Below are 57,671 nucleotides of genomic sequence, written 5' to 3'. Positions count from 1 at the left end.
CTCGTTTCACCCGCAATTTTAGCTTTGCCTCAGTCAATAGAAAATCCGTACCCCATTTACGATGAGCTACGATCAGAGAGTCCCATAATGAAAGGAATGGCACTTAAACAACCAGGGTGGTATGTGACTGGGTATGAAGAAGCCATGACGATATTGAAAGACAGTCGCTTTGAAAATCGAATTCCGTTGCCTCAAACAACGAAAAAATTTGAACAGTTAAAAAACGTTCAAAGCGATATGATGCTTTTTAAAAATAATCAAGATCATCGGCGGTTACGCTTGTTGATCAGCCAGTTTTTCACGCCGACTGCACTGAATGATTTATGTCCTTACATAGAAAAAACAGCTCATGACTTACTAGATGAGGTGCAGGATCAAAAGCGAATGGATATTATTGCGGATTTTGCGTTTCCGTTAGCTAGTTTGATTATCGCCAAAATCATCGGAATACCTAGAGGGGAGCGCCATCAATTTAGAGGTTGGGCGATTCATTTAATTGAATCGATTGACTTTACTCGCTCAAGAAAGACGCTAGTTCATGGGAATGAGACGATGAAGAGCTTGATCGATTACTTTAATAATCTTATTCAAGCAAGAAGAGAGATGCCTGAGAAGGATTTAATTAGTCAGTTGCTAAAGGCAGAACAGGATCATAAATTGTCAGATGAAGAGATACTTTCTGCTTGTATTTTACTCGTCATTGCCGGGCATGAGACAACCGTCAATCTCATTAGTAATTCCGTTCTAGCTTTACTACAAAATCGTGAGCAGCTCCTGCGATTAAAGGAGAATCCATCGCTTATTGCATCCGCTGTTGAAGAATTTCTGCGTTATGAAAGTCCGACGCAAATGGTCGCTCGGGTGGCTGCACAAGATATCGACATCTATAATGTATGCATTAAAAAAGGTGAGCAAGTGTACGTTTTAATTGGAGCGGCTAATCGTGATCCGAGAATATTCACGAATCCTAATGCATTAGATATTACTCGCAATCCTAATTCTCACCTTGCATTCGGAAATGGCTCGCACTTCTGTATTGGTGCGATGTTAGCGAAATTAGAAGCACAAATGGCAATCCAGCCGCTCATCCAACGATTTGAAAACCTTCAATTAGAGACAGAACAACTGCAGTGGAGAAGGCTAATTGGTTTTAGGGCATTAAATCAATTGATCGTTACATGGTAGCTGATGTGCAAAAAGCCCCCTTAACAAAAGTAACTATGAGCGTTATACTATTGATAATTGAATATTATAAATAAAAGCTAGGGGTGCCGTCATGGCTGAGAGGATTTAATCCAACTCTTGAACCTGATTTGGTTAATACCAACGGAGGGAAGCTTACTTTTTTATGCTTATTTTTTGTGTGCGTAGAAACTGAGCCTGCCGTTGTGGCAGGCTCTTTTTTTGCGGAAAAAGCTGAGCTTTACCTCGCGCCTTTCGCTTTTATTGATGTCTAGCTACAGGCGTTATCGGCTCGAGGTCAAAAGCCAATCTGTCCAAAAGGTTAAAGAGCAACCTTTCAGTCAGCTCGTCTTTTGCTTGTCGCCGATGGGCAAACGCCTTTCGCTTTTAATTTTAAAAAGGGAGAGAAGAACATGGATGAATTGTTTATTGGCGGAAAGAAGTTAACGAATCGATTGTTTACAGGCACAGGTAAATTTGCCGATCACGCGGTGATGAGACAAGCCTTTGAGCAGTCAGGTACAGAAGTTGTTACAGTTGCTTTAAGAAGAGTGGATTTGGGCGCAGGGCAAGAAAATATTTTGCATGATATTCCAGCGGGGGTCACATTACTTCCGAATACTTCTGGTGCGAGAACGGCAGAGGAAGCGGTCAGAATTGCTCGTTTAGCGCAAGCAGCCGGGATGGGTAATTGGATTAAAATCGAAGTGATTTCCGATCAAAAATATTTGCTGCCAGATAACGAGGAAACGATCAAAGCGACAGAGATATTGGCGAAGGAAGGGTTCGTTGTTCTTCCTTATGTCAATCCAGATTTGATGACAGCGAAAAAGCTAGCAGGTGCAGGCGCAGCCGCTGTGATGCCTCTTGGTTCACCAATTGGCTCAAATAGAGGAATTAAGATGAAGGAAATGATTCGAATTTTGATTGAGGAGAAAACATTGCCAATCATTGTCGATGCTGGAATTGGTCGACCGTCTGAAGCGGCTGAGGCGATGGAGATGGGAGCTGATGCTGTACTAGTCAATACAGCGATTGCGACGGCGAACGATCCAATCAATATGGCAGTCGCCTTTCACTTAGCTGTTCAAGCGGGAAGAAAAGCGTATTTGGCGGGATTAGGACCTGTTTCTCAACAAGCACATGCTTCTTCACCGTTAACTGGATTTTTAAATTAAAAAGGGGTGGCATCATGAGTTTTTACGATCTATATAACGATATTAAACATGAGCCGTACGACCAACTATTTGAACGTATGACACTAGTAGATGTCGACCGAGCCTTATCAAAATCAACACTGGATGAGTATGATTTATTGGCTTTATTATCACCGGCTGCCGGGCAGCGATTAGAGGAAATGGCTCAGAAAGCTCATCAACTAACTACTCAACATTTCGGAAAAGTAATCGTGCTATTTGCACCGCTTTATTTAACCGATTACTGCGTCAATAAATGCACGTATTGTAGCTTTAGCTTTGATAATGACTTTCCAAGAAGAAAATTAACGGCTTTAGAGATCAATCAAGAGGCAAAAGCGTTAAAAGAGACGGGCATTCAGCATGTGATTTTGCTAACAGGAGAATCACGCATTCATTCGTCCAGTGATTACTTAATCGAAGGCGCGCAAATATTGAAGGAGCATGCCGCTTCGATTTCGATTGAAGTACAGCCATTGGATACGAAAGAATATGAGCGATTATTTCAAGCAGGAATCGACGGGTTGACGGTTTTTCAAGAAGTATATAATGAGGAGATTTATCAACAGCTTCATGTGAAAGGGCCGAAAAGAAATTACAAATATCGCCTCGATGCCCCGGAGAGAGGATGCCAGGCAGGAATGCGTTCCGTCAATATTGGGGCATTACTAGGGCTGGATGATTGGAGAAAAGAGTCTTATTTTACCGCTCTTCATGCGCAATATTTACAGAAAAAATATCTTGAAACAGATATTGCGGTTTCTTTTCCACGTATTCGCCCGAATCTAGGTGGGTTCGCTCCAAAAGTAGAGGTCAGTGATCGAGACTTAGTGCAGGCGATGCTCGCGTTCCGTTTATTTATGCCGCGTGCTGGAATTACATTATCAACGCGAGAAGAAGCGGGATTTCGCGATCATTTAATCAAATTAGGTGTGACGAAAATGTCCGCTGCTTCCTCGACCGTGGTCGGTGGTTATGCAACGACTGTTGAAGAAGAAAATAGTCAGTTTGAAATCTCAGATTCTCGCACAGTGGAAGAGGTAAAAGCAAGGTTGAAGCAACTAGGCTATCAGCCAGTAAGTAAAGATTGGGATATTTTAACGGTGTAGGAGGATGGCGATGTCTTTTCAACTTCATGTCATAACAACAGGAACACTAGAGCAACAGCAAGCAGCGAATATCGCCGCAAAAATTCATCCGTTTGTCGATTATATTCATATTCGTGAAAAGCATCGCTCAGCGAAAGAGCTATTGGGATGGGTGGACAGTTTTATCGTGGCGGGGGTGCCTACTCACAAAATTATCATTAATGATCGGCTAGATGTGGCGCTAGCCTCGGGAGTAGCCGGTGTACAATTGACGGAAAATAGCTTGCCTGTCGTTGCAGCGAAACAAATAGCTCCTTCTCTTATGATGGGATGCTCTGTTCATGATCCAGAAGCGGCAGCGACACAAGCAGAACGTGGGGCTGAATTTATCCTGCTTGGACATATTTACGAAACGGCGTGCAAGCCGTCACTTTCTCCTGTTGGTTTATGGGCAGTAAAAGAAGCTTCGGTTTTATCGAAAGCACCCATCATCACCATTGGAGGAGTTATGCCTTACCATGTGAAGGAATTGAAGCAGGCTGGAGCAGCGGGTATCGCTGTTATGTCAGGTATCTTTGGTCATGTTCATCCGCTAGAGCAAGCGATTGCCTATCGTGAAGCGATACAGAAAGAGGAGGAGACTTTCAAATGAATGTCATCATTAATGGAAAACAAGAAACGATTCATCTTGATTCACCGACTGTTGCGATGTTGCTGAAAACATATACCCTCGATGGCAAAGCGGTCATTGTTGAACGAAACGGGGAGATTGTGTCAAAGGTGGATTTAGACACGACTCCAATTGCTAACGGGGATCGGATTGAAATCGTTCATTTTGTCGGTGGGGGATGAGGTCGTGAATGATCGTTATTCTAGACAGGAGCTTTTTTTACGAGAAAAAGGTTCCTTTACGAATAAACATGTTCTATTAGTTGGGGTAGGCGCGTTAGGCTCAGCGTTGGCAGAAATGCTTGCTCGTGCTGGTGTTGGTCATATTACACTGATTGACCGCGATTATGTTGATTGGACCAACCTACAGCGACAACAGTTATTTACCGAACAGCATGCCAAGGATCGACTTCCGAAAGCCGTTGCGGCGAAGCAAAGATTAGAAGAGATCAATTCTGATATTCAAATTACAGCGATTACAGTAGATGCAGGGCCCGAGGAGCTAGAGGAGGTGATCAACAAGCAGTCGCCCAACCTACTTTTAGATGGGACGGACAATTTTGAAACTCGTTTTATCATCAATGATTTATCGCAAAAATATCATATTCCTTGGATTTACGGAGCTTGTGTCGGTAGCCAAGGAATCAGCTTTCCTATCATACCTGGAGTCGGTCCATGTCTTCATTGTTTACTTGATGTGTTGCCGACAGAAGGCATGACATGTGATACAACGGGCGTGATTGCACCAGCTGTCCAAGTGACTGCCGCTTATCAAGGGGCAGAGGCATTGAAAATTCTTTCAGGAAAGCTGTCTGATGTTCGCCGAGAGCTCGTTGCTTTTGATTTGTGGAAAAATACATTTTCATCGATTCGGGTTGCTTCTTTACGAAAGAAAGACTGCCCTTCATGTGGGAGTCAACCACACTATCCCTTTTTGCAAAAGGAAAACCAAACGAGAGTGGCTGTACTATGTGGAAGAGAAACGGTGCAAATTCGCCCGCCACAAGGAAGAAGCTATCAACTAGATGAGCTGGCCTCCTTGCTTCAAAAACAAAACATTGATGTGAAATCAAATGGATTTTTGTTATCAGCGAAATTATTTGATTACCGAATTGTGTTGTTTCAAGATGGGCGGATGTTGATTCACGGAACGAAAGATATAGCCGTCGCGAAAAAGCTATACCATCAGTTGTTTAGCTAACATGATAAATCCTAATAAGAGAAAACTCTCTTATTAGGATTTTTTATTTCGGATTACGAATCATTTTAAGTGCTGAAAAAAGTAAAATGTGTTACACTCTTTTTCATTGAATGCAACGAAACATAATTAGGGAAACCTATGTAATAAAGTAATATGAGGGGGCGAGATGCTGTTGGCAATAAAACGAAAAAATGAATTTGCGTTATGGATTTTGATGGCGAATATGTTTATTGTAATGACGGGTATCGGCCTAATTATTCCGATTATGCCAACGATTATTCATGAGTTTGGTGCTGGTGGAAAAACGCTTGGCTTATTAATTGCTACGTTCTCGCTTGCCCAGTTTCTTTTCTCGCCGCTTGCTGGTGATCTATCGGATCGATTCGGTCGAAAAAAGATCATTATCATTGGTCTTGTATTATTTGCTTTTTCGCAGTTGCTATTTGCTATTTCTGAACATTTATCGGTGTTATTTATATCTAGAATGCTCGGTGGTATCGGAGGAGCGTTCATCGTTCCTTCCATGATGGCTTACGTTGCTGATATTACAACGATAGACAATCGAGCGAAAGGTATGGGGAGGTTGGGAGCCTCTATGTCTTTAGGCTTTGTCATCGGGCCGGGCATGGGGGGCATCTTAGCAGAGTTTGGGTTGCGAGCTCCATTCTTTACCGCAGCAGTAGTGGCGGCTATGGCGGCGGTTCTATCGATCTTCTTTTTACCAGAAACTCATCAAGTTCTAAAGGAAGAATCAAAAACTTCTACTGTACGAAAAAGAGAGAGCTTATTGAAACAGCTTGCTTACTCAGTAAAAACACCTTATTTTCCTTTGTTGATCCTGATGTTTACTTTGTCTTTCGGCTTAGCTAACTTTCAATCGACGATTAGTTTATTTTCTGATATTAAATTTAGCTTCACACCAATGGATATTTCCATCTTAATCGTTGTTGCCGGTTTAATGGGTGTCATCGTGCAAGCGTTTGTTCTAGAGCGGCTGATTAGACGGTTTGGAGAAAGTTGGATTATTAATGTTAGTCTAGTCGTTGCCGCTACATCGATGCTCTCATTATTATTAGCTCAAGGATTTTGGTCGGTGTTAGTGATTTCTGCTATATTTTTCAGCGCTGCTTCTCTATTACGTCCAGCCATTAATACGATGGTATCGAAAATGGCTGGCTCTGAACAAGGGTTTGCGGCTGGAATGAATAACGCTTATATGAGCATCGGAAACGTTGTTGGCCCAGCTATTGCAGGTGCGTTATTGGATATTAATTTAAGCTTGCCTTATATCTTCGGATCAATTATTATCATGGTTTGTTTGTTCATTAGTTCGAAGTGGGTGAAATCAAGCATTGATAAGGAAAAATTAGAAGAGAATATGGGCTAGAACCATCGTTCCAATTAATGAAGAGGGAGACTTATGTTTTTTCTAAGTCTCTCTTTTATTTTCTATAGATTGTTCATTTGGTTGTTGTATCCAAAAAAGTTAATACTTTATGGTAAAATAATGATATTTAATGAAGTAATTGCTAATCTTATCGGTTTTATTTTTTGAAAATATAGTCTTTTGAAAAAAAGGAGGGATCTGTTTGGCTAAATATATGATAACGATTTTTGTATTTTTTTTGATGTCACATCTTATTTTGTTGATTGGAGGACAACCTTTTTTACCTACTATTGTGGAAACGTTTCATCAACTTCAGTCACCATTATCAATGACTTATATGAGTCGCTCTGGTTTTACAGAGCATTCTTTATTTCCTTATTTACTTTTTTTATTTTCGTATTCTTTTTCTATATTTTTTCTTTCTTTTGGAATGTCTCTTTTAGGAACTTTTATTTTATTAAATTGCTATTATTATGTTTCTGAACGTTGGAGACGTGCTTTGAGAAGAGGATTAACAGTAATAGAGTCGATTCCTGATCTCTTGATTATTTTAACTATTCAGTTAGTAGTTATTTATATTTATCAATCAACAGGGATTAAATGGTTGAGTATTGCAGATTCAGGGGATGGTCGTCCAATTGTGTTACCGGTGTTTTGTTTGACGGTCATTCCAACGATTCAACTCACTAAAATGGCGATCCATTATCTACATGATGAATCAGGGAAAACCTATATTGAATTTGCTTATGCAAAGGGGATCGATCATCATTTGATTTTTTATAAGCATTTATTCCGTAATATTATACCGCCACTTTTTTATCACTCTAAGTCGGTATTTTTATTTATGTTATCTTCGATGCTGATTATTGAATATGCGTTCAATATAAACGGTTATATGTCATTTTTGCTACGTAGTATTATGACGCCAGCTACGTTGTTTGTTTGGCTTTCTTTGCTGTTCACTACTTTTTTTCTTTACTTCCAGGTGGGTTCTATTTGGTTAAAGAAGAGGGGGGTTAGGATATGAAGAATGCGTTTCAATCTAAAGGATTCTTAGTGGGGTTCATTGGTATTATTTTGTTATTAGCAGTTAGTGTATGTATCCCATTTGTAGAAGACGGAACAAATCCCTCTGTTCAACAGAAGGAAGATGGAACTTGGCTATCAGCTCCTTACCACCCAAAAGATCTTCCGCCATTTGGCAGTGATAAATATGGTAATAGCATGTTTTACAAAGTCATAGATGGAGCAAAATATACACTCAGTTTAATGTTAGTGGTCAGCTTTCTTCAAGTGATGTTAGGGGTGATTCTCGCAGGGATTCTCGTTTTATGGGGAGGGCGGTTCAAAAAGCACATATATACTATATTGGAATCCTTTCAATATATTCCTACCATTTTTCTAGCTATTATTTTTATGATGCCAATGATGATGATAGAGTTGGAAGATGTGAGCTTTCCAATGTTATTGTTGCAATGTATGATTATCGTTCTTGTCATGTTGCCTTCAGTAACCGTATTAATTGCACATAAGATTGAGTTGATTATGAAGGAGTTATACATAACAGCTTCTCTTCTGCTCGGAGCAGGTAAATATCATTTGTGGAGAGTGCATATTTGGCCGTTCTTAAAAGGCCCAGTGATTATTTTATTTCTCCAACAGTGTGTACAAGTTTGCTTATTATTCATTTATTTAGGCTTTTTTAATATTTATCTAGGTGGGCAAGTGGAGAGATCCGGGATTGAGAAAGCAGAACATCGCTCCTTGAGTAATGAATGGAGTGGCCTAATCTCTATGGATCGTTTAGAAATATTTGTAGCACCTTGGATTGTTCTGTTGCCAGTAGCTATGTTTTCTTTAACTATCTTCCTGTTAAATGTGATGAAGGAAGGATTAACGAAAAATTAAAATGCTAGAAGATAAAGCGGGTGTCCAAAAAGTCGAAGAAATCGCTCATAAGGTGAAAGAAACGGCTAGAAAGTCGAAGAATCTGTTCGTAAGGTGAAAGAAATGGCTAGAAAGTCGAAGAAATCGCTCATAAGGTGAAAGAAGCGGCTAGAAAGTCGAAGAACCTGTTCGCAAGGTGAAAGAAACGGCTAGAAAGTCGAAGAACCTGTTCGTAAGGCGAAAGAAAGGGCCAGAAAGTCGAAGAAATCGCTCATAAGGTGAAAGAAGCATCCAGAAAATCAATGAAAACTGACTTTCTGGACAGCTCCTTTCACTTTATTCCACAGTTACTTTACAGCCAGTTTCATTATATTTGCCATAAGCTGCATGGTTCGTTGGTCCGACGCCTCGTTTAAAGCTAAAGGAATAACGGATAGCGGCGGTAATGAATTGTTTCGCTTTCTCCACCGCTTCTGGCACGGTACTTCCCTTAGCTAGTTCAGCTGTAATGGCTGCCGAGTAGGTGCAGCCTGCTCCGTTTGTATGAATCGTATCAATGCGTGGGGCTTCTAATAAATAAAATTGTTCCCCATCAAATAGGACATCAATGGCTGGCCCTTCTAGGCGACCGCCTTTGACGAGGACATATTTTGGTCCGAGGCGATGGAGCGCTTGTGCAGCTTCTTTCAACTCTTCGACAGATGTTAGTGGATCGACTTCTAATAGTTTTGCTGCTTCTGGCATATTCGGTGTAATGATTGTTGCTAATGGCAAGAGTTTAGTTTTCATCGCATCAATCGCATCATCCTTGAGTAAGGCAGAGCCCATTTTGCCGATCATCACTGGATCGACGATAATATTAGCTACATCAGCTTCCTCAATCCACTGTGCTACTTTTGTAATAATTTCCTCAGTAAAAAGCATCCCCGTCTTCAACGCGTCAGCGCCAATGTCGTGTAAGGCGGTATATACTTGTGCCTCAATTGCTTCAATGGATTGAGGAAAGACCCCTTGCTCGGTGCGTGGATGGCTAGCGACAATCGCCGTAATCGCACTCATGCCAAATACATCTAGCTCTTGAAATGTTTTGATATCTGCTTGAATCCCAGCTCCGCCTCTAGCAGCTGACCCAGCAATTGATAATGCTCGAGTAATCGTCATGAAAATCTTGTCCTTTCCAAATAGGTGGTAGTTTCATTATATCGGGGAGGGACGGAAGGAAGCAATGATCGCCACCTAACCGGAGAAAGAGCTAGAAGTTGAGTTTCTTCATTTTCCCCCTTCATAATGAGGGTAGGAGGAATGGATATGTCAAAACGTGTCATGGTTGTAGGAGCAGGTATAGCGGGGTTAACAGCTGCTTCATTGCTTGCGAAAGTCGGATATCAAGTGACAGTGTTAGAAGCATCGTCTGAACTTGGAGGTTGTGCTGGGAAATTTCAAAGGCGTCAGCTTTTATACCCAGCAGGAGCAACGTTAGGAATGGGACTTGAGCCAAATGGTATCCACGAACGGGTATTTCGTTTTTTGCAGAAGCCGTTTCCGATCGAACCGTTAGAAGTGGTGATGGAGATGATTCACCCTACTCATACTTTTACATTTTATCGCGATCGAATCCGGCATGTAGAGCAAATGAAAGTTCAATTCCCGCAAGAGGCGAAAAGGATTGAGGCATTTTATCAGGAAATCTTTGAAACAGCACGGATCGTGCGGACATTGATGCAGAGATTACCGATTTTACCGCCAACGACCGTTCAGGAGTGGGGCTACTTAATGGCATCGATTCGCCCTATTCATGTGAAACTGTTACCTGATTTTCACCGAACATTACATGATGTGTTAAAAAAACACTCTCTACATACATTGCGGCCTTTCGTTCATATGCTTGATGGGTTGCTCATTGATAGTATGCAGACGGGGAGCCAGGCCGTGTCTTATTTGATAGCAGCAGTCGCTCTCGATATTTATCACGAAGGAGCTTTTTATGTTCCAGGCGGTTTGTATCGCCTAGCTGACATGATGGGTGAAAGCATAGTAGAGAACCAAGGCATCATTAATAAAAGAAGAACGGTGACGAAGATTGTTCCATTTGGTAATGGCTGGATCATACACGATCATCGCGATCAATCGTATGAAGCTGATTTTCTGATTTTAAATAGCGCCATTCAGCAACTGCCGCAATTACTGGAACCAAAGCTAGTTCAGCAGCTGAAAAAACCGCTGAAGCGGCATATCGATGAACCGACGTGGGTGACGCTCACATTGTATATCACTGTTAATGTGCAAAAGCTAGGTGAGCCGTTTCCGTTATTTAGGCAAATTTCAACGAGCCATGATGGGAATATGGCAGAAGGAGAGCATTTTTTTATGTCTGCCTCCGAATTAGGAGATCGCAGGCGAGCGCCAGACGACTATCAAACAATTACGATCTCTACGCATTCGGATCCAGCTCACTGGGCAACAAAAGAGCAATACGACCACTATCGGGCTGTCTTGGCAGAAAAAATGTTAACAGCGGTCGAAACGGTCGTGCCCTCTTTCCGAGAAGCGATTGAATCCATCGAATACGGAGCACCAAAGGCGTGGGAAAACTACACGAAAAGACCAAATGGCTACGTCGGCGGCTTTCCGCAAACAGTCGCTCATGCTTTATTCCGCTCCATTTCACACCGCTCAGGTCTCAACAATCTTTATCTTTGCGGCGATCATATTTTTCCTGGTGGAGGAACGATTGGAGCAGCGACGAGCGGAATTCATGTGGCTCGATCGATTGCGAAGAGTCGGTTGGTTTAAAACAATTTAGCGATAAACTGTCATATTGTGTGACAGTTTTTTGTTGTTTAATGTTCTAACAGTCCGTTTTAGTTACTATTTTACAATAAGAACAGGCCCATTCACTCGTTTGACGACTTTGTGGCTAACGCTGCCTAACACCATTTCTTGCAAGGAGTTAAGACCGCGGCTTCCGATGATCGTCATATCGAAGTTTTCTTTATTGGCGTAATCGACAATAGTAGGGGCGGGTTCACCATGTAATATATTCAGTTGATAATTGATATTGTTTGCTTTTAGTTGTTCTTCAATCGGTAACAGTCGTTGTCTTCGAGCAAGCGTTAACTCTTCTTGGCTTTGTGCATGAAGCACTTCATTTTTCGCTTTCGCATAATCAGCGACGAATACGAGGTCAATGGCACAGTCATTGGTGAACGAAGCGATTTTGATTGCTTCTTCCGTAGCGCGCAAAGAATGCTTAGATCCATCGACAGCTAATAAAATACGTTTATACATACTATCACTCTCCATTTAGTGGGTCGATACTTTTGCTTGTAAGTCATCATAGATCGCTAGTTGATCTACAAGCTTTTTACTGGCGGAGTTGAGGTTCTTGATCGTTACGTGATTGTTGTTCTCACGGTATTTCATCACGACTTTATCGATCGCACCGACAGCGGAATCATCCCAAATATGAGCGTTAGAAAAATCAATAATAACTTTGCAATTTTCCGTGTTAAAATCAAAGGAGTCGACAAATCCTTCCACGGAGGCAAAAAATAATTGACCTTCCACCGCGTAGATAAGCTGGTGTTTTTCTTTTAAGCCGTTAACTTTAATTTTTGAGATTTTTGCAACAAAGAAAATGGCACTTAATAGTACACCCGAAATAACCCCTTTAGATAAGTCGTGAGTAGCGACGACGATGCTGACGGTTGCTAACATAACAACGGCGTCACTTCTCGGTGCTTTCTTTAAGTAAGAGAAGGATGACCAGTCAAATGTGCCAACTGACACCATAATCATAATCCCAACAAGAACAGGCATCGGGATTTGTACGACTAAATCACCTAAAACAATGATTAAAAACATTAAAAATAGACCAGCAGTGAGTGTAGATAGTCGCCCGCGTCCGCCTGATTTAACATTAATGACGGACTGCCCAATCATCGCACACCCAGCCATTCCACCGAAGAAACCAGTGGCAATATTGGCGATACCTTGTCCACGTGTCTCTCTATTCTTATGACTGTCTGTCCCTGTCATATCATCGACAATCGAAGCCGTTAATAATGTTTCTAACAAACCGACAATGGCTAGAGCGATTGAATAAGGGAAAATAATTTGCAACGTTTCTAATGTAAAAGGAACATCTGGGATGAAAAACGATGGCAATGTTTGCGTAATATTCCCTAAATCACCGACTGTTCGCAACTCTACTCCGCTAAAAAGCGCGACAGCCGTTAAAGCAACGATAGCAATTAATGGTGCTGGAATCGTTTTAATGAATCTTGGTAACGTATAAACAATGACTAACGTGATCGCAACAAATACATACGTCATATTGGAAATGCCAATAAAGTGAGGAACTTGTGCCATGAAAATTAAAATAGCTAGTGCATTCACGAAGCCGATCATGACAGCTCGTGGAATAAATTTCATCACTTTAGCGACTTTAAATACCCCAAATAAAATTTGAATGACTCCTGTTAAAATCGTAGCGGCTAATAAATAATTTAATCCATGCTCTCTCACTAACGGAGCCATGAGCAATGCCATTGCTCCCGTCGCAGCGGAGATCATCGCTGGTCGACCGCCGACGAAGGCGATAATGACAGCGATACAAAAAGAAGCATATAGCCCAACCATCGGATCGACTTCTGCGATGATAGAAAAGGCGATAGCTTCTGGAATTAAAGCTAGTGCGACGACAATTCCAGCGAGGATATCGGCTCTCACATTGGAGAACCATTCTGTTTTTATTTTTTCAATCACTATGTTAACACCTCATTTATCAATATCAAGCTTGCTCATTCATAGAGAGAAGTGTAACATCTTTAGTTTCAAAATAGAACCCTTTTGGGAATAAAAATTCGTAAATATTATGTTAAGATGAAAGAAAACTTCACCAAAAATGAAGGAGAAAAAAGATGCTTATAGGATATATGCGACCATCTCAAGACGACCCAATTTGTTCGACTCAAGAGAACTTATTAAATAACTATTCGTGTCAAAAAATATTTATCGAGGAACATTCATCAGCGAAACGAAGAACTCAACTAGATCATATGATGGCTCATCTTGAACCGAGAGATAAAATTATTGTAGAAAAATTATTTATCTTAGCCGATTCGACCCGTCATTTAGTTGAGCTGTTAGAACAAATCGATGAAAAAGGAGCGTTTCTTTGTTCTTTGAAAGAAGGAATTGATACGAGTGATGAGCGGGGCTATTCATTTAAAGCGATCGTACAGCATTTAGTTGCCTTCCAAAGCGATGTCATCAGTGAAAAAACGAAGCAAGGATTATACGAGGCAAAGCAAAAAGGTGTCACCACTGGACGACCGCGAAAGCCGGATGAAAATGTAAAAAGAGCCATTGTGATGTATGAAAGTAAAAAATACAGTTTAGCAGAAATTAAAGCAGAAACAGGGATTAGTAAATCAACGCTGTATCGTTATTTAGAGAACTAATGTCTAGTTTGAGATGAAAGAATGAGGGGGAAAATATGAAGGCAGGATTTTTATTAATCAGTACGTGCTTATCTTTATTGCTGCTTCAAGGGTGTAGTCAAGAAGAGGAGCAAGCATCGATTCCAGTAGAGAAAAAGGAAGTGGTAGAAATTTCGGAAAAGGTGCCGGAAGAAGCGGTGAAGCCGATTGACTTAAGTGCTTTTGAGCGCAAGCCAATGCAATGGGGCGAACAAGTGGATGGAGTAAGGACGAGAATGAAAACGAATGAGAAAAAGATCGCACTCACGTTTGATGCTTGTGGAGGAGCTCATGGTAGTGGCTATGATGAAGAGTTAATTTCCTTTTTACGAGCGGAACAGATTCCGGCTACGCTGTTTTTAAATGAACGATGGATTCATGCGAACGAGGCGCTTTTTTTAAAACTGGCGGCTGATCCTTTGTTTCAAATTGAAAACCATGGAACGGAGCATGCTCCGTTATCTGTGGTAGGCGGGGAAGCGTGGGGAATTGAGGCAACCTCCTCGCCCCAAGAGGCCTACGATGAAATCATGAACAATCATGAAACAGTTAAAGCATTGACAGGAAAAGAGATGACGATGTTTCGATCAGGTACAGCTTATTACGATGAGGTGGCTGTTCAGTTAGCTGAGGAGCTCGGATATCAAGTAGTTAATTATGATGTGCTCGGTGATGCGGGAGCGACATTTTCTAGCGAGCAAGTGAAACAAGCGTTAACGGGTGCGAAGGCAGGTTCGATTGCTCTTTTACATATGAATCAGCCACAAAGTGGAACGGCTGAAGGAGTCAAGCAAGCGGTGCCAGTTTTACGAGAGCAAGGATTTACGTTTGTGTTGCTTGAAAATGAAATACTACAATGAAAGTAACTGTAGTTTTCCAGAAAAAAAGTTGAAGAAGTCACCTACTTTTATAATATAATTATGGGTGCAGACTTAATTCAGAAAGAGAGTGGTCATAATGGGCCGTAAATGGAACAATATTAAGGAAAAAAAAGCGTCAAAAGATGCCAACACTAGTCGGATCTATGCGAAGTTTGGACGGGAAATTTATGTGGCAGCAAAGCAAGGCGAGCCAGATCCGGAATCTAATCAGGCATTAAAAGTGGTGCTTGAGCGTGCAAAAACGTACAGTGTGCCGAAAGCAATCATTGATCGGGCGATTGAAAAGGCGAAAGGCGGGTCAGAAGAAAACTTCGACGAACTTCGTTATGAAGGCTTCGGACCAAACGGCTCAATGGTGATTGTCGATGCATTAACGAATAACGTTAACCGTACAGCATCAGAAGTTCGCGCAGCCTTTGGTAAGAACGGCGGAAACATGGGCGTGAGCGGATCAGTTGCTTATATGTTTGATGCAACAGCTGTTATCGGTGTAGAAGGAAAAACGGCTGATGACGTGCTTGAGTTATTAATGGAAGCAGATGTTGATGCACGCGATATTTTAGAAGAAGACGAAGTGGTGATTGTTTACGCTGAGCCAGATCAATTCCATGCGGTGCAAGAAGCGTTCAAGCAAGCAGGAGTGACAGAATTTACAGTAGCTGAATTAACGATGCTTCCACAAAGTGAAGTTCAACTGTCAGAAGAAGCTCAAGCGCAGTTTGAAAAAATGATCGATGTATTAGAAGATTTAGAAGATGTTCAACAAGTGTACCACAACGTTGATTTAGGGGAATAATATAGGGAAGCAGACCAATGTTCTTTGAACAGTGGTCTGCTTTTTTGTGAAGCCTAGAATGTTAAGCTTTACATTACTCCCCTTGTATATATTTAGAAAATGCTTATCCAACCGATATAAAGAACATACACCAAGAAATGACAACGGATAGCAAGATAGATAGGAGGGCGATGTTGTCGATGTAAGGTGATTTTTGACAACAATGATGATTGATATGAGAATTAATCATAATGTAATGGCGATGTATTCTTATCGGATGTTTAATAAGGCATTAGCCGCACAGGGTCGGGCGATGGAGCGATTGTCTTCAGGTTTGCGGATTAACCGAGCGGCTGATGATCCGGCGGGACTAGCGATCTCTGAAAAAATGCGTGCACAAATTCGTGGGCTGAATCAAGCTTCGCGCAATGCGCAAGATGCCATTTCTTTAATTCAGACGGCAGAAGGCGGGCTAAATGAAACGCATGCGATTCTTCAGCGGATGCGCGAGCTTTCTATACAGGCAGCCAATGATACCCTGAGTGAGGGAGATCGACTAGCGATACAGGAAGAGATTGATCAGTTAACGGAAGAAATCACGAGAATCGGCGGCGATACAGAGTTTAACACGCTGAAATTGCTCGATGGTTCGAAAAATGAATTTAAGATTCAGGTCGGGGCTAATGCTGGGCAAACAATTACTCTTGAAATGTCTGACATGCGAGCGGCAGCAATCGGGTTAACTGGCTCTGGGACAGGGTACACAACAAACGGCACACTTGATATGTCCTCCGCTGATTCTGCTTCATCAGCCAGTTCGATTATTGATAAAGCCATTGAAAGGGTATCATCTCAACGCTCTAGACTAGGTGCTTACACAAGAAGGCTTGAACACACGATCAACAACTTAGAAAACACAGCGGAAAATTTAACAGCAGCAGAATCACGTATTCGGGATGCCGATATGGCAAAAGAAATGATGGAATACGCCAAACAATCCGTCTTGGCGCAAGTCGCAATGGCGATGATGGCTCAAGCTAACCAGCAGCCGAGTTTGATCTTGCAACTGTTGAAAGGGAACTAAAGGTGGTCATTCGACAAAACTCGGGGAGTGACAGGCACCTTATTATTTGTTTTAATAGAAGTAACTAAACATGGAAGGTGGAAGAGCACATGATTTTATAATCCTATTACAAGAAAAAACATTCGTTATTATTTTTGGAATGGTTTTCTGAATAGGATTTGTAATGTGCTGATGTAAATGACAAGAAATCTATTTAGGTTTCTTGTGTTTATTTTCCCCATTATGCCTCCTATTCGAAGATGGATAGGGGGTTTTGTTTGTGCATATAAATAGATGCACCATCTCATGACTAATTAAAAATTTCTTATACGGAGGATTATATGCAACCTAATATAAATAAAAAAGTGATCTTAGTTACTTTTATGATTGGTGCGTTTTTTGCGATATTAAATGAGACCTTGCTTAATATTGCATTAACACAGTTGATGGACGTATTTCATGTTGATGCACCAACGGTACAATGGTTAGCTACTGGGTTTATGCTTGTAATGGGTGTGCTAATGCCTGTTTCTGCTTTACTCATTCAATGGTTTACGACGAGGCAAATGTTTATCGGTGTGATGACTGTTTTTTTAGCGGGAACGGTTATTGCGGCTTGTGCAGTGAATTTTCCTATGCTGTTAACAGGACGTATGGTTCAAGCAGTCGGAACAGGACTATTAATTCCAGTGATTATGAATGCTTTACTTTTCCTTTATCCTCCTGAAGTTCGCGGGAAAATTATGGGAACGTTTGGTTTAGTCATAATGTTCGCTCCTGCACTCGGTCCAACTTTATCAGGAGTGATTGTTGATTTATTAGGATGGTGTTGGTTATTTATTTCCGTTATTCCATTTACCGTGTTTTCAATCTTATTTGCGTTGAAATATTTACAAAATGTCGGAGAGGTGACTCGCCCTAAAGTAGATGTTCTCTCGATCATCCTTTCAACGATTGGAATTGGCGGAATTGTTTATGGCTTTAGTAGTGTGGGGGAGCATTCAAACGGTTTTTTATCGATAACGATTCTTTCGACCCTATCGATTAGTGTGATCAGCTTGATTTTATTTGTACTCCGTCAGTTAAAATTAGAGGAACCGTTGTTAGATGTTCGTGTATTTAAATATAAAAACTATACGCGCGGAGTTAGCCTTTTTGTCATTGTCATTATGGCGATGTTTGCTTCTGAAATCGTCATGCCGATGTACTTACAAGGTCCTCTAGGCTATTCAGCGAAGATGGCAGGATTATTATTATTACCAGGTGCCCTATTAAACGGTCTCATGTCACCAGTAATGGGGACTTTGTTTGATAAATACGGTCCAAGGAAATTAATTATCCCTGGTACAATTGCGTTAGTGATGGTGATGATTTTCTATAGCAATATTAGTCCATCGATTTCGACTTGGTCGTTTGTGTTAGTTTATATTGTTTTAATGCTATCGGTATCAGCGATTATGATGCCTGCTCATACGAATGCGTTAAATGAATTACCGAAGCATTTATATCCCCATGGAACAGCAATTTCCAACACATTGCAGCCTGTCTCTGGCGCACTGGGAGTATCAATCTTTGTCAGTATTATGACGCAAGGAAGTACAAGTCATCTTGAAGAACAATCAGCTCCTATTACCAAACAGTTAATGAATGAAGCGATGACGATAGGTGTTCATCATGCCTATTGGTTTGCTCTAGGATTATGTGTTTTAGCGTTCTTGATTGCTTTATTCGTTAAAAAGGCGGTAGCACCTGATTTTGAGGTAGAGAAGTAAGATAAAAAAAGGATTACTGAATTCCGTGAGAACTTTGTTGATCCCTCGCATTAACAGAGTTCTCTATCCTCTTAGTAATAAAATAATTCCACAAATTTAACTGTTAAATTCGTTTCTTCCGGGTTCTTTATCCTCTTGGTAATAAAATAATGGTACGCCGTTCTGATCGTACTGTTTGACGATTTCAGGTGCAATCATCGGGTCTGTGATGATGCCGTTAATCGATGATACGTCCCCGATTCTCAACATAGAAGTAGCATTGAATTTTGTATGATCAGCTACAACGAACGTGTTCGTAGCATTTTGGTGCATAGCTATCTTCACTTCACATTCTCCATGTCCGTTATCCATCAAACCTTCTTTCAATGAAATGCCACTAATACTCATGAAAAAAGTATCAATATGAAACTTATTCATTTGTTTAATAGCGGATGCACCGACAATACATAACTCTGAATTACGTAGGCGCCCACCAGGTAAGAGCACGTCGAAATTAGGGTTTTGGCTTAAAATAGTCGCGATAGTAAGTGAATTCGTTACAATTGATAATTTGGTGAATTTTTTTTGTAATTGTTTAGCTATTTCTGTATTTGTTGTACTGACATCTAAGGCGAGGAAGTCGCCCTCTTGCACATAATGGCACGCTTCCATAGCAATGTATTGTTTTTCTTCTATATTTATCGCTTCTCTAACTAAAAAGTTGGTTTCTGGTATGTTCGTTTGGTTAATCATAGCGCCGCCGTGTACCCGTTTGATATGCCCTTCTTCCTCTAAGTATTCTAAATCTCGACGAATTGTTTCAGGTGTTACTTTTAATTGCGTACTTAAAAAGCCGACTTTGGCTGTTTGGTTTTGTTGCAGAAATTTCATTATGAATTTAATGCGATCATCTTTTAACAATGGTATACCTCCATATTTCTATCTATGTAAAATCAAATTATAACAATATTATACTAACAAATGCTGATGAAATACTTTAAATTTACCCTTTTCATTTCCTAACATGGAATTTACAAAAATCTTTAATTTTCTTTACAATCCGTCTATATAATCATAATTACAAAGAAAAACAAAAAATAAATAAAGAAAAGTAAAGATGGAAGGTTGATAAAAATTGTCTAAAATACAAATCCTCAATTTGGCGAAGCAGTATGATAACCAAGGTAGAAAGACGATTGATCATTTTAATCTTAATATAGAGGAGAAAGAGTTTATCGTCATTGTAGGTCCTTCTGGGTGTGGGAAGTCAACGATGTTACGTATGTTGGCAGGATTAGAGCCCATAACAGCTGGGGAGCTTTGGATGGATAACAAGCTTGTAAATGATGTTCCACCAAAGGATCGAGATATTGCGTTAGTCTTTCAAAACTACGCCCTTTATCCTCATTTAACAGTCTTTGATAATATTGCTTTCGGTTTGAAAATACGCAAAACACCAAAAGATGAGATCAAAAAGAAGGTAGACAAGGCGGCAGGAATTTTAGGGTTAACGGATTATTTAAAACGAAAGCCTAAAGCATTATCAGGTGGACAGAAGCAGCGAGTAGCGCTAGGTAGAGCGATTGTTCGTAATGCAAATATTTTCTTGATGGATGAGCCTCTATCGAACTTAGATGCGAAGTTACGAGGGCATATGCGAGAAGAGATTATGAATTTACATCGCCGTTTAGAAGCAACAACGATCTATGTGACACATGATCAAACAGAAGCGATGACAATGGCGTCACGTATTGTTGTGTTGAAAGATGGATACATTCAGCAAGTTGGTACGCCAAAAGATGTGTATAAATACCCGGAAAATATGTTTGTAGCAGGGTTCATCGGTTCATCCTCGATTAATTTTTTGAAGGGGAATCTAGTCAACCGTCATATTTCGCTTCTTGATGGGGAGAGCGTTGGAGAGGTGTTACATCCGATTGATCATGAGGGAGAAGTTATGGTTGGGATTCGCCCAGAACATATTCAGTTAGCTAATGAACAAGACGGCATAAAAATGGTTGTGGATTTCATTGAAATGATGGGAGCCGATCTTTTTGTACATGGGGAATTGCAAGGGACGAAAATCAAGATACGTGTCAATCCCGATAAAGAGATTCAGTCAGGCGATACGATCTATTTAAAACTAGAAGCGAAGAAAATTCATTTATTCGATCCTTCTACTGAACGAACGTTATATCGCCAGGAGGAGTTGGTATAGTGGCACGTTTTAAATCGATAGGTAAGCTGTTGTTCTTTGTTGGAATTCCGATGATTCCGCTAGTTGTATTTTTGTTTTTTCCAATGGCTGTGTCTGTATGGTTGAGTTTCACAAATTGGGATTACATTAGTCCAACTTTTGATTACGTTGGTGTGAACAATTATACAGATACGTTAACGAGTGCGGATTTTTATCAAGCGTTTGCAAATACAATATTGTTTGCCGTTATGACGGTTATTCCAACGATTATTATCGGCTTGTTGTTAGCTTTATTATTGCGTAAAGGAATGAGAGGAGAGACGTGGTTTCAAGCGTTTTTATTCTCGTCATGGATTACTCCGATGGTTGCTATGTCCATTGTTTGGACGTGGATTTATGAACCGGACGTTGGATTATTGAATCAAATGCTCGGTTGGTTTCACTTACCGCAACCGGCATGGTTAACGGATTCGGATACAGCTATTTGGGCTATTATCATCGTCACTGTTTGGAAAAATGCTGGCTGGGCAATGTTATTTTACTCCGATGCTTTGTCGAAGATTCCGAATGACCTCTATGAAGTAAGTGATTTAGAAGGAGCCTCTTCCTGGCAGCGATTAAAAGGTGTAATTATTCCACTAGTCTCACCGACGACTTTGTTTTTAGCTATTATTTCTGCGATTAACGCGATTCAAGCGTATGATCAAATTCAAGTGATGACACAAGGTGGACCAGCTGGTAGTACAAGAACGTTACTTTATTTATATTATCAAATGGCGTTTGAGCAGTTCCAAATGGGACAAGCGACAGCACTCGCAACGATTATTGTACTGTTTACGATGCTGCTATCATTTATTATGTTCTACGCTTCGAAGCGTTGGGTTCATTATTAAGGAGGTGTAAAGGTGGGTCATACGGTAAAACCATCCAAATTAAGATACGTACTTTTAATTGTATTAAGTTTCGTCATGGTGCTTCCATTAATTTGGATGTTTCTCAGCTCATTAAAAACGGGGGAAGAAATTTTTGCAGTGCCATTAAAATGGTTTCCCGAAACGCCGCAATGGAGTAATTTCCCTGGGGCATTAGAGCTTGCTCCGTTCGGATTATACATATTTAATAGTACGATTACGGCGCTCGTTATTGTGGTGTTTCAAGTCGTGCTTGCATGCATGATGGCGTATGCTTTAACGCAACTTCAATTTAAAGGAAAAAACTTGTTGTTTAATTCTATTATGATGACGTATATGTTACCGATGGCTGCGACTTATGTACCGAGCTATGTCATCATTGCTAAATTAGGTTTATTAGATACGTTAACCGGTATCATTATTTCCAATATTGCGAGTGTGTTTTGTATTTTCATGATACGTCAAGCTTTTATGCAAGTTCCGAAAGAAATGATCGAAGCGGCTCGTGCGGACGGGGCGAACGATATCACAATTTTATGGAAGATTATGATCCCGATGAGTAAGTCGTCTATTTTCACAGTAGCGCTCATTAGCTTTGTACAAATGTATAACAATTACTTGTGGCCATCCTTAATTGTAAAAAGTCAAGAAAAATATTTAATTACAGTTGGATTGAATCAATTCTTCATGTCTCAAGGGACGTTTGCTAGTCAATGGCCAATGATTATGGCAGCAAATGTGTTAGCTGTACTCCCACTGTTGCTACTGTTTCTTGTTTTACAAAAGTGGTTTATTAAAGGGATAAGTGATAACGGATTGAAAGGATAGAGCTCTACCGTTGTAGCGCTTTGTTATATATACCATGAGAAAAGGAGAATGAAAATGAAGAAAAAGCTTTTATTGACGATGATGATGTCGCTGCTTTTGTTGGTTGTTGCGGCTTGTTCCTCAAGTTCAGGGGAAGGGAAGAAAGAGGAAACAGGTGGAGAAGGAAAACCGGTAGAAATCGAATTTTGGTATGGATTAGGTAGTGAAGCAGATAAGAAGATGAAAGAAATCATTCAAGGATTTAATGATTCACAGGATGACTACGTAGTGAAAGCTGTACCGCAAGCTAGTTACGATGAAACATATCAAAAGTTACAAGCAGCCATCGCTTCTAAGACAGCACCTGGTGTGTTTATTACCGGTGGTGCACAAATGCACGATTTAGCAAGTAAACAAGCAATTACTCCCCTCAATGAATATTTAGCGGAAGATGTTAAAGAGGAAGATTTTCTTGATGTATTTATTGCCCCAACGAAAATGGACGGTCAGTATTACGGGCTTCCGGCATATGGAACGACGCAAGTTATGTACTACCGTAAAGATTTATACGAACAAGCAGGTATTGATCCGAAAGAGGCATTCTCTTCATGGGAAAATTTAGCGAAGGCGTCAAAGGAAATGCAACAAAAGGGACTGGTTGATTATGGTCACTTGCCAATGTGGAACCAAAACAATTTAATTGACCTTGCGTTAAGCAATGGAGGAAGCATTTTAAATGAAGATGGTACAAAAGTGATGATTGATAGTGAGGCATGGGTTCAATCTTGGGAGTTTATACGGAAGCAAATTCATGAAGAGAAAACAATGAAAGTAAACGCAGGCGGACAAGGTTGGGAATATTGGTACAAAACAATTGATGAAGTGATGACCGGAAGTGCAGCAGGGTATACAGGTTCTTCGGGCGATAAGGGAAATCTTGATTTCGAAAAAATTGATTCGACTATGCAACCTGGGTTAAACGGTAACGAAGGAAAACCAGTTGTTGACGGCTTATTCATGGCTGTTCCTGAAAGTGTTTCTGATGAAGAGAAAGAGGCGGCTGTCGCTTGGATGAACTACTTTACTAGCCCTGAAGTAAATGCAGATTGGGCAAAAGCGATAGGATATATTCCTGTTAAGCACTCGGCGATGGAAGTACCGGAGTATGCGGCGTTTATTGAAGAGAACCCATATGCTGGTGTTCCGTTTGAACAAGCGCAGGTTGGTACACCAGGCTTTATTGATCCAACAGGTGGAAAAATATTTGATGCCCTATCGATTGCGGCGGACAAGGTTGAATTAGAAAATGTTCCTGCTGAAAAGGCGTTAAAAGAAGCGGATAAAGTAGCACAGAAAGCATTAGATGAAGTAAATAAATAAGGAGTTGTCTCACATGATATCGCTTAGTTTCCGACAAGAAATGCAAAGTAGGATGCTCAATCAACAAGTAACATTTACAGTTCCGGCAGGTGTATCCTCTATCTCGTTTACGATAGAGGAACAGCCGAACATGTGGTTAACGTGTATGGTATACGATGAAAAAAAACAACTACGTGCGCAATATATGAATGTTACCCCCCAACCGCTAGTTATTCATGTTGAAGCGGATCATTCTAGTCCGAACACTATTTACGGTCCCATTCATGAAGGAGAGTGGTCGGTAGATATCGCCATCATCGCGAAAGAAGAACAAGAGCCAATGACTGAATGGTGTACGTGCGCGATTACATTTAACGAGGCGCAAGAAGTGTTGCAAAGCGATGCGGACCATTGGCAACGTAGGGAGCGAGTGGAATTCGATTTACAAGCCTTTGATTCAACTAAAGTCGTAAACGAACAAAATCGTTGGTATAAGGGAGATTTTCATACCCACACGATTTATTCAGATGGCAAAATGACTCGTAAAGAAAATATGGTAAGTGCTAAACAGCAAAAGTTAGATTTCTTCGTTGCAACGGATCACAACATCGTGCCGACCTCTTGGTTAGCGGATGAGGATATTCTAGTTATTCCTGGAGTGGAAGTGACGTCCCCGCTAGGGCATTATAATATTATCGATGCCAAAAAATCTCCTTTTTCTACTAATAGAATGATTGATTTAATGTCAGAAGAGGGCATGAACAATATGATTCATGCAAACTATGGGGAGGCGCTTATATCGGTGAATCATCCGTTTTTAACGGAATGGAAATGGCTTTTACAAAAAACACCATTATCATCCGTTGATTCAATTGAAATTTGCAATGACCCAACATACCCTGATAACGAGTATGCAACAGAGCTCGCTTTAAAAGCATGGAATGTGTTGTTAAATGACGGCTATCGTATGACGGGGATTGGTGGTTCTGATTCTCATATGAAGCCAACAGAAAAATATGAAGGAAGTACAAAACCATCTTTAATAGGTGATCCAGGAACGTTCGTGTATTGTGAACAACTTTCAGCAGTGGAAATTGTGCGCCAAGTCCGTCAAGGGCATGTCGTCGTTTCTAGAGGCGAGTTTATTGATTTCCATCTAGGAGACCTCATAGCTGGCGATCATTGTAACGAGACAATGGGCACGGTGAATGCCCAAGTACAAACGGATGAAGCGATTTATTTTGAATGGGTCGTTGATGGAGAAGTTGTTTATACCGAACAAGGGAGTACCTCCTCTTATTCGTTTCAATTTGATAACGCAGAAAACTATCATTGGCTACGTGTAGATGTACGATATGCAGATGGAACATTTTATGGATTTACAAACCCTATTTATTTCGGGCGGAAAACACCGACGCTAACGACATGGGGCGAATTACTACAATGTATGAAAGAGAGTCAGCAATGATTAAAGCTATTTTATTTGATAAAGACGGTACGTTAATAGAATTTAATACATTATGGTTACAATCTACGTACCAATTAATAGAAAATATAGTGGATGAATATGTCGAAGATAGTAAACAACAAAAAGTAGAGAAAATTGCTGATTTACTAGGTATGAATGGAGAAGTGGTGGAAGAACATAGTATATTAGCTAGTAAAACAGCTGCCGATATTGCTCATGTTATTGCCACAGAACTTAGTGTAGAACAACGAATTATCCATGAAAAAGTGAATATGTTCTACTATGAGCACGCACAAAAGAGCAGTAATGAAATTAAAGCAATCGGCGATGTTCAAGCTCTTTTTCAGCAATTAAAAAACAATCGACTAGTTATCGGTATTGTGACGGCGGACAATTTTGATGTAACGGAATTCACGTTATCGAAATTAGGTGTTAGTGAACATGTCAACTTTATCGCAACAGCGGATCGATATAAGAAGAAGCCAAATGAAGAGGCGATGGATGCCTTTTGCCGTCAATTTAACTTAAAACGTGAAGAGGTCATTCACGTCGGTGATACACCGACAGATATGGAATTTTCCCGCCACGGCCGCTTCGGTGTCGGTGTGCTATCAGGCGTCGGTACGGAAGCAACGTTGAAGCAATACACCTCACACGTGCTTGAATCTATTCAACACTTAATAGATAATGAAGGGAAGTTTATTTACCATTGATTCCTCGAATGAACTATAAATGCTTTCCTTTCATCAGATATGAAGTCGCTTCATCCGATAGAGATGAAGCGACTTTTTCCTTAGTTATGTGTCTTTTTATGAATAGGTGTAGGGAGTTCGTAGTTTTTTTCATCAGCCGAATATACGGGTTGCGAAAATATAAGAAGAAAGTATCTGAGGATATGGGGAAAGCTAGAAAAGAAATAAACACGTGAACAGCGCTCTTTGTCACGAAAATATCAACATTAAAAAAAGAGAGGTGAAAAAGCTGTTGCTAAAAGAGCAAACATAAATAAAAACATTTTTAGAATCCAAAAGCTTTATGCTCGTTTAGTGAAATGGGGTATGAGGAAGCAGGAACATTTTAAGGATAGACTTTTGTTTATGTTTTTAGTAGTAGTTATTATGCATTGGATGTATTTGTCTTTAGCAATTGTATTCGAAGTGATCGGAACAATTTCTATGAAACAATCACATGGGTTAACAAAGATGCTTCCTAGCCTGTTAATGATCGTGTTTTACTTAGGAAGCTTTAGTTGTTTAGCTCTTGCTTTGAAAACAATTGAAGTATCTGTCGCTTATGCGATTTGGTCGGGTGTTGGGATTTCAATTATTAGCATTATCGGTATTCTTTATTTTGGAGAAACAATGAATATGCTGAAAGTGGCAGCGATCTTGTTGATCATTGTTGGAGTGGTGACATTGAACTTCGCCTCTACTCCTGCTGAAAAGGAACAGGCTGTTATAGAAGAGGGGCAGTAATTGAAAGAAAGGCTATTGTTGAAGTTATTTGACAATAGCCTTTTTTGATTTTTACTTCAAAACATACTGGGAAAACAGCTTCCAAACTAACTCTCTTCGACTCGCCACACCTGTTTTATAGAAGATCGATTTCAAGTGATCTTGAACGGTATAAGCAGAAATGTGAAAAGCAGCAGCGATTTCTTTTGTAGAAAAGCCTCGGATCACTTGGCTGGTGATCTCTTTTTCACGCTGAGATAAATGATAGACCTCTTCAATGAATGGCAGGATATCAGAGGGAGAGGCAGGCTCAAAGGAAACAGCAATTTGTTTTGATTGATCAAAGTGATGAAGACAACTTGCTCGGATCAATAAGTAAGGATGACCAGGGATCGACAAAAAGACTTGAGCAGTTTCTGTCTCTACCTCCTCCAAAGCGCGGGAGCAGATAGCTCGTATCGGCCTTGGCAGTGTTTTATCATCTATTTTCTCTAAGTGACGCAGGACCGCTAGCCAATCTTCTGCAATGACATCACATGATAAAGGGTGAAGGTCATCGGATAATATTAGAATCCCATTTCTCTGAACTTGATGGTTGGCTTCTTTGTGTGAAAGCTCTAGCCGGTATTGGCGTAAGGCGCGACCTATTAAAGGAGTGATCGTCGATAGTAAGCTGCGATCCTCTTTAGCAAAAAGAGGCTGCTGTTCTCCTCGAAATAGTGTTAAGTATCCCCAGCATTTCCCTTCGCTCATTAGTGCAGCACGCAGTTCATCGCGAAATCCAGCAGGCTGCAAAATCATCCGATAACGATGACTTCGTTCAAGCTGTCCTTCCGTTGCTTCGCTTAAGATGGCAACGGTTGTTTGTGATTGCACTAACTCGTCGTAATGATTGAAGTCATTTTGTGAGAATTCATATTTAAATATGAGTGGATGGATCTTCTCAACGTTGTCCTCTGTGATGGCTCCTATAGATAGCCGTGTATTTGGATCGACCATTGTACAACAAGAGGCGGAGAAAGGAATCACTTTTCGTAGTTCTGTGACCACTGCTTCTCGATAGCATTGAGAGGTTAGGGATGTGTGCTCTAGTTTGATGAACCGCTGAACGATGTTATTCATAACGATCCTCCTTGTCGTTTCTTTTAAAGTAGTAAAACCCCATATTTATGGGATAGGATTTTTCAACTATCTCATTATAATTGAGAATAATTATTAATTAATTTTACAAAAAAGATGGGGAGTTGAAAAGAGATGTCAGAATTCAATAACTTAAACTGGAATCACTCAGATGTCTATACGTATCAAGAAAAGATCACGCTGAAAATTCCTAGCTATGAGTTGCTATATGATATGATGGAGCGTTTGCTTGCTGTTCAGTTTACGAATCAACAAGCGAGCGTTCTCGTTGTTGGTGCTGGAGGGGGACAAGAGCTTGTGACGCTTGGTGAACGCCATCCCGATTGGGCATTTACGGGTGTGGACCCATCAGCGAAAATGCTAGATGTGGCACAAAAAAGAGTGAATTTATCTGGAATGGAGCTACAAGTGGAATTAGTGGAAGGAGAAGTGGATCAGCTAGATCAATGTTATACGGCTGCTACATGTATGCTCGTTTTACATTTTCTCGATATGGAAAAAAAGCGTCTTCTTTTAAAAGATATTGCTGACCGATTGGAAGTAGGCGCACCGTTTTTTATCGCATCGATTAACGGAGATTCGAGATCGCAAGCTTTTGAGTGGCAAATGCAAGCTTGGAAACGTCATATGTTGGCGAATGGTATACCTGAGCAGGAATGGGAGCGGTTTGCCGCTTCGATGGGTGAAACGACTCATCCGATTCCATCGTCTGAAATGGAGGATTTAATTGATGGAGCTGGTTTTATGAATGTCACCCGATTTTTTAGTGCGTATTTAATTGACGGTTGGTTTGCTATTAAAGGTGGTGACAACGACAAACGATGAAAAAAGATATTGTAGTTGTTGGTGGATACGGTCATGTGGGAGGACAAATATGTAAGATGTTAGGGGAGGTTTATCCAGGTCGTGTCTATGCAGCAGGGAGACGACTAGAGCAGGCGGAGCGCTTTTGCCAAACGATGAATGGAAAGGTGAAGCCTCAACAGCTAACGACAGATGAGTCAGTTGATTGGCAGTGGCTTGAGCGGACAAAATTAGTCATTATGTGCATTGATCAGGAAAGTCCGACGTTCGCTAGAAAATGTTTGATGAACGGCACTCATTATGTGGATATTTCTGCAAAGGGTTCGTTTTTATCTCAGTTGGAAAAGCTGAATGCGGAGTCTTGTGAGGCAACGGGGGTACTAAGTGTTGGGCTAGCCCCTGGTTTGACAAATTTACTAGCGCAACAGGCGAAGTTGGTGTTCGATCAGACGGATCGTATCGATATTGCTATTATGCTAGGCTTAGGAGATAGCCACGGGAAAGCGGCTATAGAGTGGACGATAGATCAAGTGAACAGTGGTTTTGAAGTGATGCAAAATAATCAATTAGTCGCTGTTGATAGTTTTACAGATAGGCAACTAACTGATTTTGGTTCAAGTTTGGGCAAGCATGTAGCATACCGCTTTCCTTTCTCTGATCAGCAAACTCTTCCCCGTACTTTGCATGTCCCGACGGTAGCTACACGTTTATGCTTTGATTCTCATTGGATGACTGCTTCGATGGCTTTATTACGCAGAATGGGAGTGAGTCGTTTTCTTGAGAAAAAAGCTGTGCGTTCCTCGATGGTTAAGTTGCTAAGTTCATTAAGAATAGGAACGGCACAATACGCAGTAAAAGTGGATGCATATGGCTTTAAAGAGGGAGAAAAGAAACGAGTTGGTTTATCTTTACACGGAGAAAACGAGTCATTGATCACAGCTCAAGTGGCTGCTGCTGTAGGATCTTCTTTATATAGTAGTCATCTTCCGACCGGAGTTTACCATTTAGATCAGTTATATGAATTAACCAATCAAGCGAATACTCTCTATTTACAGCGAAAAGGAACGAATGACCAGTTTTTTATTAGTCGCTCATGTGCTGTTAATTACGGGACATACAATGATGTTTGATAATAAAAGAAGAAAAGAACTAGGGTTTCCCTAATCGAAAAGATAAATTGTAACATCGCATTCATCTTCTGTTCATTTTCATTCCCTACAATATTAGTAGAAAATAATTGTAGGAGAGGATACTTATGAACGGAAGGAACTTATTACTCATCCGGTTTTCAGCTATCTTTGCGGTGATCGGAGCAATGTTAGGAGCGCATATGGCTGGTTCGGGATCGTATGCTTTTCGGCCGATTCATGCTCATATACTTGTTGTCGGTTGGTTAACTTTGTTTGCTTGGGGTGTTTATTATCAAGTATTTACAATTAAAGCGAAAACATTAGCAGTATGGCATACATGGACGGCTATTATTGGCTCCACTGGTTTAACGATAGGGATGTGGATGACATTTCTTCAGCCGTTTAATATATCTAAAGGCATTTCTTTAGTATTTTATATCGGTGGCGGGGTTACTTTATTAATAAGCTTCATTTTGTTTGTCATTACGACATTTTTTATTGAGAAAAAATAAAGTGAAACGCAAATGAGATAAGCCATTTCACCCTGTTTGAGTCATTTCAAACAGGGTTTTTTTAGGTTAAATTGATAGTTGTGCTCATACCATCATCTTCCTTATTCATAGAAGGTTAGTTCTTATTTGAACATTTATATTTTCTTCCCTATTATAGTAATTACCAATGTTTTTATAAAAAGATAATGATTAGAAATATTATAGAAAATAGTAAACTATGTTTAAGTTGGGATAATGAAGGGGTGAATGATATGGAACCTATTATAGGTCGTAAAGGGGCTACTAAAGCTGCGAATATTCCAGAGCAGGTGCTGAATTTACTTAACTTAGGTGAGATTGAAAGTGTCAATTTGACCGAATGGTTAGCGGTAGATCAAAGGGTATTATTGAAAAAAGTGTTGCCTGCAGTTGGATTGTCAGAGCATTTGGATGATCTTTTATTCAAATTAGAAGTGGCGAATATGACGAATGGTATGAAAGCGATTCGGATGATCGGAGAAAACTTGCACGAAATACTCCAAAAAGTAGATGGGGAAACAGCTGATCAAACGTTCTCCTTACTCGCCGATCATCCATCAGACAGTGTTCGGTGTTGGGCGGCCTTTATAGTTGGTTCGACTATGGATGTTGGAGTTAAAGAGCTACTATTTAAGATTAGAAAGTTTGCTGCTGATCATCATTTTGGTGTGAGAGAGATTGCGTGGATGGCTGTTAGGGAGTCGCTTGTGAAGGAACTTGAGACCAGCGTCAAACTATTGAAAGAATGGGCGAACGACTCCGATGAAAATATTCGCCGATTTGCTGTTGAATCGATCCGGCCTCGTGGTGTTTGGTGCAAACATATTGGAGAATTAAAAAACGAACCGCAAATCGCTCTTCCCATTTTAGAACAAGTGAAATCTGATGAATCGAAATATGTGCAAGATTCGGTTGGCAATTGGCTAAACGATGCGAGCAAGACACAACCGGAATGGGTGCTTTCCGTTTGCGATGAATGGGAGAAGGTATCAGATGCGAAAGAAACAAAACGCATTGTAAAAAAGGCGAAGAGAACGATTATGAAAAATAGGTAAAGGAGTGTTAAATTCATAGACAAAAGAAGAATGATTTGTTTTTTATCCCGTTTCAAATTTTAGGATTGTAAAATAAGAAAGAAGGGTATTGCTCGCTTGAGTGATGTCCTTCTTTCTTTTTCGATCATACGCCGGATTTTGATCTTCATTCCGAATGAAAAATGACGTTTTTTCACATACTACAAGCAATAATTTCTGGCATTGGAGTGAAACATTTGCCTCAAAAAAGTAGAGTTCATCTATATTTGCTTTTGGTCGTGATCGCTGTTTTCATCTGGTCTGTCATCAAGCCAACGAGTTATTCATCGTGGGCATTAGAAGTGGTTCCTGCATTAATTGGATTGATCGTTGTCGTTGCGATCTATCATCGTTTTCGTTTTACTACGCTTTCTTATACGATCATGGCGATATTAGCGATGCTAATGTTTGTTGGAGGGCATTATACATATTCTGACGTTCCTCTTTTTGATTGGCTTCAAGATCAGTTCGATTTAAAAAGAAACGACTATGACCGGTTGGGTCATTTTTTGAAGGGATTATTTGCTATTGTCATTAGGGAAATCCTATTGCGAAAAACGTCATTAACTGTAGGTGGCTGGCTATTTTCCATCGTGACAGGGCTTGTGCTCGCTATTTCCGCTTTGTATGAAATCATTGAATGGCTGGCTTTTAAAATAGCGAAAGGAGGAAAGGTGACACAAGGATTTCTAGGCATGCAAGGGGATCAATGGGATGCCCAATGGGACATGTCTTTAACATTGGTAGGTTCGATCCTTGCGTTACTTTTCCTTTCAAAACTACATGACCGCTTGTTGAAGGAAATTAAGAGATAAGCTTTAATCCAATCGCTGCTCCAAGCACCATGCTAATAAAAAGCAATCGCGGCCAATTTTTCGGTTCGTTGTATAGAAGCATTCCTAAAATCGCACCACCAGAAGCGCCGATTCCTGTCCAAATCGCATAGGCTGTTCCCATCGGCAGTGATTTCATTGCTATAGCAAGGAACAGAAAGCTCGCGCTAAAACTAACGATCATATATATAAATGATGACAAGTTTTTATCTTGATGAAATTTATTAATCATCACAACTCCAAGCATTTCAAACATACCTGCTAAAATGAGAGGTATCCAAGCCATTATGACTCCGCTCCTTCCGAATGGTCACTTTTTGTGACCAGCTTTAATCCAATCACGCCGATTAATAATACGAGAATAAGCAACAGTTTCGCTATTTTAACGGGTTCTCCGAAAAATAAAATTTCCGACAAAACGGTTCCGGCCGTTCCTAACCCTACAAAAACGGCATAGACGGTTCCAACAGGTAATTTCTTTCCGGCCATAATCATCATATAAAAGCTAATGAAGATAGAGATCAAGGTGCCAGTCCAAGTCCAAAAAGAATCCGCATGTTTTAACCCAATCACCCAGAACACTTCAAAAAAAGCTGCTATAAATACTTTCAACCAATCCTTATCCATTTCATCGTCCTCCTTAATATGTAAGCAAAAAAGCCTGAGAGATTATCAAAAATAATCTCCCAGGCTTTTATCCTTCCGTGACACAGCAAAGCGCTGTGAGCTTTCTCTCGGACCAGACCAGTTGTATTATCTGCGGAACCCTAGAAAGCATATTTCACAAACAAAATTCACTGTTTGCGCTTTATTCAATTTTGATATGGAAGCTACTAACTACATAGTGATTTCTAAGCTTTAGTTTGTCAAGGGTGGGGAGTGATAAGTACCTTTTTTTACCCTTTCTTTCTATATTCCTTCCTTAATAAAAATATAAAATAAGGAGCACCGATGATGGCGGTCATTACACCGACTGGAACCTCTCTAGGAATAATGAGCATTCTGCCTATGCTATCACCTAATAACATTAAGTTAGCGCCAATTAATGCTGCTAACGGAATTAATAGCTGATGTCGCCCACCGACAAGCTGACGAGCGATATGCGGGGCAATTAATCCAATAAAACCGATAGAACCTACTGCCGCTACTGAAACACCTGCTAATGTAACAGAGAGCAGCAATAACCAAAAACGTTGCCGAATTAGATCAAGCCCTAAAGATTGGCTATATTCATCACCTAACTGAAAAATATTTAACTTAGGGTATTGCCCCCATGCAACGGGAAGAAGAATGATGATCCATGGAAAAAGGGATAGCACCTCGCTCCAACCTCTGCCCCACAAACTCCCTGACATCCATAATAACGCCATATTAATATCAGTAGGGTACTTAACAAGTAAGTATTGAATGCCTGATTGAAAAATTGCGCCTAATGCTATACCAACTAATGCAAAGGATGCTGGACTTAACGTCAAACGCTTACTTAAAAGCAAAAGCAGAAGAAACACTAAAAATGCACCCATTAAGGCGGAAATTGGCAAAACATATTTAGGAGCACTAGGGAACAGAAAGATGACCAACGCGGCAAAAAAACCCGCTCCTTTCGTTAGACCGATGACATCAGGGCTTGCTAATGGGTTGCGAACAAGGCTTTGTAATATGACGCCTGCTACTGCTAATCCAAAGCCTGCAAGAATACTAATGACAGCACGAGGCAATCGATATTCCCAGATAATAAAAGTGAAAGGGGTATCCGTTTGAAACAGACTAAGCCATAAATCTTGAATGGGAATAGAAACGGCGCCAACACTTAAGGACAAAAGAAAAAAAGCTATTAGCAATGCAGAAGAACAAATAAATATGAGCGTTCTTTTCATGAGATGGCTCCTCCTTTCTTACGAGCTAAATAAATAAAGAAAGGTCCACCAATAATTGCTGTTAAAATCCCGACTGGCGATTCATAAGGATAGGCAATAAAACGACTAAAGAAATCGGCATAAATAAGTAGCAAACCACCTAATAGTCCAGTAAATGGGAAAAGCAGCCCTAGCTTGTTGCCGACTAATAAACGTGCAATATGAGGAACTAACAGTCCCACAAAAGCGATTGGTCCACAAATAGCGACGGCTGATCCTGCTAACAAGGTAACGATGAGTAGCGCCATCCATTTGACTAGCAAAACCCTTTGCCCAAGACCAATAGCTACCTCATCATCAATAAGTAAAAGCTTAAACGAAGGCAACATTAATAATAAAGCAATACTCCCAATGATAGACCAAGGAAAGATCGTTTGTAGATCTGACCACCCTACTTGATCGACAGCTCCAACTAGCCAGAAGATCATGCTATCCGTTGAATGTTGATTCATGATCATCAATCCTTCTGTTAAAGAAGATAAAAGAAAATGAACAGCAATTCCTGCTAAAGCGATTCGAACAGGCTGCTTTTGGTGAACTCCTACTAACGACAAGACGAGAAAAGCACCGATGATGGCCCCAATGAATGCTAAGTAAATAGAAAAGGTTAAAGTTAAGCTCGGAAACAAAATTAATCCAAGAACAACAGCTAAGGAAGCTCCAGCATTTATACCAAAAACGTGTGGCGATGCAATTGGATTTTTCGTCACAAGCTGGGTCAGTAGCCCTGCTAACGCCATATGATAACCAATAACAAAAGCCATAAATGTTCTTGGCATTCTTAATGTTTGAATATAAAGATGCTCTTTGTCGTGTCCTTGATAGGTCACTGCCTCTAGTAAAGCACGCCATGAAATGGTCGCTTGTCCCCATTTCAAACTAATGAAGAAACCGATGACAATGAGAAAAAATGTGATGGAAAAAAGGAAGAGCAGAAACATTTTAGGTTTCTGCTTTCTAAGGGAAAACGTATTCATTTTACTGTTCTCCTAAATGCTTTACGATGTCCTCAATCATTTTTTCAGAACCAATCAATCCGCGTGATAGCGCCCAATCTCTACGTTCCACTATAAATACTTGATCGTTCTTCACAGCATCAATTTCTTGCCATAAAGGGTTGTTTTTCCATTCATCTACAATCGTTTCTTCTGTAGCTGGTAGCAAGAAAATAGCTTGTGGATTCGTTTCAACCAATTGCTCCAAGCTTAATTTTGGATAAGAATCCTCACTTTGCACTGGATCATTAAAGCCGATGCTTGTTAGAAAAGAGCCTGTGTAAGAATGATCTGAATGAGCAAACAACCCTTCTGGATTTGTTACAGCAGGTAATACAGTTAGAGCCGTTTCACCTAATTTTTGCTGTGCTTCTTCAATTTTTTGTTGATGTTCTTCTAAACGCTGTTTTCCTTCTGCTTCTTTTCCTACAGCTTTTGCAATCACTAAATAGTTATCAAGCATTTGCTTATAATCTGCTTGGTGGTCGTCTAAAACAATAGTTGGTGCAATGTCTTTTAATTGATCATAAACGTTTTTATGGTGATTTAAATCAGCAATAATTAAATCTGGTTGCAAAGAACTGATCATTTCAATATTTGGTTCGTAGCGAGAGCCGATGGATGTGTAGTCCTTTAATTGTTCTCTTACTGTATCCATGAAAAGCTCCGGATTATCATCATCCGCTACACCTGTTGGTTGAACGCCAAGAGTGATCAGGGCATCGGTGTAACTAAATTCTAAAGCAATAATTTTTTCTGGCTTTTTATCAAGCACAGTCGTTCCGAGGGCATGTTTAATCTCAATTGCCTCTTTCGTCTTTTTAGGTGTGTCTTCTTTCGTTTCTTTTTTATCGGAGTTGCCGCAAGCAAATAAACTTAAAATAAGTACGCTAATAAAAGCAAAGCTGAGCATCCGTTTTGTCCAATGGTGCATATGTTATTCCTCCTAAAATGATTTTGATAATTATTATCATTTAGATTGTATGTGTTATTATTGCCACTGAACATATCTTTATTTAAGAAGTAACATGTCAAATCTTTAGATTTTCATATTTCGGAAAGTTGTTGGCGAACGCCCCACCTCTTTTTTAAAACTGCGACTAAAATGAAAATAATCAGAAAATCCAACTTTTAGTGCTATTTCTTTTGCCGTTAAATTAGATTGGAGTAAGAATTGCTTGGCCTTTTCAATTCGTAGCTTCAATAGATATGTTTTTACTGTCACTCCTGTATATTTTTTAAATAACACTGTATAATGCCCTACGCTTAATCCTGCTCTTTCTGCTAACAATGGCAATTTTATTTCTAACATATAATGTTGATTCAAATAAGAAACTGTCTCCTCAATATAATTCATGGTTGATGCCTTGTCCGTTTTCATTTCTGATTCATATAAGTAAATAAATAAAATCCGCTCAAGCATAAGCCGTTCTCGAAATTGTTGAACTTCGACTAGTTCCATAGTGTTTTCCTTACTACGTATTCGAATAAGCTCGTCCACCATATAATATATTTTCTCTTTACTAGTGGAAAATACTGGACCGTGTAACGCCCAGTATTGATTTTCAGGAAAAAGTTGATAAGTGATCAATACATAAGTAGCAGACTTGGTTTTGGGGATTTCTATACGGACTGGTCCTTTATTAGCATGTAGCATAAAACCGTCTACACAAGTAATCGGAGGCTCATTCTCCACTGTAATGGTGATATGTCCTTGTTTAACAATGATGATCGTATGTTTCCCTTGCTTAGGTGTATAGTTTTGTGTGGTAGAAAAACATTTTACGTCCTTTAAAAAGGGAATACTCGTTAAAAGCTGTTCAAAGCTCATAGCTGCAACATCCTTTTGCTTAAATAGTTGAAAATGCAAGAAGAGATCAAGCTTTTATAGCAAGATCTCTAAGTGATTGCGCATTTTTTACATAAATTATTGGGTTAAATCACTAGGATATCCAGGTTACTAATCAATAATAATGCTTGCTTCATTTTTTGATAATAATTCTCATTAATGATTAAATCTTATCCTTTTGAATACAGACTGTCAATGAATGATTAATGGTAATCATCTTTTTAAAACACTATCGGTAAGTAAAGGAATTGTATTGTCTGATTGAAAAAAACAGGAGGAGGCAGGCATCTATTTTGACGTTTTTAATGAAAATGATTATCATTTAAGATGAGTGTACTATAAAGTTGATTGATAAATTATTAGGAGGCTGTTAGAGTGTCTATTGCTAAAACGATTCGTGAGAGAAGGTCTATTAAAACGGGATATAAGGATGATGCAGTTTCTAAAGAGGTCATAGTGGAGCTACTAAATGATGCGGTGTGGGCACCAAATCATGGATTGAGAGAGCCGTGGCGTTTTATTTTTGTGCCGACCGAAAATAAAGAAGCATTTATTGAACAGTTAATTCTTACATACCCAAAAGATATGCATGAAAACAGAAGAAATTATTTTAATCAGCCAGCAGCCTTTTTAGTGGTTGTGATGAAAGAAGATCCGCGTCAGAAGCAATGGGAAGAGGATTTTGCGGCGACGAGTGCGTTAATTCAAAACTTCCAATTGCTTGCTTGGGAACGCGGCTTAGGCGTGGTGTGGAAAACGAATCCACATAACTGGGACCCAAAGGCAAGACAATTAATGAATGTACAGCCTGGAGAAAAAGTTGTCGGCTTTTTGCATTTAGGTTATTTTGATTCAGAACAGATTCCTGACTCTAGACCGCGAACATCGGTAGAAGAAAAATTAACGATTATGTAAATGAGAGAGATGGGAGCGCTATTAGTGCTCTCTTTTTTTTAAAAGAATAAAGGAAATTTTAGAAGCACGGCGAATTGATTCATTGAAGCGAGTTTGTAGGAGGGGATTAAATGTTTCAAAGCTTAAATGGTTTTTTGAAATCGTGGGAATTCGAGTCAACGGCAACCCAGAAAATCCTCAATACTCTTACTGATGAGTCTCTAGAACAGGAAATTACGTCAGAAAACTGGAATTTAGGACAAGTTGCTTGGCATCTTGTTACTGTCGTTCAAGTGTTGATTTCTCGAACAGGGCTGAAGTTTGATTCTCCTGCTCAAGACATGCCTGTTCCAACTTCTGCTAAAGCTATTGCAGATCATTATTCGAAGACCAGTGAAGCGTTGATTGAAGCAATCAAAACTCAATGGGCCGATGAAAATTTACAAGAGCGAAATGATTTTTTTGGACAGCAGCAGCCTAATGGCCTGTTTTTAATGACTTTAATTCATCATCAAATCCATCATCGCGGACAAATGACGGTCCTTATGCGTCAAGCTAGTTTAACAGTCCCTGGTATTTACGGACCGTCTAAAGAAGAATGGGCCGCAATGGATATGGAAGCATCGAAAATGTAATAGATTAAAAAAAGGAGGTGCCCCAAAAGTCTGCATCGCAAATTTTTGGGATGATACTTCTTTTTTTAAAATGCCATTAATACACCTATGGCATCGCTTTCGGTGCAGAAAGGTCCGTCTCAATCACTTATGGGACGGACCCTTTTCTTGTCTTTGCATTTAATCCAATTTTTTCAGTAAATCGTTATCCCATTTTATCTTTGGTAAAGGTGTTTTGGGATGGGCAAAAAGCATTGCAATATAAGGGAAATTATACTGATTATATTTGAACTCTGCATCGGAATTGTAGAAATAGCTACCTAGAATCAATGCGTTCATATATTCGTTCCATCCCAAATAGGACTGTTGTAAAAGCTGAACTGCTTTTATCATATAATCCTGTGCTTCTTTCTTTGTTAAATAGCCAACTCTTCTGCCAACACGGCATAAATAAATAACTGAACCCCAGTAAAAGGCGGAAATACCTGATGAGGGTATAGCATGTAATCCTTGATTTACTATGAGTAACTCAGCGTATCTTGAGCTGTCCTTATGCCAAGATTGAATGTATTGATTTCGAGCTTTTTCTGAAAGAGCAGATAATTGATAGCGAATTTGATTAAATTGTTGATGATTGTTAGTTTCTAATAACCAATTAATGGTATTCTTTAGCTCCGTAGCATCGTTAATATTCTGATGATCTTTCATTGTCTTTATAAGTTGTCTGTTACCAATTAGCCGATCTCGAATGAAGGTGAATTTATAGTCAACAAAATAATACGTTATCAAGGGATTGATACCAAAAGGTAATGATAATAACTGTAAGTAAAGTTCAAACTGTTTCCGGTGTTTATCTTTAGATGTACGATGTATGTCAGATGCCCCATAAAATAGATTATGGTATTTAAAAAGTTGGTAGCATTTCCAGATGTCCCAAATGAGGGGAATGAACATGAGAGCTATGTATTCAAATGGCATTGGGGTAAAAGGAGCTATAATAAAAAATCCTATATACCCCCTAATACGTTTTAAAAATATTGAGTAGACAATTAGTTTCTTTCCTGGTTGTATGCCCTCTTTTTCTTCAGCCGCTATCTCAGATGAGAGTGTTCCCGAAGACGGATTCACGCTTTGAGAAAGACGAGAATAAATTTCTAGGTGACCAGGAGATATTTTTCGACACTTATCAGCCCAATTGTAGGCTTGTTCATCCTCACCAATTTCGAGATAGCATTTCACGATTAACAGCATGGCATTTGCATGCTTAGGGTGATGGGAAAGTAACTGTTGACAATCATTGATCGCTTCAGCGAATTGACTGTTATCGTATCGAATCCGGGCTCTGTATATTAGACCATCAGGATCATCAGGACAAATAGAGAGTACGTCGTTGAATGATTGCAGCGCGAGCTCTGTAAGCCCTGTACGCATGTAATAAATTCCTTGCATATGTAATAGATCTGGGTCTTTGGAATATAGCTGATACGCTTCTTTCAGCAAATCTTTGGTTGCTTCTAGATCATTTTCCATAAGAGCTAGCTGTACTTCTTCTCGCAATTGTAAGAACAACTCGTAATCTAAGTCATCAATTTTTTCAAAAAACTGATAGCGCATTTCCTGATTACCATTGATGTGCTGGAGCAAAAGCTGAATGGTCTCTTCATCATATTCTTCGATCAGTTCTTTTTCTTGCTCACGCCAATGAAACATTTGATCGAAGAGTTCCCAGATGGGGCGAGGAAAATAATGATGATCCTCTAAAAATGAAATCAATCGATCTTGTAGGGTTTTAGTATGTTGAACATTCCAAGTGATATCCGACTGCAATAGCTTTTCCCAGTTTTCAAGTTCGATTCGAGCGAAAAAATCGTCATATAGCGTCTCGACCTCCTCCATAAATGTGTTCACAGGATGTTCCGAAATGGTGGTGAAGGCCAGTTCATTGATGAAATCAAGCCGAGAAGGGGAAAAGCTATCTTCAAAAGCGTGCTCTTCAAATTCACTAGCTTCTTCTAATGAAAAGGAAGGTTCGCTATTGTTTTGTTTCGCCTTTTTTATGGCTGAATCATAGGCTTCCCGCAGGCGTTGATAGCCTTCAGGATCGTCGTCGGGATGATGAATTTTTAATTTTTTCGCGTAAGCTTTTTTTATAATCGAAATATTACCGGTAGGTTCTACCTCTAGAATTTCCCAAATTTTCACAGATAGTTTATCCACCTTTCCATATTTTCCAATACTTCTTTTAGTGTTTCTGCGGCTTTATTAATCTCTTTCTCGTTTTGTGTCGCTAATACACTTTCAAATTGTTGTAGCAGTAAGGTTATTTCTGTACGTCTATCGCCAGTCAACTCTTCATATAGACGCTCGCCTTTAGCTATTAGTAATCTATTCTCCATGCGATCTCGGGGATGAATTTTAATATCTTTTAGTTCTAACAGACGTGCTTCAATTTCTTCTTCCGTGAGGCTTCCGGCATTTTTTTCAATGATGATTCTCTTTTTCTCTCCAGTCGTTGTGCTGATCACTTCCACTTCAAGAATGCCATTAATATCGTATGTATAACGAACGTCTATAGACTGTTCCCCCGCTTTAGCAGATGGGATTTTAATTTCCAATCCACCTAATTTCACATTGTTTTCCACCCTGCGGTTTTCCCCTTGATAGATGTCTACAGTGAGAAGTTTTTGCTGATCATGGGCGGTATAAAGTCGTTTCACTCGACTGACAGGAATCGGGGTATTTCGCTCGATAATTGGGAAGAAATATCCTGATTCTATTTGATCTGTTCCGATCTCTTGGACTATTTCTGTCCCTAGAGTGAAAGGACAAACATCGGTCAATATCATTTCTTCTAACGCTTTGTTCCGTTCCTTCAAGGCGATTTGCACCGCTGCACCTAAAGCGACTGTTTCGTCAGGGTTAATATTTGAATAGGGCATACGACCAAACATTTTGGCGATAATGGACTTGATTAGTGGCATTCGAGTTGCTCCGCCGATTAAAATAACGGCATCTAAATCATCTGGAGATAAAGAAGCATCACGAAGCGCTCGTTCAATTGGATATCTCAGGCGTAAAATCAGCGGCGTTGCCAGCTTCTCGAAATCGGTTCGTGTGAGTTGATTTTCATAAGTTTGACCGTGAATAGTAGCCTTCATGATTCCGAAAGGCTCATGACCTAAGACCAGCTTACAACGTTCAGCCTGATTGTGAATGAAGGAAAGGTTCTTAGAGTCCAGGGAATCTATTTTGATTTCATGAGATTCAATAAAATGAGTCACAAGAAGCTCAGTGAAGTCTTCACCGCCTAGATAGTTGTCCCCGGCAACCGATTGGACATTCATAATTCCTTCAAAAAAGTCTAATATAGATACATCGAAAGTACCGCCGCCTAGATCAAATACGAGAAATTTCGTCTCCGACTTTTCCTGATGTAACCCATAAGAAAGTGCGGCAGCTGTAGGTTCACTAATCAGACGTTCCACCTTTAATCCGGCAATTTCAGCGGCGTGTTTTGTTGCTTTACGCTGCATATCATTGAAATAAGCGGGGACACTGATTACGGCTCCAGTGACTATTTCACCTAAAAAGGCTTCAGCATCTAGTTTCAAAGCTTTAATCACAAAGGAGGAAAGCTCTTCTGGAGAAAAAGTGTATTTTCCCAATTCATAAATTTTATCTGACCCCATAAATCGCTTAAATGTAGCAACGGTTGCATGGGGATGGGTAGTGAGTCGTTCTTTAGCGATATGCCCCACGAAAATGTCACCGTTTTCATCAACGCTGACAACAGATGGTGTCAGGTGTTCCCCAAGTACATTAGGGATGATCTTTGCTCCATCATTCGTCCAATAGGTTACTAGACTATTAGTTGTACCTAAATCAATTCCTATTGTTGTCATAGTAGTCCCCTTTCTTTTTCTATATAACATATTTTACTATAATAGGTTATTAAGGGAAAGTGTGGTTTTTTCTTCTTGGATGATAGTTTCAAAAATATAAAATCAAAGTAGTTGGTTGCGAAAGATCAGTTTTTGATTTGATAAAATTACCCAACTAATCATTTATAAAAGTTAGAAAATTCTGTATAATACGATGTAAATTAGTCTCTTTGGGACAAATAGGGGTGTGAGTGCGTGGGAGTTCAAGCTGAAAGTGTTGCAAAATTGCATGAGCGTCAGGAAGCAGCGATCCATCCGTTCGTTTTTGGTCTATTAGTGGTGCTGACGACAGCTTTAATGGGTTCTTCTTTTGCGGTGGGGAAAATCGGACTCACTTATGTATCGCCGTTGTTACTTGTGGCGCTTCGCTTTTCGATTGCTGGCGTGGTGATGGTTGTTGCGGTTCGTTTATTGAATCGTCCGCACCCTCAGACATTGAAACAATGGCTACAAATGGCGATTATCGGTTTTTTTCAAACGGCTGTGGTGATGGGCTGCATCTTTATGAGCTTACGAACGATCACTTCAGGAGAATCAGCGATATTAACGTTTACGAATCCATTGCTCGTTGTGTTATTAGGGACAATTATTTTCAAAATTAAGTATCGAGTGTTGCAATGGCTTGGGGTCGTTTTTGGTATTGTAGGCGTGTTTATCACGATGGGGGGACAATTAAACCTAGAGATCGGAACAGTGTACGGTCTTTCTTCAGCTGTTGCTTGGGCTATTGCTACGTTGTTAATTAAAGCTTGGGGGTATAGATTAGATACGTGGGTGCTCACCGCTTATCAAATGCTCTTTGGCGGTATTGTTTTATTCATGGCTAGCTTTCTATTAGAAGCACCTTCGATTGATGTCAATATGACTTCTGTAGTAGTTGTGCTGTGGTTAGCTTTTATGGCGTCCATTGTTCAATTTGCCGGCTGGTTTTATTTAATCCAAAAAGGAGACCCAGGAAAAACGAGTGCTTTTCTTTTTTTAGCCCCGTTTTTTGGCGTACTAACAGGCTGGCTGCTGCTAGGGGAACAGCCGCAATGGTATATCTTGCTCGGAGGAGGATTTATTTTTGCCGGGATCTTCATGGTAAATTGGAAGGCGAATAGATAGTTTGATATGAGGTGCGGGCTCTTTGGTTAGGAAAAGTCGACGAATAATGTTAAATATTTCAAAGGAGGAGAGCTCTTGATGAAAAAGATCGTAACAGTAGGAGCTGCACTCTGTTTTTCTATTATTTTAGCAAGTTGCGATTCTCCGGAAGAACATAAGAAGAACGGCAATGATCAGGCTCAGTTAAATGATGAAAAGTGGCCAGCGCTGAAAACGGTCAGTGGCAGAAGTATCATTGCTGAACTTGAGCAAACGACAACGGACACAAGCATCCGAGATGAAGCCTTCGCAAAAGTAAGGGAAAATGAAGGTTTAGAAAAAGGGCTGTTCGGTAAAAATACACCTGAATTGCAGGAGGATTTAGGTATGCAGTGGATTGAAGCCGAAGCAGCCACTGAAGCGATTAATAAAGTGTATGGCGGGATTGGTGGGTTAAATCAGAAAGGCGTCATTTTTTTAGAAGATCAATCATCTGGTGCAGATCGACCAGGATTTTGGATAGGAATTAAGGAACCGGATGAGAAAGTGAATGAGCTAGTCACTGAGCTTCAAAAACAAGTAGATGAAGGAGAAATTTTAGCGAAATACATTTATATTTTCCGCAGTGACTTTACCGAAAAGGAAAATAATCAATTGACGAATGAAGTGTACGAAGTGATAGCAAGAATGGCAAGAGCCCATGCAACGCCAGATCGAGTGTCGTTTGGAGTTTCAGTAGACACGAAGACAGGGACTGTGGAAATTTCACATGATTTTTTGACAAAGGAACAACAAGAAGCGCTTCGAAAACAATTTTCCAATCACAAGTTAGAACTTGAACAAGACGGTCGATTAGTGCCGTTACCGGGAGAAGCGGATGTTTCCTATCCGCCAGAGAAAACGACAACTACCCCGCCTAAAGAAGGTGGCTATGTGATGAGCGTTTCTGAAAATTCGATGCTAGTGGTTAGTGCGACCTCGCAGGATTTTTCAGCAACAGGCGGTAAACAAAAATATTTCGATGCCATTTCTTATAGTTTCCCGCAAGCAAATAAAAAGCTAGAAGTCGGTCAGCGAGTGCTAGTAGAACCTGCGGGACCTATTATGGAATCGTATCCTGGACAAGGCTCGGCAAAGTATGTAGAAGTATTACCAACCTATCAGCCTAAAACTGCTGATTTAACAGAGACGGAAGTTGTCCATCAGGCGATTAAGCAATCGAAGCGAGAAGGTGGGGCTGTGCTGGCGATTAGTCAGTTAGTATTCGATTCGAAAAATGATCAATGGAAAGTGGAGTCTACACAAGAGGAAGAAGTGTTTGAAGTGGTTATAAAGGATAAAAAATAGTTGCCAGAAGCACACTGTATTATTATAAAAAGGAGAATTTCACAGCTTGGAGAAAATAAAAGAAAAGATGATCCGCTATTTACAAGAGAAGATGGCGGAAGAAGTTTATATTGAAGTGAGCGAGTATGATCAGAAGACTTGGGAGCTTTTTAGAAAAAGTGATGAGGAAGAATTAGGGGAGTTTCGTTTAGATGAAACAGGAGCACTTAATTTTTTCACCATATATGAAGAGGTGGAATACGCTTCTCAACCGTTAGGAATGGAAGAGATTCGAGAGCAAGCCAAAGCCTTTATCGACATGTTTTGTTCGGAGGCCCTACACACGCTCCACTTTTCATGCATGATCGATTGGGATGAAACGTACAAGCTCATTTATGACAAAAAAGATGAGCAATTAGGCTTATTCTTACCTAATTCGGGAGTGGAAATAGATGTAGCGAAGGATGGGCGAGTACAGCAATTTTCTTCGCGAGTAGGAGAGTGTGTAGTACAGTATCCAACTGTACTTATCCCTAAAGAAACAGCAAAATCGATCTATATCGACAATCTTGAGTTTGAGTTAGTGATCGCGCAACTAGATAAAGAACAGTATGCTAATGGAGACGATACGTATCATTCATGCTATGCACTGATTGATTATGTGATGGAAGTGGAGCCGGATGGTGCGCTGCAAACGATTGAGGAGTATGGTGGATTTCCCGAGAAGTATGAGGCAATCGAGAAGCGGATCGTTCCAGAAAGTGAACTTCACTCGATCATTGGCTTGAATGATCAATATGCGAAAATAACGGAGGTCATTGAGGATGAAGAAAGAGTAGAATGGTGGTCAAAAGAGGATGTGGCTATTGACTCGCTCAATATCGAGGAGTTTGAAGGGGATGTCATTAAACTAGGTTTCAACAAAACTACCGGGGAGTTGCTTAGTGTGACGAATGTGGAATCTGTGCAAAAAGGGCACACCCCTTTAACGGAAAAAGAGGCAAAAGATCGCGCATTACAATTTTTATTTGCTTGTTACCCGAAAGCTAATGAACAATTCATCATGCAACAAAGTCACCCTTCCCATCATTTTATCGTAGAGGAAGATGAGGAGTTAGCATGCGAATCTGAGTACGTTTTTTATTTTCAACGAATCTATCAAGGGGTTAAAGTAGATAGTTACTTATTAGCCATTCAAGTAGGACAACTGTCCGGGAAAATTATTCGCTTTAGCGCGGATACTATTGGAGACATATTATTGACAGTAGAGCCAGTGATTTCACTAGCTGAAGCGAAAGATATTTTACTCGAACAGCTAGAGATGGAATTAACATTTGGTAAACATATGGAAGGAGACTTGCCAATCTATAAAGTTTCCTATCTTCCCGCTTTTCCAAATACGTCTGGTCACATCCGAATGATTGACGCGATAACGGGTGAAGCATTTCATGTGGAGACGGGGATTGTGGAAGAGGGGTAATATGGAGAAGAAGCACATGAGTTCATTAAAGCATGTGCTTTTTCTGTATGTAATGAAAAATAGTTGCCTTTTGGAAAACCGAATCAACGACTGCTTCGTCTAATCAATAGGAGGTTAGGAGGGAAGGTATTGGAAGAAATATTTGTAGAGGCATTTCAAGAAAAAGATCATGATCTATTATTCGATCAAATCATGACCGAGTATGGTCAAAGTGTGTTAGAGCTCGCCTACTCTTATGTGAAAAATAAAACGGTGGCAGAAGACTTGACGCAAGAGATTTTTGTGAAATGCTACCGGGCACTTCATACTTTTAATAAAAGATCGAAAATGAAAACATGGCTGTGGCGCATTGCGATTAACCATTGCAAAGATTATTTAAAAAGCTGGCATGTTCGCAACGTACAAGTTATTCAAACGGATCATTTGTCACATGCTTCAACGAAAGATGATGTGGAAAAGGCCGTCATTCAAAAAGATGAGCGTCAAATGATTATGGAAGCAACACTGAAATTGCCTATTCAATATAGAGAGTTAATTTATTTGTTTTATTATGAGGAATTGACGATTAAAGAAATAAGTGAAGTGACGAATATCAAGCAAAATACGATTAAAACGAGGCTTCGCCGAGCGAAAGAATTATTAAAAGCTGAATTAGGGGAGGTGGAATAGATGGAAGATCGTTTGAAAAAATTGAAAAAATCTGAGCAGCAAGAGACGTTTCATGGATTAAAGTTCACGGACGAGCTTCGACAAAGCATCTTTCAAGCAATCAAGGAGGAAACAGACGAGGACATTCTTTTAGCGATTCTCCAACTGCTTACTCGTCAAAAAACGGGCTTCGAGTTACTTACCCATCTACGCGGCCGCGGAATAAAAAGATTTGATCAAAATGAAGGCTTTTTATATACCTTCCTCCATTCACTAGAACAAAAGGAATACATTTTATCGCAATGGGATGATGAGAAAAATAAGCAATATAGCTTGAATTCAAAGGGACGGAAGCTATTAAAGAAAGCAGAGACAAAATCGAAGCAAGAAGTGTTGAAAGGAGTAATTCTGTATGAATGAGAAAGCTTCGTTTTTTCAAGAGTTGAAAAGTCATATTCGCTCAAAGGAAGCGCAACAATACGTCGCGTTAGAGTTAGATCAACATATAGAAAGTACGACAAAAACATTGATGAATCAAGGTATGTCAAGAGGAGAAGCGGAAAAGGAAGCCGTCCAACAAATGGGAGACCCGATGAAATTAGGTGTGGAGATGAATAAGCTCCATAAACCAAAAGTGGAATGGGGCTTGGTGGCGTTCTTCGTGGTTGCTACTGGGCTTGGGTTTTTACCGCTTATGTTGCTTCCTGATATGGAGGGCTTTATAGCAAAAAAAGCTGTCTATGTTTTATTAGGCATGATTTTGATGATAGCCTGTATGTTCTTTGATTATCGTAAATTACAAAAGTATGGTTCGTGGTTTTATGGTGTTGGGACATTTATATTGTATGTTGTGTTTGTTCAAGGGTGGCCTTATGAGCCATTTTCGGTGATGATAAATGGGTCTGTGTACTTAGTATTAGGTCCAATCTCGACTGATTCAACGATGGTTCTTCCACTTTACTTTTTAGCCTGGGCTAGTTTTTTAAACCGATCCATGCCGAAATGGAAACTCATTGTGTTATTTATTCTACCATTAATACTGTTTTCCCAAGCTGTAAGTAATGCTAATGCGATGATGTATACGGCGATGGTCACTGTGATGTACGGTTGGTCGATTCGTCGTCATAGAAAATCGTTATTCATTTATATACTGACTATTCCTTTGGTAGCGGTAGGTAGTTTGCTAGCGATTTTACCGATGACAAATCTTTACCAGAGAGAAAGATTTCAGGCTTTGCTACATCCAGAAGAGTATATTGATGCAGGTGGCTATTATACTTTGTTAATAAACAAGCTCCTTAAAGAAGCTAACTGGTTTGCGCAACCGATCTCAACAGGTAATTCTTTCATTCCAGAAGCACATACTGATTTGGTATTGGTAACGTTAATTTACGGATTAGGTTGGTTTTTCTTTTCATTACTCCTTATCGTGCTTGCTGGTTTTGCAGTTAGAATGTTATGGATCACAGGCAAAGTTAAAGACCCTTTAGGGCAATTATTAATTATTGGTAGTTGGGTGCTTTATGTGGTACCACTTTTCTATAATCTGTTAATGATTGCTGGCTGGTTGCCTGTAGCTAAAGTATTCGTCCCGTTCATCAGCTATGGAAACACTATGCTCTGGCTTTACTCGTTGGTGATTGGCATTATACTAAGTGTGTTTCGGCGAAAAAGTTTTGCTATTTAAAAGGGTTGCTATGGTCGAAGAAAACTCTCACAAAGTCAAAGAAACCGCACAAATATTGAACAAAGCACATGAATGGAGCGCTCATCACTCCATTCATGTGCTTTCTGCTGATCAATCGATTAATTTCTCTAATCGTTTTTCCAACTGCTTACGCCATTCCGCTGCTAGTTCTGGAACGGCTAATACTTGTTTCATGCCTTCGATATCCTTTTGGCGATGAAAATAAACTTGATTGGCAAACAGGATGGATACTTGCTGTGGATGAGGCTCTAGTAAGGTAATGCTCGAATCAGCTCGCACCGTTCCTTCTTCTAAGACCCGACATAAGTAACCAGTAAAGCCGGTCTCGACGATTCGTTTAAGAAGAGGAGTGATACTTGTTCTCTTTGTAATAGTGCTACACGGTACTCTCCCTTGTGTAATTTGAATAACGGCATTTCCTATTTGATAAATATCGCCAATATGAACATCTTGCTCTAGCATATTCGTGACAGTTACATTTTCACCGAATGTCGCAGTAGGAAGTGTCGTTTGAAATTCTTGTTCCCACAGCTTGTAGTGCTCATGCGGATATACACAAACAGCGCGATCGGGGCCGCCATGATGTTTTAAATCAGCGACGCCATCGCCAATAAAGCCATCTTTCGTTAAAAAAGCTTCCTCAACACTTTCCTTACAAATGCCTGTATTCACTTCTTTATCTTGACTGTACTTCATCTTTTTAGGTAATCCCGTTGCAAAATTCACTAGCTCAATCATATAAAATAGGCTCGCTTTCTTTTTCGAATATTAAGAAAATATAAATTAGACTTAAAGTTTCTTTCTAAAGGAGTAACACCATTTGTCGTACTCATGATTTTCATAAAAACGATGAGCTGCTTCTCGATGAAGGGCAGATTCTAATGAAACGTACTCCGCTCCCTGACTTTCCCCCCAGCTATGTACAAATTCTAGCATCTCAGCACCTAAGCCACCAGATCGCTGATTTTCATCAACGACTAGATCATATAAAAAAACATGGTAGCCGTTATAAAGATTGGTCGCTAAGTCCACGCCTGCTAAAGCAAGAAATTGATTTTGTTCGACCATGGCGAATAAATGATAGTTGTTTTTAGTCATTTTCGGCAATAAATCAAGATATCTTTCCACCGTCAATGTAGGCCGCAATTGTGCCATTAACGGAAACGCTTGTCTCCATTGAGCTTCATTTGTTAATTCAATAATTTCTCTACTCATTCCCATTCCCCCTTATGCAGTTAATAAAAGTAATTATACAACAAATCTCTATTTGAAATTGGAAAAAAATCACCCTAGAGTAGATTCTAGGGCGATCAGAGTGCTAATTAATCATCACTAAACATATTAAAAAATCCGCCGATGCCACCTTCACCTTTAGAGGAGCTTCCTGTTTGCGGTGCCGATGCAAAGACGCGGCTCGCTAAGCGGCTGAATGGCAACGATTGTACCCAAACCGTACCTGGACCTCGCAATGTCGCAAAGAATAAGCCTTCGCCACCAAATAAAGCCGTCTTAATACCGCTAACGGCTTCAATGTCATAATGAACATCTTGGGTCATAGCGACTAAGCAACCTGTATCAATGCGAATCAGTTCTCCAGGAGCGAGTGTTTTTTGATACATCGTCCCACCAGCGTGAACAAAGCTCATTCCGTCTCCTTCAAGCTTTTGCATAATAAAGCCTTCGCCACCGAAGAAGCCAGCACCTAGCTTTCGTTGTAATTCAATACCGACAGAAACGCCTTTCGCGGCTGCTAAGAACGCATCTTTTTGACAAATAATTTTTCCACCAAGCTCACTTAAATCCATCGGAATGATTTTCCCAGGGTAAGGAGCGGCGAAAGAAACGTGCTTTTTCCCGCTTCCTTCATTCGTAAATGTCGTCATGAACAAGCTTTCTCCCGTAATAACTCGTTTACCAGCACCGATTAATTTCCCCATTAACCCACTGCCTTGATTAGCAGAGGCGTCACCAAATACTGTTTCCATGCGGATGCCATCTTCCATCATCATTAAGCTCCCAGCTTCTGCGATCACCGTTTCTTGTGGATCAAGCTCGACTTCAACAAACTGCATATCATCGCCATAAATCTTGTAATCAATTTCGTGGTTATTCATTATGCACCCTCCTTTTTAGTAGAATATACGAGTTTTCCCATGAAAGGTTTCGTTTTTTTCCTTTTCTGTTAAGGTGACTTTATATAATGAGATAACTTTCATTCGACAAACTTCGGGGAGTGACAGGCATCTCGTGTCGAGAAATTGTAGAGAATGTTGTTTTAATGTTTATTTAAGAATAGTTTGATAAAATGGATAATAAAGTAAATAGGAGGCAGTATGTATTCCATTGGCCAGTTTTCAAAAATATGCGGGGTGCCAGTAAAGACGATTCGTTATTATAGCGATCTTCATTTATTAACACCATCGTACATAGATCCAGAAACGAATTATCGATATTATGATCATGATAAAATTCAAGTGATGAAAAAGATTAAGCTGTTGAAAAGTTGTCAATTCACATTAATGGAGATTAAAGAGTTTGTGGCAGAAGCTGATCCGATGAAGTGGAGTACCTCCATTGATTATAAAATCAAACAACTAGAGAGCGAACGAGAGCAGCTTTTGCAAATGGTCGAGCAAATGAAAGAATGGAAGAATCAAATACAAGCAGAAGGTTCATTTGCTTCTTTAAGTGTAAAGGAACCTCATTCCAGTCAAAGTTGAGAAAATGTAGTCCAAATCAAGAAACACCCGAACAAATTCCTATCCCTGCCAACCGTTGTTTGCAGGGATAGGAATTTGTTACGTAGATATTTCTAGTTTTTCTTTGAATTCAGTGATTTTCTTCTTCGTATCGGTCATCAATGGTTTAATTTTTTGTACATTAGGTGTCTCTTTTTTTGCTTCGCTGATGAGTGGATATAGGCTTTCTTCGATGTTCTTGTAGTCTTCAGGGAAGGCTTCTTCTACTCGTTTTTCAATCTCATCCCAATTTTCTGCAAGCTGTTCTCCGATACTTTGGATCTTCTTTGTCTCATTTGGCGACTGCTTTACTACTGTACTCAAGTCTTCTAAAGAAGTCAGCACTTTGTCGACTCCTCTCGTTAAATCAGGCATCTCTTTACTCGTTTCCACCGCTTTTTTGGCTGAATCAAGATGGTTATTAAAATTACAGCCAGCCATCACCATAGCGAAAAGTATTACTAATACATAATTAAATTTTTTCATTAGGTCCTCCTTGTAGACACCTTTTTTCTACTAGTGTTAACAAGTTTCTATAGGTTTAAACAAGAGGGGATATCGAAAAAAATCATCCTATTTCACATAACCTTTTTTCCCTGCACCCATCCCAAAAATAAAAATAAATATGGAAATGACGATCAGCATAAGTAAAGGAATAGTCCAACTATGCGTGATGTCATGGAGCCAGCCAAATAATACCGGACCGGTAGCGGCTAGGAGGTAGCCTAGTGACTGGGCCATACCTGATAGCTCAGCAGCTTCTTGGGTGCTTTGTGTACGAAGGCTAAAGAACATCATCGCTAAACTGAAGGCAAATCCTCCACCAATCCCGATTAAGATGACCCATAAAAGAGTGAGCTGAGTGCTTCCATACAATATGCCACTTAGCCCTGACAAAAATAATCCAGCGGTCAAGGCGACTAATAGACACTGACTTTGTAGTCGTCCTGCCCAAATTGGGACGATAAAAGTGAAAGGTAGTAAAGCAAATTGCATAATAGAAAGCATCCAGCCAGCTTCGTTTGCGTGCAGACCTTGTTCTTTCAGAATTTCCGGTAGCCAGGTAATCACGGTGTAAAAGATTAAAGACTGAAGACCCATAAAAAAGGTGACTTGCCAAGCTAAGTGCGAACGCCATAAATTAATGGATTTTTCGCTGGTTGTTTGGGCATTTGTCGTTACTTTTGACCGCTGTTTCAATTGCGGAATCCAAAAGAAGATGGCCAATAAGGATAATACCCCCCAACAGCCGAGAGCCCCACGCCAACCTAAACCTAGAAGAGAAGAGAGCGGTACACTGACACCAGTTGCTATTGCGCCGCATAAGTTCATGGAAACAGCATAAATCCCTGTCATCACCCCGATGTTTTTGGCAAAGTCTCGTTTAATTAAGCTTGGCAGTAAGACGTTGGAAACGGAGATGGCTAAACCGAGTAAAATAGTTCCGGTAAATAACGTAGTCATTCCCCCAGTAGAGCGTATAGCAATACCAAACGTTAATAATAGCAAGGAAGCGAATAATGTGCGTTCTAAACCGAAGCGCTGTGATAATTTTGGCGCGAACGGTGATAAGAAGGCGAAAGCAAGGAGTGGCACGGCTGTTAACGCACCCGCTGAAGTATTCGATAAATGTAAACTGTCACGAATGGAAGCGACTAATGGACCTACAGACGTCAACGGGGCTCTTAAATTGGCTCCAAGTAAAACAATGCCGATCAAGAGCAACCAGGTACCTTGTTGAATAGTTTCTCTTGATGGATCTAGTTGCTTCGCTGCTTGATGTGTACTCATGAGAGCTTCCCCGTATCTGTTTTTAGCTGAGTCATATAAGAATTAACAGCTTCCATGGCTTGTTGGCTATCCTGGCTAATAATCGCTTGCACGAGTTGGTGATGAATTTGCAGATGAATCTCTAAGCAAGAGTTGCTTTCCACCAACTGATGAACAGATTCATGGAGAGACACCGTCATATGGTCATATAAATCGATAAGTAAACGGTTATGAGTCGCTACTGCGATGGCTTTGTGCAATTGAATATCTGCTTCTGCATAGGCTTGCTGCTCCTTTGATTTTACCGCTTCCTGACAGGCAGATAAATGAAGTTGTAATTGTTTGATGTCTTCTTTGTTGCGTCTTTGTGCCGCTAGTTGTGCGGCTTCTCGTTCTAAAGCGTGGCGTACTTCTAACGTTTCTAATAAGTTAGATTGTTGGATTCTGCGTTCAAGAGCCACGCCTAATACGCTAGTTGAACAGACGAAGGTGCCACTCCCTTGCTTTGTTTGTAAAAGCCCTGCATGTACGAGTGATCGAATAGCTTCTCTCAATGTATTCCGGCTGACATCAAACTGCGCCATTAATTCCAGCTCTGGAGCGATGCGATCGCCAATTGGCCATTCTCCTGATTCAATCAGGGCTTCCATTTGAGAAATGACCTGATCTACAAGCGACACTCGTTTTGTTTTTGATATATTCATAGTAACACCTCAAATTTGTAGGATGATTGGTTGTTTTGACAATTTACTATATGAAAATGAAAAAGTAAAGTGAAAGATGCCTTAAACCCTTGCATTGTGCCATAATAAATAAGAAGCAATCAGAAACAATGATGGAGGAACTATGACAAAACTTTTAACGATAAAAATAAATAGAAAATATGCGGCTAAAATGAAAAAAGGTTATCCACTAATTGAAAAGGAAGCTGTTGATAATGAAAAGTTGTTGAAACACGAGGGTGAATTACTGCGACTAGTGGATGAGAAAAATAATTTTATTGGCATCGGCTATTATGGCATTCAAAACAAGGGGCTCGGTTGGGTGATCAGTCATAATCAAGAAGAAAGTGTGGACGAAGCTTTTTTTACAAAGAAAATTCAGGAGGCTCTTACCCATCGACAAGAGTTGTTAGCTGACCCTGATACGACAGCTTTTCGCGTATTCAATGGGGAAGGCGATGGTCTTGGTGGTGTAACGATTGATTATTACGACGGCTATTATCTCATTCAATGGTATAGCAAGGGTATGTATTCGTTTAAAGAAAACCTTTTAGCGGCGCTTGCTCAGACGACGGAGTACAAAGGCGTCTATCAGAAAAAGCGCTTCAAAGAAAAGGGACAATATATTGAAGAAGATGACTTTGTCATGGGTGAGCGCGGAACATTCCCATTGATTGTTAAAGAAAATGGCGTGAAGTTTGCCGTCTACTTAAATGATGGGGCGATGACGGGGATTTTTCTTGATCAACGAGATGTGCGCAAAGCCATTCGCGAACGCTACTCGGATGGAGCCGAAATGCTGAATATGTTTTCCTACACAGGCGCTTTCTCGGTCAATGCGGCCCTTGGCGGAGCCAAAATGACAACAAGTGTGGATGTAGCTAATCGTAGCCGTCCAAAGACAATTGAGCAATTTGCAGTGAACGGCATTGATTATGAACAGCAGCAAATTGTCGTCGATGATGTGTTTCAATACTTTAAATACGCAGCTCGCAAAGAACGGACATTTGATCTCGTTGTCCTTGACCCACCGAGCTTCGCCAAAACGAAAAAACGGACATTCAGCGCAGCTAAGGATTACACGGCGTTGCTTAAAGAGACAATTGCCTTGACAAAAAATCAAGGCGTGATCGTCGCTTCCACCAACTGCAGCACATTTGATATGAAAAAGTTTAAACAGTTTATTCAGATGGCATGCCAAGAAACGGGTACCAACTACACTATTCTTGAAGAGTACAGCTTACCTGCGGACTTTCGAACGACACGCTCGTTTCCGGAAGGTGATTATTTGAAGGTAGTATTTGTTCGAGTGAAGAAGGGATAAATTAAATATAAGACATGAGTACACCGCTAATCCACGAATAACTATTCGGGGGTAGCGGTGTTTTTGGTGTTGATCCGCTGATTGGGCTGTTTTTCAGTCGTAATGGAGTTGCTTTCAGTCGGACAAGAGTAGTAATCAGGCGGTCAACTACAAATAACAGTCGAAGCCTCAACACACAGAAAATGACAATTGTCATTTTTTATGATGACATTTACTACTAATCCTGAGAGTTTAATCATCATACACTTAGTTTAACGAATACGGAGGTGTGAAACATGACTGAAGTGATTAAGGTGGAACGGGTATCAAAGCTATTTCACGATAAAAAGGCCGTGGATGATGTGTCGTTTTCTATTCATTCAGGAGAGATTGTAGCCATTCTTGGTCCGAATGGTGCGGGAAAGACGACGACGATTTCGATGGTTTTGGGGCTTTTAAATCCGTCTAGTGGAAAAATCCAAGTGTTTAATCAACCGCCTAAGGAGAAAAGCGTTCGAGAAAAATTAGGCACGATGTTACAGGATGTCAGTGTGATGCACGGGTTAAAAGTCAATGAATTGCTCAATTTAGTTCGTCATTATTACCCTCATCCACATTCTTTAGCAAAGTTAATTGCTTTAACGGGATTAAATGAAATGGATTTAAAGACACGAGTGGAAAAGCTTTCAGGTGGTCAGAAGCGACGCCTTAACTTTGCACTGGCATTAGCGGGAAATCCGGAGCTACTTATTTTAGATGAGCCTACGGTTGGAATGGATTTGAGTTCTCGTAAGCATTTTTGGGAAACGATTCAACAGTTGGCTGAGCGGGGAACGACCATCATTTTTTCGACTCATTATCTTCAGGAGGCGGATGATGTGGCTAATCGAATCTTGTTGTTTAAAGAAGGACGGATTATTGCTGACGGAAAGCCTACGGATATAAAAGCTCAATTTTTAACTCGAACGGTTTCTTTTCAAGCTAATACTGCCATTTCATTAGCGCAAATAAAAAGTTGGTCCAGTGTGAAAAAGGTATACAAGCAAAATGATAGATTTTATATTGAAACAAATGATTCAGATGAAATATTAGCTCGGCTATTTGCTGAAAAAACGGGGGCTCGTGATATTCAGATTGAACAAGGAAGATTAGAAGCGGCGTTCGAGCAGCTGACGGCTCGTGAAGAGGGGGTAATGTAAGATGAAAGTATTATTCATGCAATGTAAGGTGGAAATCATTCGGATTTTGCGCAATCCTTATTTTGTTTTTTGGTCTTTATTAATGCCAATCTTCTTCTATATTGTGTTTACAAAAGTGATAAACACGGACGTACCGAACCCTGGGCTTTGGCAAGCACATTATTTAATGTCGATGACGGCTTTTAGTGTGATGGGTTCTGCGATTATGACGTTAGGCATTCGAATGGTGCAGGAACGATCACTTGGTTGGTCAACTTATATGCGAGTGACACCACTTTCCAATACGGTCTACTTCATGGCACAAATGGTAGGGCAAACATTGATTCATTTACTTTCGATTATTGTCATTTTCATGGCTGGTGCCTTTGTTAATGACGTATCGCTAACTGCTTCTGAATGGCTGTGGAGTGGACTGTGGATTTTAATAGGTGCTTTTCCGTTTTTAGCACTAGGAACTTTGTTTGGAGCGATGAAAAAAGTAGAAACTGCTTCGGGAGTGAGTAACCTTTTATATATCATTCTAGCGATGGCTGGAGGGATGTGGATGCCGATGGAAGTTATGCCGAAAATGATGCGAAACATCGGTGAGTGGCTGCCTTCCTATCATTACGGAAGTGGGGCTTGGGAGATTATTCGTGGAGGTTCACCTAGTTGGAATAATATTCTTGTTCTATGCGCTTATTTTCTTTTGTTTATGTTAATATCTAACTATATTAGAAGAAAACAAGAAGCGGTGTGATCAGTGAAATGGGTATAAAGAATTGGCAGATTACAATTTTCCCGAAGCAGTTCGGGATTCTTCCTTATGTTTTCTTGTTTTATTTGTTTATGCCTGCTTATCAAATAGCCAATCTAACAGGGGAGAAAAGAATACTAGGTGTCAGCTTACTTTTGTTATTTTTAGTCAGCTATCGTCAATTGTTTTTTTTAATGAATCAACGAGGTTTTTCCTATTGGTTGGCGCTTCAAATGAGCATTGTCTTTATTTTCAGTGCTTTCATTGATGTGAACATGATATTTATGGGCTTTTTTCCGGCGAACTTTATCGGTTGGTATGAAAATAATAAAGAAAATAGACGGAAATTTATTACGGCTTTTTGCTTTCTTGTCGTGATTGAAGTAGTCCCTTTATTGAAATGGGGGGCCTTAACGTCACCAGCTGAATATGCATTTTTTTTACCGTTCTTAATCATCATGTTGTTGTCGCCATTCG

The 57,671-nt window shown here is 40.1% G+C and carries 59 protein-coding genes and 2 riboswitches (2 of these 61 running past the window's edge); of the genes, 40 read left to right on the top strand and 19 right to left on the bottom strand.

Annotated elements, in window-relative coordinates:
- The 9 genes from CEF22_RS17315 to CEF22_RS17275 all read left to right on the top strand — a co-directional run.
- On the top strand, positions 1 to 1,185 hold the 3' portion of the coding sequence (locus CEF22_RS17315; protein ID WP_100403835.1) for a cytochrome P450. Its footprint begins 15 nt before the window's first position; the window shows 1,185 of its 1,200 coding nt (coding positions 16–1,200); the start codon falls outside the window, past its left edge; the stop codon is at positions 1,183 to 1,185.
- 69 nt (positions 1,186 to 1,254) lie between these two features.
- Positions 1,255 to 1,352, top strand: a riboswitch (TPP riboswitch).
- A 243-nt stretch (positions 1,353 to 1,595) separates the two neighbouring features.
- Entirely contained in the window at positions 1,596 to 2,360 is a 765-nt protein-coding gene (locus tag CEF22_RS17310) for a thiazole synthase (RefSeq protein ID WP_100403834.1), read from the top strand.
- 14 nt (positions 2,361 to 2,374) lie between these two features.
- The gene (thiH, locus tag CEF22_RS17305; RefSeq protein ID WP_100403833.1) at positions 2,375 to 3,487 is read left to right on the top strand and encodes a 2-iminoacetate synthase ThiH; all 1,113 of its coding nucleotides are present in this window, start codon (positions 2,375 to 2,377) and stop codon (positions 3,485 to 3,487) included.
- A 10-nt stretch (positions 3,488 to 3,497) separates the two neighbouring features.
- Entirely contained in the window at positions 3,498 to 4,118 is a 621-nt protein-coding gene (locus tag CEF22_RS17300) for a thiamine phosphate synthase (protein WP_157843265.1), read from the top strand.
- Positions 4,115 to 4,318 (top strand): sulfur carrier protein ThiS, encoded by a 204-nt coding sequence (gene thiS, locus CEF22_RS17295; protein WP_100403831.1) that lies wholly within the window; start codon positions 4,115 to 4,117, stop codon positions 4,316 to 4,318. The genes CEF22_RS17300 and thiS overlap by 4 nt, the downstream gene beginning before the upstream one ends.
- Before the next feature lie 4 nt (positions 4,319 to 4,322).
- Positions 4,323 to 5,336, top strand: coding sequence for a ThiF family adenylyltransferase (locus tag CEF22_RS17290; RefSeq protein ID WP_100403830.1), 1,014 nt, complete (start codon positions 4,323 to 4,325; stop codon positions 5,334 to 5,336).
- A gap of 166 nt (positions 5,337 to 5,502) precedes the next feature.
- On the top strand, positions 5,503 to 6,723 hold the full coding sequence (locus CEF22_RS17285) for an MFS transporter (RefSeq protein ID WP_100403829.1): 1,221 nt from the start codon (positions 5,503 to 5,505) through the stop codon (positions 6,721 to 6,723).
- Between the two features lie 202 nt (positions 6,724 to 6,925).
- A complete protein-coding gene (locus CEF22_RS17280) occupies positions 6,926 to 7,750 on the top strand; it encodes an ABC transporter permease subunit (protein WP_100403828.1) in 825 nt (274 codons plus the stop codon).
- Entirely contained in the window at positions 7,747 to 8,631 is an 885-nt protein-coding gene (locus tag CEF22_RS17275; protein WP_100403827.1) for an ABC transporter permease subunit, read from the top strand. The genes CEF22_RS17280 and CEF22_RS17275 overlap by 4 nt, the downstream gene beginning before the upstream one ends.
- A 315-nt stretch (positions 8,632 to 8,946) precedes the next feature.
- Here CEF22_RS17275 and thiD read toward each other — a convergent pair whose 3' ends face one another.
- Positions 8,947 to 9,771: a bifunctional hydroxymethylpyrimidine kinase/phosphomethylpyrimidine kinase gene (gene thiD / locus CEF22_RS17270; protein WP_100403826.1), complete on the bottom strand. Its 825-nt coding sequence runs from the start codon at positions 9,769 to 9,771 to the stop codon at positions 8,947 to 8,949.
- A 147-nt stretch (positions 9,772 to 9,918) separates the two neighbouring features.
- On the opposite strand from thiD, the gene CEF22_RS17265 reads away from it, so the two are divergent.
- Positions 9,919 to 11,403 (top strand): phytoene desaturase family protein, encoded by a 1,485-nt coding sequence (locus CEF22_RS17265; protein ID WP_100403825.1) that lies wholly within the window; start codon positions 9,919 to 9,921, stop codon positions 11,401 to 11,403.
- A 75-nt stretch (positions 11,404 to 11,478) separates the two neighbouring features.
- Here the strand turns inward: CEF22_RS17265 and CEF22_RS17260 are convergent, their stop codons facing one another.
- Complete coding sequence (locus CEF22_RS17260) at positions 11,479 to 11,898, bottom strand: universal stress protein (protein WP_095479996.1); 420 nt, start codon at positions 11,896 to 11,898, stop codon at positions 11,479 to 11,481.
- Between the two features lie 15 nt (positions 11,899 to 11,913).
- Positions 11,914 to 13,377 carry a SulP family inorganic anion transporter gene (locus CEF22_RS17255; RefSeq protein ID WP_100403824.1) on the bottom strand — a complete coding sequence of 488 codons (1,464 nt, stop codon included), beginning with the start codon at positions 13,375 to 13,377 and terminating at the stop codon, positions 11,914 to 11,916.
- 155 nt (positions 13,378 to 13,532) lie between these two features.
- Here CEF22_RS17255 and CEF22_RS17250 point away from each other — a divergent pair, with 155 nt between their 5' ends.
- The 5 genes from CEF22_RS17250 to CEF22_RS17230 all read left to right on the top strand — a co-directional run bounded on the left by CEF22_RS17250 (position 13,533) and on the right by CEF22_RS17230 (position 18,584).
- Positions 13,533 to 14,075, top strand: coding sequence for a recombinase family protein (locus CEF22_RS17250; RefSeq protein WP_100403823.1), 543 nt, complete (start codon positions 13,533 to 13,535; stop codon positions 14,073 to 14,075).
- Between the two features lie 35 nt (positions 14,076 to 14,110).
- Entirely contained in the window at positions 14,111 to 14,953 is an 843-nt protein-coding gene (locus CEF22_RS17245) for a polysaccharide deacetylase family protein (protein WP_100403822.1), read from the top strand.
- Between the two features lie 97 nt (positions 14,954 to 15,050).
- On the top strand, positions 15,051 to 15,770 hold the full coding sequence (locus CEF22_RS17240; RefSeq protein WP_095479992.1) for a YebC/PmpR family DNA-binding transcriptional regulator: 720 nt from the start codon (positions 15,051 to 15,053) through the stop codon (positions 15,768 to 15,770).
- Positions 15,771 to 15,984: 214 nt separating this feature from the next.
- On the top strand, positions 15,985 to 16,833 hold the full coding sequence (locus CEF22_RS17235) for a flagellin N-terminal helical domain-containing protein (RefSeq protein WP_100404068.1): 849 nt from the start codon (positions 15,985 to 15,987) through the stop codon (positions 16,831 to 16,833).
- Positions 16,834 to 17,153: 320 nt separating this feature from the next.
- Entirely contained in the window at positions 17,154 to 18,584 is a 1,431-nt protein-coding gene (locus CEF22_RS17230) for an MDR family MFS transporter (RefSeq protein WP_100403821.1), read from the top strand.
- A gap of 96 nt (positions 18,585 to 18,680) precedes the next feature.
- Here the strand turns inward: CEF22_RS17230 and CEF22_RS17225 are convergent, their stop codons facing one another.
- Positions 18,681 to 19,484: a DeoR/GlpR family DNA-binding transcription regulator gene (locus CEF22_RS17225; RefSeq protein WP_100403820.1), complete on the bottom strand. Its 804-nt coding sequence runs from the start codon at positions 19,482 to 19,484 to the stop codon at positions 18,681 to 18,683.
- 223 nt (positions 19,485 to 19,707) lie between these two features.
- On the opposite strand from CEF22_RS17225, the gene CEF22_RS17220 reads away from it, so the two are divergent.
- From CEF22_RS17220 to CEF22_RS17190, 7 genes are all read left to right on the top strand, one after another.
- The gene (locus CEF22_RS17220; RefSeq protein WP_442857416.1) at positions 19,708 to 20,781 is read left to right on the top strand and encodes an ABC transporter ATP-binding protein; all 1,074 of its coding nucleotides are present in this window, start codon (positions 19,708 to 19,710) and stop codon (positions 20,779 to 20,781) included.
- A complete protein-coding gene (locus CEF22_RS17215) occupies positions 20,781 to 21,653 on the top strand; it encodes a carbohydrate ABC transporter permease (protein WP_232726154.1) in 873 nt (290 codons plus the stop codon). The genes CEF22_RS17220 and CEF22_RS17215 overlap by 1 nt, the downstream gene beginning before the upstream one ends.
- A gap of 12 nt (positions 21,654 to 21,665) precedes the next feature.
- Positions 21,666 to 22,499: a carbohydrate ABC transporter permease gene (locus tag CEF22_RS17210; RefSeq protein ID WP_232726153.1), complete on the top strand. Its 834-nt coding sequence runs from the start codon at positions 21,666 to 21,668 to the stop codon at positions 22,497 to 22,499.
- A gap of 54 nt (positions 22,500 to 22,553) precedes the next feature.
- A complete protein-coding gene (locus CEF22_RS17205) occupies positions 22,554 to 23,858 on the top strand; it encodes an ABC transporter substrate-binding protein (protein WP_100403818.1) in 1,305 nt (434 codons plus the stop codon).
- A gap of 13 nt (positions 23,859 to 23,871) precedes the next feature.
- Complete coding sequence (locus CEF22_RS17200; RefSeq protein ID WP_100403817.1) at positions 23,872 to 25,305, top strand: CehA/McbA family metallohydrolase; 1,434 nt, start codon at positions 23,872 to 23,874, stop codon at positions 25,303 to 25,305.
- Positions 25,302 to 26,018 carry an HAD family hydrolase gene (locus CEF22_RS17195; RefSeq protein ID WP_157843264.1) on the top strand — a complete coding sequence of 239 codons (717 nt, stop codon included), beginning with the start codon at positions 25,302 to 25,304 and terminating at the stop codon, positions 26,016 to 26,018. Before CEF22_RS17200 ends, CEF22_RS17195 begins: the two co-directional genes overlap by 4 nt.
- A 405-nt stretch (positions 26,019 to 26,423) precedes the next feature.
- Complete coding sequence (locus tag CEF22_RS17190) at positions 26,424 to 26,780, top strand: DMT family transporter (RefSeq protein WP_100404065.1); 357 nt, start codon at positions 26,424 to 26,426, stop codon at positions 26,778 to 26,780.
- Between the two features lie 51 nt (positions 26,781 to 26,831).
- Here CEF22_RS17190 and CEF22_RS17185 read toward each other — a convergent pair whose 3' ends face one another.
- A complete protein-coding gene (locus tag CEF22_RS17185; protein ID WP_100403815.1) occupies positions 26,832 to 27,881 on the bottom strand; it encodes a LuxR C-terminal-related transcriptional regulator in 1,050 nt (349 codons plus the stop codon).
- 132 nt (positions 27,882 to 28,013) lie between these two features.
- Between CEF22_RS17185 and CEF22_RS17180 the strand changes: the two genes are divergently transcribed.
- From CEF22_RS17180 to CEF22_RS17160, 5 genes are all read left to right on the top strand, one after another.
- The gene (locus tag CEF22_RS17180) at positions 28,014 to 28,724 is read left to right on the top strand and encodes a class I SAM-dependent methyltransferase (protein ID WP_100403814.1); all 711 of its coding nucleotides are present in this window, start codon (positions 28,014 to 28,016) and stop codon (positions 28,722 to 28,724) included.
- On the top strand, positions 28,721 to 29,833 hold the full coding sequence (locus tag CEF22_RS17175) for a saccharopine dehydrogenase family protein (protein WP_100403813.1): 1,113 nt from the start codon (positions 28,721 to 28,723) through the stop codon (positions 29,831 to 29,833). The genes CEF22_RS17180 and CEF22_RS17175 overlap by 4 nt, the downstream gene beginning before the upstream one ends.
- Before the next feature lie 125 nt (positions 29,834 to 29,958).
- The gene (locus tag CEF22_RS17170) at positions 29,959 to 30,345 is read left to right on the top strand and encodes a hypothetical protein (RefSeq protein WP_100403812.1); all 387 of its coding nucleotides are present in this window, start codon (positions 29,959 to 29,961) and stop codon (positions 30,343 to 30,345) included.
- Between the two features lie 251 nt (positions 30,346 to 30,596).
- A complete protein-coding gene (locus CEF22_RS17165) occupies positions 30,597 to 31,418 on the top strand; it encodes a HEAT repeat domain-containing protein (protein WP_100403811.1) in 822 nt (273 codons plus the stop codon).
- 215 nt (positions 31,419 to 31,633) lie between these two features.
- On the top strand, positions 31,634 to 32,251 hold the full coding sequence (locus CEF22_RS17160) for a DUF2238 domain-containing protein (protein ID WP_232726152.1): 618 nt from the start codon (positions 31,634 to 31,636) through the stop codon (positions 32,249 to 32,251).
- On the opposite strand, the gene CEF22_RS17155 is transcribed toward CEF22_RS17160, so the two are convergent.
- The 6 genes from CEF22_RS17155 to CEF22_RS17130 form a co-directional block, all read right to left on the bottom strand.
- The gene (locus CEF22_RS17155; protein WP_100403809.1) at positions 32,241 to 32,555 is read right to left on the bottom strand and encodes a DMT family transporter; all 315 of its coding nucleotides are present in this window, start codon (positions 32,553 to 32,555) and stop codon (positions 32,241 to 32,243) included. The genes CEF22_RS17160 and CEF22_RS17155 overlap by 11 nt on opposite strands.
- On the bottom strand, positions 32,555 to 32,896 hold the full coding sequence (locus tag CEF22_RS17150) for a DMT family transporter (RefSeq protein WP_100403808.1): 342 nt from the start codon (positions 32,894 to 32,896) through the stop codon (positions 32,555 to 32,557). Before CEF22_RS17150 ends, CEF22_RS17155 begins: the two co-directional genes overlap by 1 nt.
- A gap of 54 nt (positions 32,897 to 32,950) precedes the next feature.
- Positions 32,951 to 33,051: riboswitch (guanidine-I (ykkC/yxkD leader) on the bottom strand.
- Positions 33,052 to 33,165: 114 nt separating this feature from the next.
- A complete protein-coding gene (locus CEF22_RS17145; protein WP_100403807.1) occupies positions 33,166 to 34,146 on the bottom strand; it encodes a FecCD family ABC transporter permease in 981 nt (326 codons plus the stop codon).
- Complete coding sequence (locus CEF22_RS17140) at positions 34,143 to 35,162, bottom strand: FecCD family ABC transporter permease (protein WP_100403806.1); 1,020 nt, start codon at positions 35,160 to 35,162, stop codon at positions 34,143 to 34,145. The genes CEF22_RS17145 and CEF22_RS17140 overlap by 4 nt, the downstream gene beginning before the upstream one ends.
- Position 35,163: 1 nt before the next feature.
- A complete protein-coding gene (locus CEF22_RS17135; protein ID WP_100403805.1) occupies positions 35,164 to 36,114 on the bottom strand; it encodes an ABC transporter substrate-binding protein in 951 nt (316 codons plus the stop codon).
- Between the two features lie 105 nt (positions 36,115 to 36,219).
- Complete coding sequence (locus CEF22_RS17130) at positions 36,220 to 37,011, bottom strand: AraC family transcriptional regulator (RefSeq protein ID WP_100403804.1); 792 nt, start codon at positions 37,009 to 37,011, stop codon at positions 36,220 to 36,222.
- A 393-nt stretch (positions 37,012 to 37,404) separates the two neighbouring features.
- On the opposite strand from CEF22_RS17130, the gene CEF22_RS17125 reads away from it, so the two are divergent.
- The gene (locus CEF22_RS17125) at positions 37,405 to 37,944 is read left to right on the top strand and encodes a nitroreductase family protein (RefSeq protein WP_100403803.1); all 540 of its coding nucleotides are present in this window, start codon (positions 37,405 to 37,407) and stop codon (positions 37,942 to 37,944) included.
- 110 nt (positions 37,945 to 38,054) lie between these two features.
- Entirely contained in the window at positions 38,055 to 38,558 is a 504-nt protein-coding gene (locus CEF22_RS17120) for a DinB family protein (RefSeq protein ID WP_100403802.1), read from the top strand.
- Between the two features lie 159 nt (positions 38,559 to 38,717).
- Here CEF22_RS17120 and CEF22_RS18635 read toward each other — a convergent pair whose 3' ends face one another.
- Both CEF22_RS18635 and CEF22_RS17110 read right to left on the bottom strand, forming a co-directional pair.
- The gene (locus CEF22_RS18635; protein WP_157843263.1) at positions 38,718 to 40,739 is read right to left on the bottom strand and encodes a DUF1266 domain-containing protein; all 2,022 of its coding nucleotides are present in this window, start codon (positions 40,737 to 40,739) and stop codon (positions 38,718 to 38,720) included.
- A complete protein-coding gene (locus CEF22_RS17110; RefSeq protein ID WP_100403801.1) occupies positions 40,736 to 42,439 on the bottom strand; it encodes a molecular chaperone HscC in 1,704 nt (567 codons plus the stop codon). Before CEF22_RS17110 ends, CEF22_RS18635 begins: the two co-directional genes overlap by 4 nt.
- A gap of 288 nt (positions 42,440 to 42,727) precedes the next feature.
- Between CEF22_RS17110 and CEF22_RS17105 the strand changes: the two genes are divergently transcribed.
- The 6 genes from CEF22_RS17105 (at position 42,728) to CEF22_RS17080 (ending at position 48,705) form a co-directional block, all read left to right on the top strand.
- Complete coding sequence (locus tag CEF22_RS17105; protein WP_100404064.1) at positions 42,728 to 43,585, top strand: DMT family transporter; 858 nt, start codon at positions 42,728 to 42,730, stop codon at positions 43,583 to 43,585.
- A 78-nt stretch (positions 43,586 to 43,663) separates the two neighbouring features.
- Positions 43,664 to 44,911: a DUF3221 domain-containing protein gene (locus CEF22_RS17100; RefSeq protein WP_100403800.1), complete on the top strand. Its 1,248-nt coding sequence runs from the start codon at positions 43,664 to 43,666 to the stop codon at positions 44,909 to 44,911.
- Positions 44,912 to 44,957: 46 nt separating this feature from the next.
- The gene (locus CEF22_RS17095; protein WP_100403799.1) at positions 44,958 to 46,370 is read left to right on the top strand and encodes a YcdB/YcdC domain-containing protein; all 1,413 of its coding nucleotides are present in this window, start codon (positions 44,958 to 44,960) and stop codon (positions 46,368 to 46,370) included.
- A gap of 129 nt (positions 46,371 to 46,499) precedes the next feature.
- Positions 46,500 to 47,039: a sigma-70 family RNA polymerase sigma factor gene (locus tag CEF22_RS17090; protein ID WP_100403798.1), complete on the top strand. Its 540-nt coding sequence runs from the start codon at positions 46,500 to 46,502 to the stop codon at positions 47,037 to 47,039.
- Positions 47,040 to 47,438, top strand: a complete 399-nt coding sequence (locus tag CEF22_RS17085; protein WP_100403797.1) for a PadR family transcriptional regulator — start codon at positions 47,040 to 47,042, stop codon at positions 47,436 to 47,438.
- Positions 47,431 to 48,705 carry an FtsW/RodA/SpoVE family cell cycle protein gene (locus CEF22_RS17080; RefSeq protein ID WP_100403796.1) on the top strand — a complete coding sequence of 425 codons (1,275 nt, stop codon included), beginning with the start codon at positions 47,431 to 47,433 and terminating at the stop codon, positions 48,703 to 48,705. Before CEF22_RS17085 ends, CEF22_RS17080 begins: the two co-directional genes overlap by 8 nt.
- 111 nt (positions 48,706 to 48,816) lie before the next feature.
- Here the strand turns inward: CEF22_RS17080 and CEF22_RS17075 are convergent, their stop codons facing one another.
- The 3 genes from CEF22_RS17075 to CEF22_RS17065 all read right to left on the bottom strand — a co-directional run bounded on the left by CEF22_RS17075 (position 48,817) and on the right by CEF22_RS17065 (position 50,840).
- Positions 48,817 to 49,464, bottom strand: a complete 648-nt coding sequence (locus CEF22_RS17075; protein WP_100403795.1) for an MOSC domain-containing protein — start codon at positions 49,462 to 49,464, stop codon at positions 48,817 to 48,819.
- 51 nt (positions 49,465 to 49,515) lie between these two features.
- On the bottom strand, positions 49,516 to 49,941 hold the full coding sequence (locus tag CEF22_RS17070; RefSeq protein ID WP_232726151.1) for a GNAT family N-acetyltransferase: 426 nt from the start codon (positions 49,939 to 49,941) through the stop codon (positions 49,516 to 49,518).
- A gap of 107 nt (positions 49,942 to 50,048) precedes the next feature.
- The gene (locus CEF22_RS17065) at positions 50,049 to 50,840 is read right to left on the bottom strand and encodes a TIGR00266 family protein (protein ID WP_100403793.1); all 792 of its coding nucleotides are present in this window, start codon (positions 50,838 to 50,840) and stop codon (positions 50,049 to 50,051) included.
- A gap of 219 nt (positions 50,841 to 51,059) precedes the next feature.
- Between CEF22_RS17065 and CEF22_RS17060 the strand changes: the two genes are divergently transcribed.
- A complete protein-coding gene (locus CEF22_RS17060) occupies positions 51,060 to 51,446 on the top strand; it encodes a MerR family transcriptional regulator (protein ID WP_095479966.1) in 387 nt (128 codons plus the stop codon).
- 78 nt (positions 51,447 to 51,524) lie between these two features.
- On the opposite strand, the gene CEF22_RS17055 is transcribed toward CEF22_RS17060, so the two are convergent.
- From CEF22_RS17055 to CEF22_RS17045, 3 genes are all read right to left on the bottom strand, one after another.
- Positions 51,525 to 51,950, bottom strand: a complete 426-nt coding sequence (locus CEF22_RS17055; protein WP_100403792.1) for a hypothetical protein — start codon at positions 51,948 to 51,950, stop codon at positions 51,525 to 51,527.
- An 87-nt stretch (positions 51,951 to 52,037) separates the two neighbouring features.
- On the bottom strand, positions 52,038 to 53,255 hold the full coding sequence (locus CEF22_RS17050; protein WP_100403791.1) for a CynX/NimT family MFS transporter: 1,218 nt from the start codon (positions 53,253 to 53,255) through the stop codon (positions 52,038 to 52,040).
- Complete coding sequence (locus CEF22_RS17045) at positions 53,252 to 53,938, bottom strand: FadR/GntR family transcriptional regulator (protein WP_100403790.1); 687 nt, start codon at positions 53,936 to 53,938, stop codon at positions 53,252 to 53,254. Before CEF22_RS17045 ends, CEF22_RS17050 begins: the two co-directional genes overlap by 4 nt.
- A gap of 142 nt (positions 53,939 to 54,080) precedes the next feature.
- Between CEF22_RS17045 and CEF22_RS17040 the strand changes: the two genes are divergently transcribed.
- From CEF22_RS17040 to CEF22_RS17025, 4 genes are all read left to right on the top strand, one after another.
- Positions 54,081 to 55,280, top strand: coding sequence for a class I SAM-dependent rRNA methyltransferase (locus CEF22_RS17040; protein ID WP_100403789.1), 1,200 nt, complete (start codon positions 54,081 to 54,083; stop codon positions 55,278 to 55,280).
- A 275-nt stretch (positions 55,281 to 55,555) separates the two neighbouring features.
- Positions 55,556 to 56,458, top strand: coding sequence for an ABC transporter ATP-binding protein (locus CEF22_RS17035; RefSeq protein WP_100403788.1), 903 nt, complete (start codon positions 55,556 to 55,558; stop codon positions 56,456 to 56,458).
- 1 nt (position 56,459) lies between these two features.
- Complete coding sequence (locus tag CEF22_RS17030) at positions 56,460 to 57,197, top strand: ABC transporter permease (RefSeq protein ID WP_100403787.1); 738 nt, start codon at positions 56,460 to 56,462, stop codon at positions 57,195 to 57,197.
- Between the two features lie 8 nt (positions 57,198 to 57,205).
- A protein-coding gene (locus tag CEF22_RS17025) for a sensor histidine kinase (RefSeq protein ID WP_100404063.1) crosses the window boundary here: on the top strand, positions 57,206 to 57,671 show its start. 674 nt of this gene lie beyond the right edge of the window; only the first 466 of its 1,140 coding nucleotides appear in the window; the start codon lies at positions 57,206 to 57,208; its stop codon lies off the right edge, out of view.

It is taken from the genome of Bacillus sp. FJAT-42315 (assembly GCF_002797375.1).
Classification (GTDB): Bacteria; Bacillota; Bacilli; order Bacillales; family Domibacillaceae; genus Bacillus_CE.
This window is presented reverse-complemented; position numbering and strand designations above follow the sequence as displayed.

What these genes read in the sequence shown, in the direction of transcription:
- CEF22_RS17310 (WP_100403834.1), top strand. Translation starts at nt 1,596, where the DNA reads ATGGATGAATTGTTTATTGGCGGAAAGAAGTTAACGAATCGATTGTTT.
- thiH (WP_100403833.1), top strand. Translation starts at nt 2,375, where the DNA reads ATGAGTTTTTACGATCTATATAACGATATTAAACATGAGCCGTACGAC.
- CEF22_RS17300 (WP_157843265.1), top strand. Translation starts at nt 3,498, where the DNA reads ATGTCTTTTCAACTTCATGTCATAACAACAGGAACACTAGAGCAACAG.
- thiS (WP_100403831.1), top strand. Translation starts at nt 4,115, where the DNA reads ATGAATGTCATCATTAATGGAAAACAAGAAACGATTCATCTTGATTCA.
- CEF22_RS17285 (WP_100403829.1), top strand. Translation starts at nt 5,503, where the DNA reads ATGCTGTTGGCAATAAAACGAAAAAATGAATTTGCGTTATGGATTTTG.
- CEF22_RS17275 (WP_100403827.1), top strand. Translation starts at nt 7,747, where the DNA reads ATGAAGAATGCGTTTCAATCTAAAGGATTCTTAGTGGGGTTCATTGGT.
- thiD (WP_100403826.1), bottom strand. Translation starts at nt 9,771, where the DNA reads ATGACGATTACTCGAGCATTATCAATTGCTGGGTCAGCTGCTAGAGGC.
- CEF22_RS17265 (WP_100403825.1), top strand. Translation starts at nt 9,919, where the DNA reads ATGTCAAAACGTGTCATGGTTGTAGGAGCAGGTATAGCGGGGTTAACA.
- CEF22_RS17260 (WP_095479996.1), bottom strand. Translation starts at nt 11,898, where the DNA reads ATGTATAAACGTATTTTATTAGCTGTCGATGGATCTAAGCATTCTTTG.
- CEF22_RS17250 (WP_100403823.1), top strand. Translation starts at nt 13,533, where the DNA reads ATGCTTATAGGATATATGCGACCATCTCAAGACGACCCAATTTGTTCG.
- CEF22_RS17245 (WP_100403822.1), top strand. Translation starts at nt 14,111, where the DNA reads ATGAAGGCAGGATTTTTATTAATCAGTACGTGCTTATCTTTATTGCTG.
- CEF22_RS17240 (WP_095479992.1), top strand. Translation starts at nt 15,051, where the DNA reads ATGGGCCGTAAATGGAACAATATTAAGGAAAAAAAAGCGTCAAAAGAT.
- CEF22_RS17235 (WP_100404068.1), top strand. Translation starts at nt 15,985, where the DNA reads ATGAGAATTAATCATAATGTAATGGCGATGTATTCTTATCGGATGTTT.
- CEF22_RS17230 (WP_100403821.1), top strand. Translation starts at nt 17,154, where the DNA reads ATGCAACCTAATATAAATAAAAAAGTGATCTTAGTTACTTTTATGATT.
- CEF22_RS17205 (WP_100403818.1), top strand. Translation starts at nt 22,554, where the DNA reads ATGAAGAAAAAGCTTTTATTGACGATGATGATGTCGCTGCTTTTGTTG.
- CEF22_RS17200 (WP_100403817.1), top strand. Translation starts at nt 23,872, where the DNA reads ATGATATCGCTTAGTTTCCGACAAGAAATGCAAAGTAGGATGCTCAAT.
- CEF22_RS17195 (WP_157843264.1), top strand. Translation starts at nt 25,302, where the DNA reads ATGATTAAAGCTATTTTATTTGATAAAGACGGTACGTTAATAGAATTT.
- CEF22_RS17190 (WP_100404065.1), top strand. Translation starts at nt 26,424, where the DNA reads ATGCATTGGATGTATTTGTCTTTAGCAATTGTATTCGAAGTGATCGGA.
- CEF22_RS17185 (WP_100403815.1), bottom strand. Translation starts at nt 27,881, where the DNA reads ATGAATAACATCGTTCAGCGGTTCATCAAACTAGAGCACACATCCCTA.
- CEF22_RS17180 (WP_100403814.1), top strand. Translation starts at nt 28,014, where the DNA reads ATGTCAGAATTCAATAACTTAAACTGGAATCACTCAGATGTCTATACG.
- CEF22_RS17175 (WP_100403813.1), top strand. Translation starts at nt 28,721, where the DNA reads ATGAAAAAAGATATTGTAGTTGTTGGTGGATACGGTCATGTGGGAGGA.
- CEF22_RS17170 (WP_100403812.1), top strand. Translation starts at nt 29,959, where the DNA reads ATGAACGGAAGGAACTTATTACTCATCCGGTTTTCAGCTATCTTTGCG.
- CEF22_RS17165 (WP_100403811.1), top strand. Translation starts at nt 30,597, where the DNA reads ATGGAACCTATTATAGGTCGTAAAGGGGCTACTAAAGCTGCGAATATT.
- CEF22_RS17155 (WP_100403809.1), bottom strand. Translation starts at nt 32,555, where the DNA reads ATGGCTTGGATACCTCTCATTTTAGCAGGTATGTTTGAAATGCTTGGA.
- CEF22_RS17150 (WP_100403808.1), bottom strand. Translation starts at nt 32,896, where the DNA reads ATGGATAAGGATTGGTTGAAAGTATTTATAGCAGCTTTTTTTGAAGTG.
- CEF22_RS17145 (WP_100403807.1), bottom strand. Translation starts at nt 34,146, where the DNA reads ATGAAAAGAACGCTCATATTTATTTGTTCTTCTGCATTGCTAATAGCT.
- CEF22_RS17140 (WP_100403806.1), bottom strand. Translation starts at nt 35,162, where the DNA reads ATGAATACGTTTTCCCTTAGAAAGCAGAAACCTAAAATGTTTCTGCTC.
- CEF22_RS17135 (WP_100403805.1), bottom strand. Translation starts at nt 36,114, where the DNA reads ATGCACCATTGGACAAAACGGATGCTCAGCTTTGCTTTTATTAGCGTA.
- CEF22_RS17130 (WP_100403804.1), bottom strand. Translation starts at nt 37,011, where the DNA reads ATGAGCTTTGAACAGCTTTTAACGAGTATTCCCTTTTTAAAGGACGTA.
- CEF22_RS17120 (WP_100403802.1), top strand. Translation starts at nt 38,055, where the DNA reads ATGTTTCAAAGCTTAAATGGTTTTTTGAAATCGTGGGAATTCGAGTCA.
- CEF22_RS17110 (WP_100403801.1), bottom strand. Translation starts at nt 42,439, where the DNA reads ATGACAACAATAGGAATTGATTTAGGTACAACTAATAGTCTAGTAACC.
- CEF22_RS17100 (WP_100403800.1), top strand. Translation starts at nt 43,664, where the DNA reads ATGAAAAAGATCGTAACAGTAGGAGCTGCACTCTGTTTTTCTATTATT.
- CEF22_RS17085 (WP_100403797.1), top strand. Translation starts at nt 47,040, where the DNA reads ATGGAAGATCGTTTGAAAAAATTGAAAAAATCTGAGCAGCAAGAGACG.
- CEF22_RS17080 (WP_100403796.1), top strand. Translation starts at nt 47,431, where the DNA reads ATGAATGAGAAAGCTTCGTTTTTTCAAGAGTTGAAAAGTCATATTCGC.
- CEF22_RS17075 (WP_100403795.1), bottom strand. Translation starts at nt 49,464, where the DNA reads ATGATTGAGCTAGTGAATTTTGCAACGGGATTACCTAAAAAGATGAAG.
- CEF22_RS17070 (WP_232726151.1), bottom strand. Translation starts at nt 49,941, where the DNA reads ATGAGTAGAGAAATTATTGAATTAACAAATGAAGCTCAATGGAGACAA.
- CEF22_RS17065 (WP_100403793.1), bottom strand. Translation starts at nt 50,840, where the DNA reads ATGAATAACCACGAAATTGATTACAAGATTTATGGCGATGATATGCAG.
- CEF22_RS17060 (WP_095479966.1), top strand. Translation starts at nt 51,060, where the DNA reads ATGTATTCCATTGGCCAGTTTTCAAAAATATGCGGGGTGCCAGTAAAG.
- CEF22_RS17055 (WP_100403792.1), bottom strand. Translation starts at nt 51,950, where the DNA reads ATGAAAAAATTTAATTATGTATTAGTAATACTTTTCGCTATGGTGATG.
- CEF22_RS17050 (WP_100403791.1), bottom strand. Translation starts at nt 53,255, where the DNA reads ATGAGTACACATCAAGCAGCGAAGCAACTAGATCCATCAAGAGAAACT.
- CEF22_RS17045 (WP_100403790.1), bottom strand. Translation starts at nt 53,938, where the DNA reads ATGAATATATCAAAAACAAAACGAGTGTCGCTTGTAGATCAGGTCATT.
- CEF22_RS17040 (WP_100403789.1), top strand. Translation starts at nt 54,081, where the DNA reads ATGACAAAACTTTTAACGATAAAAATAAATAGAAAATATGCGGCTAAA.
- CEF22_RS17035 (WP_100403788.1), top strand. Translation starts at nt 55,556, where the DNA reads ATGACTGAAGTGATTAAGGTGGAACGGGTATCAAAGCTATTTCACGAT.
- CEF22_RS17030 (WP_100403787.1), top strand. Translation starts at nt 56,460, where the DNA reads ATGAAAGTATTATTCATGCAATGTAAGGTGGAAATCATTCGGATTTTG.